Source organism: Winogradskyella sp. HaHa_3_26, assembly GCF_019278425.1.
Taxonomy (GTDB): domain Bacteria; phylum Bacteroidota; class Bacteroidia; order Flavobacteriales; family Flavobacteriaceae; genus Winogradskyella; species Winogradskyella undariae.
In genome coordinates this window covers 3612915-3670585 of sequence record NZ_CP058981.1, presented here as the reverse complement: position 1 = coordinate 3670585, position 57671 = coordinate 3612915, and the positions used below count along the sequence as shown (strand labels likewise).

49 protein-coding genes and 3 tRNA genes (2 of these 52 cut by a window edge) are annotated in these 57671 nt (G+C 30.9%); 29 read left to right on the top strand and 23 right to left on the bottom strand.

The annotated features are described in order from the left end of the window. On the bottom strand, window positions 1-656 hold the 5' portion of the coding sequence (locus tag H0I32_RS15845) for an RDD family protein (RefSeq protein ID WP_173589436.1). Its footprint begins 61 nt before the window's first position; 656 of the gene's 717 nt are visible here — the first part of the coding sequence; it begins with the start codon at window positions 654-656; the stop codon falls past the left edge of the window. A 35-nt stretch (window positions 657-691) separates the two neighbouring features. On the opposite strand from H0I32_RS15845, the gene H0I32_RS15840 reads away from it, so the two are divergent. The 7 genes from H0I32_RS15840 (at window position 692) to H0I32_RS15810 (ending at window position 7302) form a co-directional block, all read left to right on the top strand. Continuing rightward, the gene (locus tag H0I32_RS15840) at window positions 692-1702 is read left to right on the top strand and encodes a stage II sporulation protein M (RefSeq protein WP_179314520.1); all 1011 of its coding nucleotides are present in this window, start codon (window positions 692-694) and stop codon (window positions 1700-1702) included. 2 nt (window positions 1703-1704) lie between these two features. Further along, window positions 1705-2592, top strand: a complete 888-nt coding sequence (locus H0I32_RS15835; protein ID WP_179314519.1) for a hypothetical protein — start codon at window positions 1705-1707, stop codon at window positions 2590-2592. Continuing rightward, a complete protein-coding gene (locus H0I32_RS15830) occupies window positions 2593-3327 on the top strand; it encodes a DUF4129 domain-containing protein (protein ID WP_179314518.1) in 735 nt (244 codons plus the stop codon). Continuing rightward, on the top strand, window positions 3324-4550 hold the full coding sequence (locus H0I32_RS15825; RefSeq protein ID WP_179314517.1) for a DUF4350 domain-containing protein: 1227 nt from the start codon (window positions 3324-3326) through the stop codon (window positions 4548-4550). Before H0I32_RS15830 ends, H0I32_RS15825 begins: the two co-directional genes overlap by 4 nt. Further along, the gene (locus H0I32_RS15820; protein WP_173589431.1) at window positions 4529-5533 is read left to right on the top strand and encodes an AAA family ATPase; all 1005 of its coding nucleotides are present in this window, start codon (window positions 4529-4531) and stop codon (window positions 5531-5533) included. The genes H0I32_RS15825 and H0I32_RS15820 overlap by 22 nt, the downstream gene beginning before the upstream one ends. Window positions 5534-5563: 30 nt before the next feature. Beyond that, a complete protein-coding gene (locus H0I32_RS15815; protein WP_317166999.1) occupies window positions 5564-5836 on the top strand; it encodes a four helix bundle protein in 273 nt (90 codons plus the stop codon). 134 nt (window positions 5837-5970) lie between these two features. Beyond that, complete coding sequence (locus H0I32_RS15810) at window positions 5971-7302, top strand: DUF58 domain-containing protein (protein WP_179314516.1); 1332 nt, start codon at window positions 5971-5973, stop codon at window positions 7300-7302. An 85-nt stretch (window positions 7303-7387) separates the two neighbouring features. On the opposite strand, the gene H0I32_RS15805 is transcribed toward H0I32_RS15810, so the two are convergent. From H0I32_RS15805 to H0I32_RS15770, 8 genes are all read right to left on the bottom strand, one after another. Then, window positions 7388-9088: a hypothetical protein gene (locus H0I32_RS15805; protein WP_179314515.1), complete on the bottom strand. Its 1701-nt coding sequence runs from the start codon at window positions 9086-9088 to the stop codon at window positions 7388-7390. Window positions 9089-9191: 103 nt separating this feature from the next. Next, on the bottom strand, window positions 9192-9728 hold the full coding sequence (locus tag H0I32_RS15800; RefSeq protein ID WP_179314514.1) for a YtxH domain-containing protein: 537 nt from the start codon (window positions 9726-9728) through the stop codon (window positions 9192-9194). A 77-nt stretch (window positions 9729-9805) separates the two neighbouring features. Next, window positions 9806-11041 (bottom strand): DUF6638 family protein, encoded by a 1236-nt coding sequence (locus H0I32_RS15795; RefSeq protein WP_179314513.1) that lies wholly within the window; start codon window positions 11039-11041, stop codon window positions 9806-9808. A 63-nt stretch (window positions 11042-11104) separates the two neighbouring features. Next, window positions 11105-11683 carry an NUDIX domain-containing protein gene (locus tag H0I32_RS15790; protein WP_173589425.1) on the bottom strand — a complete coding sequence of 193 codons (579 nt, stop codon included), beginning with the start codon at window positions 11681-11683 and terminating at the stop codon, window positions 11105-11107. Between the two features lie 70 nt (window positions 11684-11753). After that, window positions 11754-13712 carry an AAA family ATPase gene (locus H0I32_RS15785; protein WP_179314512.1) on the bottom strand — a complete coding sequence of 653 codons (1959 nt, stop codon included), beginning with the start codon at window positions 13710-13712 and terminating at the stop codon, window positions 11754-11756. A 76-nt stretch (window positions 13713-13788) separates the two neighbouring features. Continuing rightward, entirely contained in the window at window positions 13789-14151 is a 363-nt protein-coding gene (locus tag H0I32_RS15780) for a four helix bundle protein (RefSeq protein WP_173589423.1), read from the bottom strand. Between the two features lie 8 nt (window positions 14152-14159). Further along, the gene (locus H0I32_RS15775; RefSeq protein ID WP_179314511.1) at window positions 14160-15221 is read right to left on the bottom strand and encodes a hypothetical protein; all 1062 of its coding nucleotides are present in this window, start codon (window positions 15219-15221) and stop codon (window positions 14160-14162) included. A 663-nt stretch (window positions 15222-15884) separates the two neighbouring features. Further along, window positions 15885-17231, bottom strand: a complete 1347-nt coding sequence (locus tag H0I32_RS15770) for a microtubule-binding protein (RefSeq protein ID WP_179314510.1) — start codon at window positions 17229-17231, stop codon at window positions 15885-15887. A gap of 165 nt (window positions 17232-17396) precedes the next feature. On the opposite strand from H0I32_RS15770, the gene H0I32_RS15765 reads away from it, so the two are divergent. After that, window positions 17397-18182 (top strand): MBL fold metallo-hydrolase, encoded by a 786-nt coding sequence (locus H0I32_RS15765; protein ID WP_179314509.1) that lies wholly within the window; start codon window positions 17397-17399, stop codon window positions 18180-18182. Window positions 18183-18384: 202 nt separating this feature from the next. Then, window positions 18385-18609 carry a hypothetical protein gene (locus tag H0I32_RS15760; RefSeq protein WP_173589419.1) on the top strand — a complete coding sequence of 75 codons (225 nt, stop codon included), beginning with the start codon at window positions 18385-18387 and terminating at the stop codon, window positions 18607-18609. 254 nt (window positions 18610-18863) lie between these two features. Here the strand turns inward: H0I32_RS15760 and ettA are convergent, their stop codons facing one another. The 3 genes from ettA to H0I32_RS15745 all read right to left on the bottom strand — a co-directional run bounded on the left by ettA (window position 18864) and on the right by H0I32_RS15745 (window position 21521). Beyond that, window positions 18864-20555, bottom strand: a complete 1692-nt coding sequence (gene ettA / locus H0I32_RS15755; protein WP_179314508.1) for an energy-dependent translational throttle protein EttA — start codon at window positions 20553-20555, stop codon at window positions 18864-18866. Window positions 20556-20608: 53 nt separating this feature from the next. Beyond that, window positions 20609-20791: a CAL67264 family membrane protein gene (locus H0I32_RS15750; RefSeq protein WP_173589417.1), complete on the bottom strand. Its 183-nt coding sequence runs from the start codon at window positions 20789-20791 to the stop codon at window positions 20609-20611. Between the two features lie 199 nt (window positions 20792-20990). Continuing rightward, window positions 20991-21521, bottom strand: a complete 531-nt coding sequence (locus H0I32_RS15745; protein ID WP_179314507.1) for an NADPH-dependent FMN reductase — start codon at window positions 21519-21521, stop codon at window positions 20991-20993. 133 nt (window positions 21522-21654) lie between these two features. On the opposite strand from H0I32_RS15745, the gene H0I32_RS15740 reads away from it, so the two are divergent. The 3 genes from H0I32_RS15740 to H0I32_RS15730 are packed head-to-tail and all read left to right on the top strand — an operon-like array spanning window position 21655 to window position 25055. Next, window positions 21655-23283 carry an acyl-CoA carboxylase subunit beta gene (locus H0I32_RS15740; protein WP_179314506.1) on the top strand — a complete coding sequence of 543 codons (1629 nt, stop codon included), beginning with the start codon at window positions 21655-21657 and terminating at the stop codon, window positions 23281-23283. A gap of 3 nt (window positions 23284-23286) precedes the next feature. Beyond that, window positions 23287-24162, top strand: a complete 876-nt coding sequence (locus H0I32_RS15735; RefSeq protein WP_179314505.1) for a DUF2927 domain-containing protein — start codon at window positions 23287-23289, stop codon at window positions 24160-24162. After that, a complete protein-coding gene (locus tag H0I32_RS15730) occupies window positions 24159-25055 on the top strand; it encodes a hypothetical protein (RefSeq protein WP_179314504.1) in 897 nt (298 codons plus the stop codon). Before H0I32_RS15735 ends, H0I32_RS15730 begins: the two co-directional genes overlap by 4 nt. A 65-nt stretch (window positions 25056-25120) precedes the next feature. Here the strand turns inward: H0I32_RS15730 and H0I32_RS15725 are convergent, their stop codons facing one another. The 6 genes from H0I32_RS15725 to H0I32_RS15700 form a co-directional block, all read right to left on the bottom strand. Continuing rightward, complete coding sequence (locus H0I32_RS15725; RefSeq protein WP_173589412.1) at window positions 25121-25306, bottom strand: hypothetical protein; 186 nt, start codon at window positions 25304-25306, stop codon at window positions 25121-25123. Window positions 25307-25403: 97 nt separating this feature from the next. Next, window positions 25404-25766, bottom strand: coding sequence for a methylglyoxal synthase (locus H0I32_RS15720; RefSeq protein WP_173589411.1), 363 nt, complete (start codon window positions 25764-25766; stop codon window positions 25404-25406). Window position 25767: 1 nt separating this feature from the next. After that, entirely contained in the window at window positions 25768-26631 is an 864-nt protein-coding gene (locus tag H0I32_RS15715; RefSeq protein ID WP_173589410.1) for an N-acetylglucosamine kinase, read from the bottom strand. A gap of 78 nt (window positions 26632-26709) precedes the next feature. Beyond that, complete coding sequence (gene gap / locus H0I32_RS15710) at window positions 26710-27711, bottom strand: type I glyceraldehyde-3-phosphate dehydrogenase (RefSeq protein WP_173589409.1); 1002 nt, start codon at window positions 27709-27711, stop codon at window positions 26710-26712. A 32-nt stretch (window positions 27712-27743) separates the two neighbouring features. Beyond that, the gene (gene pfkA, locus H0I32_RS15705) at window positions 27744-28730 is read right to left on the bottom strand and encodes a 6-phosphofructokinase (protein WP_173589408.1); all 987 of its coding nucleotides are present in this window, start codon (window positions 28728-28730) and stop codon (window positions 27744-27746) included. Between the two features lie 137 nt (window positions 28731-28867). After that, the gene (locus H0I32_RS15700) at window positions 28868-33256 is read right to left on the bottom strand and encodes a translocation/assembly module TamB domain-containing protein (RefSeq protein WP_246293642.1); all 4389 of its coding nucleotides are present in this window, start codon (window positions 33254-33256) and stop codon (window positions 28868-28870) included. Window positions 33257-33442: 186 nt separating this feature from the next. On the opposite strand from H0I32_RS15700, the gene tsaD reads away from it, so the two are divergent. The 11 genes from tsaD to H0I32_RS15645 all read left to right on the top strand — a co-directional run bounded on the left by tsaD (window position 33443) and on the right by H0I32_RS15645 (window position 40983). Beyond that, the gene (tsaD, locus tag H0I32_RS15695; protein ID WP_179314503.1) at window positions 33443-34465 is read left to right on the top strand and encodes a tRNA (adenosine(37)-N6)-threonylcarbamoyltransferase complex transferase subunit TsaD; all 1023 of its coding nucleotides are present in this window, start codon (window positions 33443-33445) and stop codon (window positions 34463-34465) included. Window positions 34466-34627: 162 nt separating this feature from the next. After that, window positions 34628-35260 carry a peptidylprolyl isomerase gene (locus tag H0I32_RS15690; RefSeq protein WP_179314502.1) on the top strand — a complete coding sequence of 211 codons (633 nt, stop codon included), beginning with the start codon at window positions 34628-34630 and terminating at the stop codon, window positions 35258-35260. Next, a complete protein-coding gene (locus tag H0I32_RS15685) occupies window positions 35260-35964 on the top strand; it encodes a 16S rRNA (uracil(1498)-N(3))-methyltransferase (RefSeq protein ID WP_179314501.1) in 705 nt (234 codons plus the stop codon). Before H0I32_RS15690 ends, H0I32_RS15685 begins: the two co-directional genes overlap by 1 nt. A 4-nt stretch (window positions 35965-35968) precedes the next feature. Beyond that, on the top strand, window positions 35969-36610 hold the full coding sequence (locus tag H0I32_RS15680; protein ID WP_179314500.1) for a DUF4159 domain-containing protein: 642 nt from the start codon (window positions 35969-35971) through the stop codon (window positions 36608-36610). A gap of 53 nt (window positions 36611-36663) precedes the next feature. Beyond that, window positions 36664-37167, top strand: a complete 504-nt coding sequence (locus H0I32_RS15675) for a TrmH family RNA methyltransferase (protein ID WP_179314499.1) — start codon at window positions 36664-36666, stop codon at window positions 37165-37167. A gap of 49 nt (window positions 37168-37216) precedes the next feature. Then, window positions 37217-38305 carry an AI-2E family transporter gene (locus H0I32_RS15670; protein WP_179314498.1) on the top strand — a complete coding sequence of 363 codons (1089 nt, stop codon included), beginning with the start codon at window positions 37217-37219 and terminating at the stop codon, window positions 38303-38305. A 7-nt stretch (window positions 38306-38312) separates the two neighbouring features. Further along, a complete protein-coding gene (locus H0I32_RS15665; RefSeq protein WP_179314497.1) occupies window positions 38313-39491 on the top strand; it encodes a THUMP-like domain-containing protein in 1179 nt (392 codons plus the stop codon). Between the two features lie 332 nt (window positions 39492-39823). Further along, window positions 39824-39912, top strand: a tRNA-Ser gene (locus tag H0I32_RS15660). 51 nt (window positions 39913-39963) lie between these two features. Beyond that, window positions 39964-40038 (top strand) — tRNA-Pro (locus H0I32_RS15655). A 33-nt stretch (window positions 40039-40071) separates the two neighbouring features. Beyond that, a tRNA-Arg gene (locus H0I32_RS15650) sits at window positions 40072-40145 on the top strand. A gap of 109 nt (window positions 40146-40254) precedes the next feature. Continuing rightward, window positions 40255-40983 carry a tRNA-uridine aminocarboxypropyltransferase gene (locus H0I32_RS15645; RefSeq protein ID WP_179314496.1) on the top strand — a complete coding sequence of 243 codons (729 nt, stop codon included), beginning with the start codon at window positions 40255-40257 and terminating at the stop codon, window positions 40981-40983. Between the two features lie 262 nt (window positions 40984-41245). Here the strand turns inward: H0I32_RS15645 and H0I32_RS15640 are convergent, their stop codons facing one another. From H0I32_RS15640 to aldA, 5 genes are all read right to left on the bottom strand, one after another. Next, a complete protein-coding gene (locus tag H0I32_RS15640; protein ID WP_179314495.1) occupies window positions 41246-41833 on the bottom strand; it encodes a lactate utilization protein C in 588 nt (195 codons plus the stop codon). Beyond that, window positions 41826-43193: a lactate utilization protein B gene (locus tag H0I32_RS15635; RefSeq protein ID WP_179314494.1), complete on the bottom strand. Its 1368-nt coding sequence runs from the start codon at window positions 43191-43193 to the stop codon at window positions 41826-41828. The genes H0I32_RS15640 and H0I32_RS15635 overlap by 8 nt, the downstream gene beginning before the upstream one ends. A gap of 13 nt (window positions 43194-43206) precedes the next feature. Beyond that, the gene (locus tag H0I32_RS15630; RefSeq protein ID WP_179314493.1) at window positions 43207-43944 is read right to left on the bottom strand and encodes a (Fe-S)-binding protein; all 738 of its coding nucleotides are present in this window, start codon (window positions 43942-43944) and stop codon (window positions 43207-43209) included. 52 nt (window positions 43945-43996) lie between these two features. After that, the gene (gene fucP / locus H0I32_RS15625) at window positions 43997-45304 is read right to left on the bottom strand and encodes an L-fucose:H+ symporter permease (protein WP_179314492.1); all 1308 of its coding nucleotides are present in this window, start codon (window positions 45302-45304) and stop codon (window positions 43997-43999) included. A 105-nt stretch (window positions 45305-45409) separates the two neighbouring features. Continuing rightward, entirely contained in the window at window positions 45410-46849 is a 1440-nt protein-coding gene (aldA, locus tag H0I32_RS15620; RefSeq protein WP_179314491.1) for an aldehyde dehydrogenase, read from the bottom strand. 538 nt (window positions 46850-47387) lie between these two features. Here aldA and H0I32_RS18100 point away from each other — a divergent pair. The 6 genes from H0I32_RS18100 to H0I32_RS15595 all read left to right on the top strand — a co-directional run. Continuing rightward, the gene (locus tag H0I32_RS18100) at window positions 47388-47519 is read left to right on the top strand and encodes a hypothetical protein (protein ID WP_256928776.1); all 132 of its coding nucleotides are present in this window, start codon (window positions 47388-47390) and stop codon (window positions 47517-47519) included. Window positions 47520-47803: 284 nt separating this feature from the next. Next, a complete protein-coding gene (locus tag H0I32_RS15615; RefSeq protein ID WP_179314490.1) occupies window positions 47804-51937 on the top strand; it encodes a two-component regulator propeller domain-containing protein in 4134 nt (1377 codons plus the stop codon). 103 nt (window positions 51938-52040) lie between these two features. Continuing rightward, window positions 52041-52391, top strand: coding sequence for a DUF4047 domain-containing protein (locus H0I32_RS15610; protein ID WP_179314489.1), 351 nt, complete (start codon window positions 52041-52043; stop codon window positions 52389-52391). A gap of 1055 nt (window positions 52392-53446) precedes the next feature. Continuing rightward, complete coding sequence (locus H0I32_RS15605; protein WP_179314488.1) at window positions 53447-55360, top strand: sulfatase; 1914 nt, start codon at window positions 53447-53449, stop codon at window positions 55358-55360. A 180-nt stretch (window positions 55361-55540) separates the two neighbouring features. After that, window positions 55541-56308 (top strand): T9SS type A sorting domain-containing protein, encoded by a 768-nt coding sequence (locus tag H0I32_RS15600; protein WP_179314487.1) that lies wholly within the window; start codon window positions 55541-55543, stop codon window positions 56306-56308. A gap of 316 nt (window positions 56309-56624) precedes the next feature. After that, window positions 56625-57671: the 5' portion of a T9SS type A sorting domain-containing protein gene (locus tag H0I32_RS15595; protein WP_179314486.1), read on the top strand. The gene runs 291 nt beyond the window's last position; only the first 1047 of its 1338 coding nucleotides appear in the window; the start codon lies at window positions 56625-56627; the stop codon falls past the right edge of the window.

Sequence of the window (57671 nt, the reverse complement as noted above, 5' to 3'; positions counted from 1 at the left end):
TTATCTGCTGTTTCAATAGATAACACCTTTAATAAGCGGACGTGTAAATTCAGAATAATATTATGATTACCTTTTCTCAAAGCATCATCATACAAATTTTTAATTGTTTGCATATCCTGATCATTTAGCATGGTTACTTGACTGTAGGTTGGCACATAATCAAGAGGAATGTCCTTTATCAATGTATCTTCAATTGTTAAAAGCTGTTTTTCGCTAATAACAGTTGTACCCGCAGCAATATCACCTAAACGTTGTCCATTTCCTTTTATCAAAATAGTAAAAGCGGCAATACCTCCAGAAGTTAAAGCAACATCTATAATACGAAGAATCCAACGTACAAAATAATTAGAAAATCCAGGTTTAGAACCATCAATTTTCACAACCCTAGTATTCATTATTATTTTCCCAACGGTCTTTCCATTCAAAAAAGTCTCTAGTAGCACATAATATAAAAACGCAGGTAGGGTTACTAATAAATAAATAGGCCACATATCTCCCATATCTAAATTTAGAGTCGTCAAAAGAAGCATAACTCCAATTGTATACAGTAAAATAATTGCGCTATCTATAAGATAACCAAGCATTCTATCACTAATACTAGCAACATTTTGATTTATCCCCACATTTTGGGCAGTTTCTATTTGAAATTCATCCATATTTTCTTTACTTTGAAAGTCTAAAAGGGAATATAATGCGCGAAGCGGCTTTTGTAAAGCAAAATAAAGATAAATGGTTAGAATTTGAAAACATTCTTGCAAATAAAACGCAATTAGATCCCGATTTACTTTCGGATCTTTACATTGAAATCACCGACCATTTAAGTTATGCTAAAACATTTTATGCTAATAGCAATACAGAGCGCTATCTTAATCAACTAGCTTCCAAGACACACCAAATTATTTATAAAACAAAAAAAGAACCTAAAAACAGATTAATTTCTTTTTTTAAAACAGAATTCCCAACACTATTTTATCAACATCAACGCGAACTTCTCATCACCTTTTTAACTTTCGCATTTTTTGTTTTTATAGGCGCCTACTCTACTGCTACAGATGCAGATTTTGTAAGATCATTTGGTTTAAATGATGCTTATGTAAATGCAACTTTAGAGAATATAGAAAAAGGAGATCCTATGGCGGTATATAAAGAACAAGGAGAATTTAATATGTTTCTTGGTATTACGCTCAACAACATAAAAGTAGCGCTTATGGCCTTTGGTTACGGCATTTTACTAGGTGTCGGAACATTATATGTTATGATGCAAAACGGAATTATGTTAGGTGGTTTTCAATACTTTTTTTACGACCAAGGCTTATTATGGGAATCTGCACGTACTATTTGGATACATGGTACAATTGAAATATCAGTTATTATTATTGCAGGTTGCGCAGGTCTTGTTATGGGAAATGGTATGCTGTTTACAGGAACTCTTCCTCGACTTGAATCCTTTAAACGTGGCGTTATAAATGGACTAAAAATATTAATGAGTACAATTCCTTTCTTTATCATTGCAGGATTTTTAGAAGGCTTTGTGACTAGACATACTGAAATGCCAGATTGGCTAGCCATATTAATTATTACAAGTTCTCTAGCTTTAATCCTATTTTACTACGTAATTTACCCCATTCAATTACATAGAAAAACTAAACAACTTTTAACTGTAAAAAACACTATAAAACTAACCAATAAACTAACCAATTAAGCATGAATAAACCCTATATCGAATTTAGAAAACAACGTGATTTTAGTGCTATCTTTAGCGATACGTTTGGCTTTATTAGAAATGAATTTAAGCTTTTTATAAAAACTATTTTTAATATTGCAGGTCCTGCTATTCTTGTTTTTATGCTTTCACTTGCTGCATATAATTATGTTGCTGGAGATCTTTTTAATTTCACAAATATCGAAGCAGCAACTTTTAACTCTAGCAATATTGCTGTTACAATCTCTGTTCTTATAATATACCTAATTTCTGCTATTGTAGCTTATATCCTTACTGCAGCAACTACACTTTTCTATATTAAATCGTACATAGACAACAAAGGAACTATCGATCCTGTAGAAATTAAAAAGAATACACTTCAATCATTTTGGTCTTTTTTTGGACTTAGTTTTTTAAAGGGTATGACGATACTTATTGCTACTATGCTCTGTGTTCTTCCGGTGCTTTATGCTATGATTCCCATGGCAATTGTTTTTAGTATTTATGTTTTTGAACCTAAACGCTCTACAACAGATGCATTTAGTAAGAGTTTTAAATTGGCAAATTCAGATTTCTGGACCGCATTTGGTGTTTTTATTGTACTAGGTATTATCTACTATATTCTTAGTATGGTATTTTCAATTCCATCAATTATATATGCTTTAGTAAGTACAGGTATTTTTTCAGGTGAAATTGATCCTTCTAACATGAGTACTTTTACTGCAGATCCTGTAATGATTGTTCTTAATGTTCTTAATACATTTTTTCAATTTTTATTAAACATCATATTAATGGTTGCCGGAGCTGTTATTTATTTCCATCTACACGAAAAAGTAAACTTTACGGGGACTTACGATCGTATTAATGAAATTGGTAAAATAGACGAATAAATGCTGACATTTAGGTGGTTTCTTTTTTGTTTTTGTATTGGGCTATTTTCAATGGCGCAACAAAATCAGCAATCTGTAAAGTTCGATGATACTTCTGTTGAAAAACAAAGTATCACCGAAGACCATTTAAAAACCTATAAAGCAGATAAAGAGTTTAATTACACAGAGGCTGTTGCTGAAGAAAATTTTATAGACAAAGCTTACCGATGGTTTCAAAATATACTGAGAAAATTTTGGGAAGCTATTTTCGGAGTTGGCACAGCTACAGGCTTTCTTTATTTTGTTTTTAGAATTCTCCCCTATCTATTATTAGCTTTTTTAATCTTTTTATTAGTTCGGTTTTTCTTAAAAGTAAATTCTAATAACCTTATAGTTAAATCAAGAAAACAGGGTTCTATACTATTTACGGAAGAAGAACAAATCATTAAAAATGAAGATATTCCTTCTTTAATACAAGAAGCTGTTAATCAAAATAATTACAGATTAGCAATTCGTTATTATTATTTATTGTCATTAAAACACCTTACGGAAAGTGACAGTATTTCTTGGAAACCTCAAAAAACTAATGAAGATTATATCAATGAAATTAGCATAGATCACTTAAAAACTGAGTTTAAAAATATCACTCGAATTTATGATTATGTATGGTATGGCGAATTTAATATTGATGCCATCAAGTTTGAAACCTTAAGACTTCCTTTTGAACATCTTAATAATACCATTACAAAACGTTGAGCAAAAAAGGTAAAATATATATCATTCTTATCGCATTTACACTTTTAGCCATTGTTGTTCTAGAAATGAACAAACCGAAGGCTGTAAATTGGTTTCCGTCTTATGCTACACATCACAAAATACCGTTTGGATCTTATGTTTTTAATGAGCAACTAAAACGTATTTCTAAAGATGTTAAAATTATAGATCGTCCACCTTTTGAGTATTTAAAAACTAATAATATTAATGGAACTTATGTTTTTTTTAATGGTGGAATTGCTTTCGGAGAAGATGAACTTAATAGTTTATTAAATTGGGTAAGTAAAGGGAATACACTTGTTGTATCTGCTGTGAATTTTGAAGAACAATTACTCGACACCTTAAATCTAGATACAAAAACGATTAATACCATAGAGAATTTTAATAACGAATATCAAGTCAATCTTGTAAATCCGGAGTTAGAAAACACTAAATCTTATAAGTACGACAGACCATATACGTTTCATTATTTTAATAAAATTGATACTTTAAAAACCTCTGTAATTGGATTAATCGACACCTATAGAGGTGAAAACAAACCCATAGAAGATTCCTTAATTAATAGTATTAAACAACCTTTTGGTAAAGGCGAAATTTTCCTCAGTACATTCCCACAAGCTTACAGCAATTATTTCATGCTGCAATCTAAAAATCATAATTACACAGCAGGACTTTTATCGTATATAGATACAACAAAACCTATTTTTATAGATACCTATTACAAATCAGGTAAAACATTTTACACCTCTCCAATGTATTTATTTTTAAATACACCCTCTTTAAAATGGGCATACTATATCATTTTAATAGGTGTTTTAATTTACATTATTTTTGAAGGTAAACGTAAGCAACGCGCAATACCAATTGTAAAACCTTTACAAAATCAGACAGTAGATTTTACAAGAACTATTGCTAATATGTATTATGAAAACGGAAAACACAAAGATATTTCTGAACATAAAATCCATCATTTTTTAGAATACATAAGAAATACCTTGCATCTTTTAACAGCTGAAATAAATGCAGATTTTATACAAAATCTGTCAGCAAGAAGTAATAATACAATTGAAGATACTAAAACCTTATTTGGGTTGATTCAAAGTATAAATCAAAAAACAGAAATCAATTCTACAGAATTAGAAAGGTTAAATACCTTGATAGAACAATTTAAATCCAATAATCAATGGAAGAAGAAAACAACATAGAACAAGATAACAACTTAAGTTTTAATAATAGAATTCAGTTAGAAGACTTAAAAAATGCAGTAGAAAGCATTAAAGCTGAGTTGAGAAAAGTTATTATTGGTCAAGATAATTTTGTTGAATTGCTTATTGTAGCATTATTAGCAGATGGACATGTTTTAATAGAAGGGGTTCCCGGAATTGCAAAAACAGTAACCGCAAAACTCTTTGCAAAGGTTCTAAAAACAGATTTTAGTCGAATTCAATTTACACCAGATTTAATGCCTAGTGATGTTTTAGGAACTTCTATTTTAAATATGAAGTCTTCAGAATTCGAATTTAAAAAAGGGCCTATCTTTTCTAACATTGTATTAATAGATGAAATTAACAGAGCACCTGCAAAAACACAAGCTGCTTTGTTTGAAACTATGGAAGAACGCCAAGCGACTATTGATGGTACAACTTATAAGTTTGATAATCCGTTTATGGTTTTAGCAACCCAAAACCCTATTGAACAAGAAGGAACTTATGCCTTACCAGAAGCGCAATTAGACCGTTTTATCTTTAAAATAAAAGTCGATTATCCGACTTTAGAAGAAGAAATAAAAATCATAGCATCTCATCACGAACGTAAAGGTGAAAAGCCTCAAGCATTAATTAATGCAATACTCGATACGGCTTCACTTGAAGATTACAAAAACAAAACACAAGAAATTCTCGTTGAAGAAAAAATCATTAAATATATCGCTGAGATTGTTTCAAAAACCAGAAACCATCCACATCTATACTTAGGAGGATCGCCAAGAGCATCAATTTCTATTTTAAATACAGCAAAAGCTTTTGCAGCAATTAATGGTCGTGATTTTGTAATTCCTGAGGATATAAAAAAATCATTAAATCCGGTATTAAATCACCGTATTATTTTAACCCCAGAACGCGAAATGGAAGGTATGACGACTGAAAATGTTATTGAAATGATTGTGCAATCCGTTGAAGTTCCTAGATAATTAAAAGTTAAAAACTAATAGTTAAGAGTTATGAGAGAATCAATTTTACGCAATAAAAGTTATGACTTTACTTTAAAGATTGTTGAGCTCTATAAATCTTTAACTTCTGAAAAAAGAGAATTTATACTTTCAAAACAATTAATGAGAAGTGGAACATCTATTGGTGCAAATATAAGAGAAGCAGAATTTGCTCAGTCTAATAAAGATTTCATTCACAAAATGAGTATTGCCTTAAAAGAAGCAAACGAAACTGATTACTGGTTATCTATTCTTAAAGATTCAAATTATATACCAAATGATTAATTTGATACACTTTACAACAAAAATCAAGAATTAATAAGAATGCTAGTATCAACTATTAAAACCATGAAAAACAAAGCTTAAAGATGTTAAAGGTTTCTCACTATTAACTTATAACTATTAGCTCTTAACTAATTATGAAATTTTTAAAATCATTATACGTACACAAACAGCTATATATTTATATAGCAATGGCTTCTGTATGTTTTCTTTTGTCTTATTGGTTTTCTATATTTTATCCTGTTGCATGGATTATTACGATCCTAATTTCAGTTTTATTATTGATAGATTTAATGTTACTCTACAAGTCTTCAGATGCTATAAATGCGAGACGAATATTACCTGATAAGTTTTCTAATAGTGATAATAACCCTGTACCAATAACCATCACAAACAAATACAGCTTTAAAACCTTTATTGATGTTATAGATGAATTGCCTGTACAGTTTCAAAAGCGAGATTTTTTATATCAAACGACTCTAAACCCGAATGAAAATCACGACTTTGATTACCTTGTAAGACCCGTAGATCGTGGTGAATATTATTTTGGACACCTAAATATCTTTGTGTCGTCTATTCTTAAAATTGTAAAACGAAGATATCAGTTTCAAAATCAGCAAATGGTCATGGTTTACCCATCGATTATTCAGATGCAGAAATATGATTTTTTAGCCATAAGCAATGCTTTAACTGAATTTGGCCTAAAAAAGATTAGAAAAATCGGGAATACTTCAGAATTCGAACAAATAAAAGAATACGTTAACGGCGATGATTTTAGAACTGTAAACTGGAAAGCCACAGCTAAACGAGGCCAATTGATGGTGAATCAGTTTCAAGATGAAAAATCCCAACCCATCTACTCTATCATTGATACAGGAAGAATAATGAAAATGCCATTTAACGGATTAAAACTGTTAGATTACGCCATTAATTCTACATTAGCATTTAGTAATGTTGCCTTAAAAAAACATGATAAAGTAGGAATGCTTTCGTTTTCAAAAAAGATAGAAGCTTTTTTACCTGCCATTCAGAAATTAACGTATCTCAATCGTATTTTAGAAACTTTATATAATATTGATACACAGTTTACAGATAGTGATTTTAGTCTACTCTACGCACAATTAAAACGAAAAGTAACACATCGTAGTCTTCTCTTATTATATACCAATTTTGAACATATTAGTGCTTTAAAACGACAATTACCTTACTTACAAGCCATTTCTAAAAAACACATGCTGGTTGTTGTTTTATTTGAAAACACAGAACTAGATATTATAATTAATGAAAATGCTGAAGATTTACAATCTATTTATCATAAAACGATAGCAGAAAAATTTGCTTTCGAAAAACGTTTGATGGTTAAAGAACTTCAAAAACACGGCATTCAATCTATTTTAACTGCTCCAGAAAATTTAACTATAAATACCATTAATAAATATTTGGAGATTAAAGCACGGGGACTTTTATAGAACAAAACATTCTTTCTTATTAAGATATTTAATAATTTTATAAAACAAAAAAGACTGCTTAAAAGCAGTCTTTTTTGTTTTTGATTTAATTTCCACTAGCAGCCTTCAATGAATCTAATTGACGTTGCAAGGCATTAATCTTATCAGAATTATCTTCTACCTTTGGAATGCTACTAATAGAATCTATCTGCTGTTCTATAATATCTTCATCTACTTTTGGTACTTCTTTATAAAAATACCCAATGCCTTCACTTGCTCTCCAAGCTTCATTTAACTGATTATAAACTTCCTCATCCCAAGTACTTGGGTGTTTTACATCAATCCAAATAACATCTCTGTATTCACTATCAATTAAAACTAAATCTGGCGTCGCAGAACCATCAAATTGTTGTGCATCTGTTGAGCTGATAGACGATATTGTTCCTAAGAAAAACATACGTTTTCTTCCTGCAATATTCTTAATATAAGGTCTAAACTCCACAGGTGTACTTGCAGACCAATCGTATTCTTTTCGAGATTCCTTAACCTTTAAAGGCATTGCAGAGACACCTGCGTAACCTTGCTTTTTTGAAGCGTGATCGTAATAATATAGCTTACCTGATCCGTCTGCTGGTACAAATACACTATAACTTAAACTGGTACGCTGATTTCCTACAGGCTCTAAACCAAACCAATGATATAATCCGCTGTAAGCATCAGAATTTGAATCTGAAAAATCAAAATCCGTAACATAAGGTTGTTGGTTTTGATCTTTTGGCATTAAAGGAATTTTTACTGCTGTTTCCATATTCCATGGTAATGGATCACTAAAACCACCTAAAAATTTTAAAGACTCTGCTTCTAACTGCGATACTTTTTCAGATAATGTATTCTGTTTCATCAAAAACGGATAATTTTTAATTTCTTCAGGACTCACATAAGTCCCTTTTCCTATAGTAATACGTTCTAAATAATCATTAAAATCATGTTCTCCATTTTCAATAATCATTACACCTCCAAAACTTGGATAAGGAAAAAAGAAGCCTTTCCATTTAATCAAACTCACGACTTGAACCCATTGCCCTGAATCATTTTTCATGTAAAATGTATCACTTGGCTCATGATTAAATAACATCCACGGATTAAAACGTTGCACTACTGCATTGTAGGTGTTTCTACTAAACTTTAAAGATTCACCTATAGAAAATGTGACATCAATACGATTTTCGTTTGAAAACCTTGGAAATGGTGTGGTACTGCTCACAGCAAATAATTCTTCCGTATTATCATTAATACGTTGCATGACATATTTTTCACTTGGCTGAATGGCCATTGTCCACTTATTCTGACCATCAACTCTTACTAAATGCGGTAACGAAACATCTTTAGTTTCTCCTACACTTTCATTCGCCATAGAAAACACATTTCTTAAGGGTTGAATACGTTCGTTTTGTGTTAATGGAAGTTCATTGATTTCAACTTTATCCATGCTATTAAACACATTGTACGTTTTCATATAATCGTACATTTTATAATGCCAACCCACAACATATAAAATTCCGAAGAAGACAATTAACAACGCCAATATCCCTAAACGGCCACCAACATTTGCAGACTTCCTGAATTTACGAAAGCCTAAAAACAGCACTAAAGCACTCATTAAAATGATGAATATATACTTACGCACAAATAATAAAACGGGTTGGTAATCGTCCCTAAAAAAGAATAATAACACTATTAGTAGCAATACTACAAGAATGGTAATTCCTTTTTGCTTCCCTCCTTTTTTCCAATATGATTTTATCATGATATAATTTCCTGTAACAACAGGAATCTCCTATTTTTTATTAATAATTGTAATCCTCTTTATTATTAAGCATCTTAGATATTCTTGATTTCTCAAGAATCTATTACATAAGACCCTTATCTTTTAAACGGTCACGTGCACTTTGCTTTTCGACCTTTGGTTCTGTATTAATATCTTCTTTTAGTTCTTCAATTTCTTTTGAATCTCTTGCCTTTAAATCTTCAAGAAAGTCTTTTCCTTTTTCTACAACATCCTCAAATTTATCTTCTAAAGAATCACTTTGTTCCTCTATAACTTCGGTTGTTTTAATCACAAAACTTGCTAAATAAGTTCCTATTAATGCTCCTACAGCAAAAGATGCAAAAGCAGATACGCCGTTATAACTGCTAAATACAGAAATTGGCGTTAAAAATTCAACAACCAAAGCAGCAACTAAAACGAAACTTACCACAAAAATGATACGTGGCAAAAGGGTTTGCTTATAAATAAATCCTTTGGGATTATCGGGACTCATTTGCAACTCTTTACTATTCACAATTTTGTTTAAAAAACGGTATGCTCCATTACCGTTAGATTCTCTCCAATACAGAAAGATTCCGAATAAAATGGCTGCGATGAAGATAACAAGTTCTATTCCCATGGTTGTTTGTTTTATATTTTAGATTCCGTATTAATTAATTACAGAATACTAACTCTTATTATATTAGTCTAAAAAACTTAGATATTGTTACTTATTCTTTGAATTACCCAATCTTTAAATGAATCTTCCCAAGTTTCGTAACTCTTATAAAATTGCTCTTTATCATACCAATACAAGAATAACATATCCTTTGGTGCAATATTAATCAGTAATTTATGAATTAAATCGCGATGTTCTGCTGATAATGATGAATGTGGTTGATGTAACGCAAAGTAAAAAGATTGTTCTACAATATCTTCAATCTTATACGCATTACTGCGTTCTAATTTTTCGAGATAAATTTCGACACTCATAACCTGCTTACGAGCATTAATATCTATTTTATTTAAATAACTTTTAAATAAGCCTTTATCATCTAAAATAGCTTGAATGGGATGTTCTGTTTCTTTAAGAAACTGTGCCAATTCAAACTTTTTAACACGATCGTAATTTGATGTTGTTATAACAGATTCTAAATCGCACTCAATAATAATGTGGTCTTTAAGCTTAGCGACTAACTCAGGTTGTGAAATGTGATAAATCAATACATCGTGAATGGTATCTTTGATGGCTTCTTTATAATTTTTTTCATCTTTAAAAATAACGATTGGTTTTATAAAATCGCGAAGTAAATACACGCCTCCAAAAGCTCTAGTAAAAAATGAACTGGTTGTAAAATGTAAAGTCTCTATATTTAAATCTCGCGCTCTTAAATCTCCATAAGTTTTAGCCGAATTTAGTAACTGTTGCTGAATATCTTCATCAATAAAATTATTTCCATTTCTAAATTTATCAACGAGTTGTAATTGTTCTGTTTGCTTTTCTTCTAAATTATCAATAAGCCTAAATGTAATTGCAACATCTTTATATTTTAAAACGTCTAAAGGCTCATAAAACACATCTATATTTTGATCAAATTCTATACAAATTGCAGAGTCCCGGGTAATATCATTAATCTTTTCTCCATGTGTTTTAAACACTAATTTCATCATTTCTCTATCAAAAGAATGAAATGGCAAATAGACTGGTTTCCCTTTTTGTAATGGTGAAATTATAATTCCGTTTGGATTAGCTTCACCTTGATTAAGGTATTGCATATTCTTCTTTTCTTCTGCAACTTCAGGACTCCAACCTACGCCGTCAATAGAAAATGACTTGAGATTGGTTTCTGTAAACCCTAAAGTTTTTAGGCATTTATTATAACGATCTACTAATTTTCCGCTAACAGGAATTAGTTCACTTCTAAATAAATTAGCTTGTTTTAATTTGTCCATCTTCATTTTCCACTAAAGTGGAATACTATTTTTGTTATTCCTGAGAAAGCAGGAATCTAATTATTATAACAACTTATTGATTTGCGCATACTGTACTAACATAATTGTTTTTGCATCAATAATTTCTTCGGTTTCAATCATACTGATAACTTTAGAAAACGGAAGTTCTAATACTTCAATCTCTTCATTTTCACTTTCCAATCCGCCTCCATCACTTATTTTTAAAGCATCGGTATATTCTGCTACATAAAGAAATAATTTTTCGGTTAATGCACCTGGTGAAGTGTAAGTTTTAAACACTTCTTTAGCCTCACTAATTTTATAACCAACTTCTTCTTCTGTTTCTCTAAGAATGGTTGCTAAGGGCTTATCACTATGTTCTATAGAACCAGCACAAACCTCAATAGACATGCCTTCACTTTTAGTGTTTTCATAAATTGGCATTCGGAATTGCTTGGTTAAAATAACAGTTCCCTTTTCTACATTATATAAAAATATTGCTGCTCCATCTCCACGATTGTAACACTCTCTTGAAATCGATTTCCATTCTCCATTTTTAAATTGGTATTCGTAATCAATTTTATCTAAAGTAGCCCAATCCTTAGAAAGGTTTGTTCTTTTTATATTTTTTAAATTTTTCATGAGATTCCTCTTCACTCATGCCTGGTTATATTGGATTAACAATAACTGAGCACTTCTACTTTTTAATTTATTACTTATTCCCAAACAGCTCGCGAGCCTTACTATCAATATTCATTTGGTTTATTCTAGAATCTACTTGACGTTTAAAATCGGTATCTGCAATAGTAGCAACATTATCTAAATAACGAATCACTTCTTGTCGTCTTATATCTGAAAAGTTTAAACCTTTCATATTAGATTTCATCAACTCTTGAAGCATATTAAACTTAGTTTCGTAATTCTTTTTGAAATACTTTTCAGGATGCTCAAACCAATCTTGTTCTAAATCAAAATCTGTTAATCGTAATGAAATTGCCGATTGAATATTACGCACATCTCTTGAAGAGAAAAATGGAAATATCTTCTGAATTTCTTTATATAATGCGGCATAAAACATATGATCAGTCGTTTCATGAAGCTTTTCTACCTTATCAAAAGTTTCATGAACACGAGCTTCAGAAGGCACATCAATAGTATTTAAAATCTCCCCCATACTATTAGCTAAGCCCTGTTCTGATAAATATTTATAGACTTCAGGATCCTTCATATTTACAAAATCTGGCATCGTATCTTGTAATTTTTTCCACCAAATATAATCTTGATCTACAAAATCGTGTTCAGAACGTGCACCATCAATTTTAAAACGACCTTGCACACGCGAAATCACGGCTTTATCTAACATCTCAGGTAAATTGGTAAATAACCCAATTGAGCTATTTCCATAATTAACGGCATAAGCACCTTCTGTATATCTTAAAAAGACACCAATAACTTCTTTCACACCAGCAGAAACACCTTGAGAGGTTCGTTCTTGTAAATTATTTTCAGCATCATCTATAGGTGCAAAAATTAATTTAGTTGGATCTTGTAAAGGTTTCATCCATTCTACCATTTTTTCGGCAGAACCACCTTGAAACGTACTAATTAAAGTATCTGGCATAGGGTGAAACAAAAACGGAATGTCTAAATTATCGGCATGTTCTTTTAATCGTGTTGCAATGGCAGCAATCAGCATACTTTTTCCTGTTCCTGGAATTCCGTACCCCATAAATACAGGCATAAATCCTCCTAATTCTTGAAACGGATTTTTCTTTGCTTCAAAATCATAGCTTAACATACGCTCGGTTAAACGGCGGCCAAAATGTTTAGCATCTTTGTTTCCTACAATTTGTTCGAACTGAATTTTATTGAATTCAATACTCTTTGCGGTTCCTGAAAAAGCATTATCCCAACCTGAAATAGCAAACTCTGATTTCTCGAGCTTATAGGTTCTATCTACAATAGTTTCCGTGTATTCTAAAGTGCTTTTACGTAATTGAATTTCTTCAATTAAAGCTTCAAAATAAACCACTGTAAAATCTAAAACATCTCTATCTGATTTAATAATCTCTGGATGACCTAAATATTTATCATAATAAAATAACTGGCAAGAAATTCCTTTTAAAGGTGTTAAAAAGGACACTTCAGGAATTCCTGCAAATTTCTGCTTCATTACTGATAAATCTTCAGAAGCATGAGGTTTTAAATCGTGTAAAATTTTATAAGCTATTGAAAACAACATAAATGCTGTTGACGTATGCATTTTACTTTCGTACTCACGTCTTCCTGAACTATCTAAAGCGGATTTATTTTCACTTAAACTTGATAATCCTGAAGCATCGTAATAAGAATCCTTGATCCAAGTTCCTAGCACAATCCCTTCTTGAACGGCATATAAAGTTTGGTTTAAGAAAATAGGAAGTGCAACAGATTCTGGCAATAAACGTTTCTTTAGTGCCAAAATAGTTTTAGAAACGGAAGTTACATTAACATTACTTCCATTATTGGCTCGCGATAAATACAAAAGAATAGATTCGTCTTTAGCATCATTATCTTTGCTTTTTGCACGTTGACTCTGCTCCCACTGAATAGATTTTAAATAAGTGGTAGCTTCATCACGAAGCATATCGAGTTCATTTTGTTTTATAGGAAAAGTTGAGTTGTGTTCCATATTTTTATAGTCTTCAGTCCTTAGTATGCAGTCTTCAGTGCTTACTGTTGAGGCTTATCTCGGACTTATTTATATTTTATAATCCGAATTTATTAGGGTTCTTGATCATATAATTGATAAGTTTTCCTATTTCTTCGCTTTTATATTGTAATTCTTGTTTCTTAATTTCTGTTATATATCCACATGCTAAAGCAAAATCTAACCATAATTGTGTTTCAGAATTTTCACTATCTGCATCCGATAATTTACTTTTAAAATGCTTTTCATATTGCCGTTTTCGATAACCTTCAGCAATATTTGAACATACAGATCTACTTGACCTAATCATTTGTGATGTTAAACCAAACATTTCAGACTTAGGAAAATCTTTAGTCAATTGGAATATTTCCATTGCTAACTCGAATCCTTTTTGATAAGCCAATAATGTTTTAAATGACATATTCTTTTTTACTTTTCATTACTGAAAACTGAAGACTGGATACTGCTTACTTGAACTGGTGACATCGCCAACTTATTCATAATTTCAGGTGTTTTATTGTATAGCATTTGAATGATACGATGTGGTGCAAAAATATAACGCTGCCTATACATAGCATCCCAGCGTTGAAAGGTTTGTTTACTAAAAAAGCTACCTTCTTTAAATTCGCTACTCGATTTTAATTCATCTATTTTAAGAGATATAGCATAAGATTCTAACGGAATCTCTTTGTTTGCTATACTCTGCAAAATGGCATGCGTTAATTTATTTTCGTCCTTTGCAAATACATTGTGAATTGGTCCTAAATCCACACGTTTTATAAGCTTCGGAAATACTTTTGGTAAACGTTTATCTATTCCGTAAGCCATGGTATCGAAAGCCATTTCTCTATCTGCAACATTTTTTAGGGTTTCATAGATTTCATCTTTATAACTTTCTACATTTTTACCATCGTAATTAAAATACATATAACAAACAAACGGTCGGTTATGAGATACATCATAGAAACTCCAACTTACTAAATGTTCTGCTACAGAACCTTCTGGTGCTGGTATAATCTTTCCTTGTACAAAACGATTAAAAATATATTCCTTTTTAGCTGAAGAATAATAGACTATGGATGCAGCTTGAAAGAGTTTTCGTTTCGGAATTGGCTCTTTTTTTCGCATTAAAGTATCTAAGAATTCATCTTTTAGTGTTTCAATACCTGTGAGCTTTTCTAAGTAATCTTCTCGTAAAGCTAAATCGTTAAAGAGATAACGGAATTCTAAATAATTTGGAAAACTAGAATCTGTTAAATCAACCTTCATATTTTCCTCGTCGTCATACATGTATTTTACACGCATAGCTTCTATAGAATACAGTAACAAATCACTGTATTGCTTAAATAAGAGTAATTCTTGTTGATTTAATATTTGCTTTTCTTGTACCGCAACAATGAGTTCCTTGAGCGAGAAATCTATCATTTTATGATAGAACACGTATTGCTCTTTGGAATCTAAAATTGCGGAATCTAAAGGTGTAACGATCATTTTTAGTAAACAGTTGGTTGTATTCAGTTAGCTCTAAGTTATGTTATGAATACATTTTTTAAAGATTATACTTTTCTTTACATATATGAATTTCGGAAACAATTTTCTCTCCATTTTTGCCATAATTGATTTCCGTTTTTAACTCACATTCTTCATGATCATTGGTGTGAATAATAAAAATTATAGAGCCAATAGAAATTAAAATGACAATCACTGAAAAAAGAAACGTTTTATTCATAATCTATTTTATTCTAAAATCATTTTTTTGTTTTATATCCCATTTACGCTTTACAATAAAAATCAAGAAAAGGAAAAAAGAAGAAACTGCAGAAACAGATAAAGTTGAAATAATATCTTTTTCATAAAATAAAAAATAACTCACAATTGAATTAATTGCAAAAAAAACAATTACGAATAGCAATAACCCTCTATTAGTCATAACCTTACTTATGTTTTAATTATTAAATTTTATCTTTCTTGAGAATTATTCTTCCTTTTTTGAGCTCGAGTAAACGCGTTAAGAATTAATTTCTCATTTCTATTGTTCTCATGATTACTTTCCCCAAAAAACGGCATCCTTTTTTCTTTTTCTTAAAAAAGATATAATGGAAAGCCTAACCTACTTTTGCCTTTAAAACAAAAGTAGGTAACGCTATTATTAAATTACCCTAACAAATCATCTTCAGTAGATGCTGGTTTTGGTGCACTAGCTGGTTTTCCTGCTGTATCTCCTGAAGGAGCATTTGCATCTGCTGCGTAGTAATCTTCAAAAATTTCTTTCATATCAATGCCGTAACGCTCTGCAAAATTCTTCTGAATAGATTTATCCTTCTCTCTAATTTCTTGCAACGCTTCAGCATAACTTCCGTAAACACCTTGCATCACTTTTTCGTGCACAGGAATATTATCCATCATTTCTTGACGTGCACGAGCACTTGCGGTATGCATTGCTGCTAACGTTTCACCAATGTGCTCATCTGTTTTAACCCCTAAATGTTCTAGTATTGCTGCAAATTCTTGATCTGTACGTGCTTTTAAAGCCACAACATAACCATCATAATACTTAAGACGCTCGTCTGTATCACTCTTTAATTTTGCGCGATGTGTTTGTAAATTACTACGTAACGACGTTAATACTTTAATCGTTAAATTATGCTTGTGTACAAAACTATCTTTTGAAGCTGCAAGCGTAGTGTAAGCATTTTTAAGCCCTTCTAACTCCTCTACTTTTTGCTCTAAAGTAGTCACTTTACTCAATGCATCAGAGTATTCTGTAGATTGCTTATCCGATACTTCTTCTAAAGCCTGACGTGCTTGTTTTAATAAAGCATATTCCGTTTCCAGCTTATCCTCTACTTCTTTTTTCTTTTGAAGTGCTTTTGTGTGATTATTAGAAGCGTCTACAATAGCTGTTTTAAGACTTTCTTCAACTTCTTTAATTTCTACTTCTCTATCTTTTAAACGTTTGATAGCTGCCTGACTCTTAAATGACAATTCATTTAATAAAGTCTGAATATCTGCAGTTTCAATACGCTGCTGAAACATCGCTTTTGCTTCATTATCTGCTGCATCACGTGTTTTTTGTGCATTTTTAAGTTCTGCTTCTGCATCGCTAATTTTGCTTTTTCTTCCCCACAGGTTATTCCACCATGTATCTGGTTTATTATTAGCATCTTCAAGCTCTACTTTAGCACGCTCTAAACGTTTAATAGCATCATCTATTACTTTTTGCTCTGAAGCATTTAATGCCGAAAAACCTTCGAACATAATTCCCACTTCATCTTGATAATCTGTTAAGTCTTTAATAGCATCTAATAAGGTAGAACGGTCTTTTTCTGCCATATCTACAACATTATCTAACGTTGCATTCAATATTTTCTGACGACTTTCGGGATCATCTTCCTGAGCAAGCTTAGACTTCATTTGGTCTATGGCTTTACCCCAGTTAACATCGACTTTCTCAGTTTTTTCTTGTGAGTTGGTTTCTAATAAATCAAAATCATCAGACATATTTTGGTAGTTTTAAGGTTGAATAGTTTTAGGTTAACAATTTCGGTAAATTTTATGATTATAAAAACTTTACTTACTAATTATATGTAGCTAATGTTATAAAAATGTTACACTCTGATCGTTTTTAATGCAGAATCAATATCTTTATAAAAAACCAAAAATAACATGAAAACACTGACACACATCTTATTACTAGGTATTATCACAACTACTTTTAATTGTAAAAATGATACTAAAAAAGAAATTACAACCACCACTATAACAGAAACAAATGTAAAACCAACACCAACCAAATCTTCGTTAAAAATCATCCCTATCTCTCATGCAACAATGGTTTTAGAGACAGAAAATGAAACGATCTATGTTGACCCAACTGGTGGAGCAGAAGCTTTTGAAGGACAAAAAACACCAACTTTAATATTGATTACAGATATTCATGGTGATCATTTAAACCTTGAAACTTTAGAAGGAATAGACATGTCTAAAGCAACACTTATTGCACCAGCTGCGGTTGTAGAAAAATTATCAGATAGTATTGCTTCTAAAATTATAACCTTAAAAAATGATGATTCTTTTGATTTTGAAGGGATAAATATTGAAGCTATCCCCATGTATAATCTTAGAGAAGAGGCTTTAAAATTTCACATTAAAGGCAGAGGAAATGGCTATTTATTAACTGTAAATGATGAACGTATCTATATTTCTGGTGATACAGAAGACATCCCAGAAATGCGAAATCTAAAAAATATTGATATCGCTTTTGTTTGTATGAATTTACCATATACAATGCCTGTAGAAAGTGCAGCAAGTGCTGTGTTAGATTTTAAACCAAAAAAAGTATATCCTTATCATTATAGAGGAACGGAAGGTTTAAGTGATATTAATAAATTTAAAGCTTTGGTAAATGAAGGTGATAAATCTATAGAAGTTATCTTTTTAGATTGGTATTAACAAAAAAAAATAAATTTGTTAATAAGTTTACAAAAACGTTGAATTTAGCTTAAAAACAGTGTGTTTTATCGGATTAAACAGTTGGTTAATCGGTGTAATTTAACCTATTCCCCTCCAAATAATTTAATATTAAGCACTTAACATTCAGTTTTTATTTATATTAGCAGTATAATATAGACCCCAATATCTAAATACGAATTCGATGCTTAATATTTCACTCATCAAGCCTTTAGTTGTGACGACATCAGAACTGACTATGATCTTAATCATCGTTGCCTCTATATTTTTAGTTTTTATACTTGTAGCAATTATAAAAATGCATAAACTTAAGATTGAGAATAAAAAATTAATGGAATCGAATGCCTTTAAAGATATTGATGAAACTTATAAGGATTTTACAGGAGGCCACCTTTACGGAGATAACTAAACTCATCAATTAATTATGGTATTAAATTTTATACTTAGAACGAGAACTATATCTAATTCCTCTTATTCAGATAAGATGATTAGCGTATTATCAATAGGTTTAATAACAATACTTATTTTATGGTTATTGCTTTATCTTAAATCTCGAAAATTAAAAGCTAAAATAAAACGTTTAGAAAACAAGAAAGAAAATTTATAGAAACAAAAAAGTCAGCAATTTGCTGACTTTTTTGTTTCTATAATAAGTTGAAAATATTATCTCACTAATTTTTTATACTTAATTCGTTTTGGCATTAAATCTCCACCTAAACGTTTCTTTTTATTTTCTTCATATTCACTAAATCCACCTTCAAAGAAATAGACTTGAGAATCTCCTTCAAACGCTAAAATATGTGTACATATTCTATCTAAAAACCATCTATCATGACTAATTACTACGGCACAACCAGCAAAGTTTTCAAGCCCTTCTTCCAATGCTCTCAATGTATTAACATCCAGGTCGTTAGTTGGCTCATCTAAAAGTAATACATTACCTTCCTCTTTAAGCGTCATAGCAAGGTGTAAACGGTTACGTTCACCACCAGAAAGCAATTTAACTTTCTTGTTTTGCTCACCTCCTGAGAAATTAAATCGACTTAAATAAGCTCTAGAATTTACTTCTTTTCCGCCCATCATTACCAACTCTTGCTCATCACTAAAGTTTTGCCAAATTGTTTTTTCAGGATCTATATTAGAATGCTTCTGATCAACGTAAGCAATCTTAGCGGTTTCACCCACTTTAAACTCACCTTTATCAGGAGTTTCCTCCCCCATTATCATTCTGAAGATTGTAGTTTTACCAGCACCATTGGGACCAATAACACCTACAATACCTGCTTGAGGAAGATTAAATTTTAAATCGTCATATAACAATTTATCTTCATAACCTTTAGCAACACCAGCAGCTTCGATAACATTTGTTCCTAAACGTGGACCATTAGGAATATAGATTTCAAGTTTTTCATCAAGTTGTTTTTGATCTTGACTCATTAACTTATCATAATTCTTTAAACGTGCTTTTTGTTTTGTTTGACGTCCTTTTGCTCCTTGACGTACCCAGTCTAGCTCTCGTTCTAATGTTTTTTGACGCTTAGAAGCAGTTTTACTTTCTTGAGCCATACGTGTAGATTTTTGATCTAACCAAGAAGAATAATTTCCTTTCCAAGGAATCCCTTCACCTCTATCTAACTCTAAAATCCAACCAGCAACATTATCTAAGAAATATCTATCGTGTGTTACAGCGATTACGGTTCCTTTATATTGTGCTAAATGATGTTCTAACCAATGTACAGATTCTGCATCCAAGTGGTTAGTAGGTTCATCTAATAATAAAACATCTGGTTCTTGTAGTAATAAGCGACATAAAGCAACACGACGACGTTCACCACCTGAAAGCACACCAATTTTCTTATCACCGTCTGGAGTTCTTAAAGCATCCATAGCGATTTCTAATTTGGTATCTAATTCCCAAGCATTAGATGCGTCAATTTGATCTTGAAGTTCCGCTTGACGATTCATAAGCTTTTCCATTTTATCTGGATTGCTATAAACCTCCTCTAAACCAAACTGATCATTAATACTATTATATTCATCAAGAATTGCAACGGTTTCAGCTGCACCTTCTCTAACAATTTCCATTACAGTTTTATCATCATCTAATTTAGGTTCTTGTTCTAAGTACCCAACAGAGTAACCAGGTTGAAAAACCACATCACCTTGATAATTTTTATCTACTCCAGCAATAATTTTTAATAATGTAGATTTACCAGATCCATTAAGTCCTAGAATACCAATTTTGGCACCATAAAAGAAGCTTAAGTATATATTTTTTAAAACAGGTGTATTCGCTCCAGGAAAAGTCTTAGTTAGACCAGACATAGCGAAAATCACTTTTTTATCATCACTCATAATTCTTTGTAATTTTTTGTAAAGTTAAACATTACTATAATATTCAATACGGCTTACATACGACCTTTTAGAGCATTAAAAACCCATGCTATACAATAGAATCCTCCTCCAACAGCTGCAAATCCCCAACCTGCAACATCATCGTATCTAAATGCACCTAAGGCAATCAATCCGCATCCTACAAATACCATTATCCATGTAGCCCAAGCCAATACTGTGTTTTTATTCATTGCCATAGTCAATCCTTATTTAATATTTAGTTAGTTTACAAATATCGTGAAATAAACCAAAATTAACCTAAAAAGAATGATGCTTTTACTAAGTTTTTAAATTCATCCACTCTCTAAAAATAAGTGATATAGCCTATATAACAATCTTATGAGTATAATAAACTTGATTTTTGTTTTTATAATTTAGGCATTAAATCCATATCATTTAAAGACTATTACTAAACGTTTTAATTTGTTCTAATAGTTCATTATTTAGCTTTTCATTTGTAATCTTTCCTTCAGAAAAATTATCATAAAATAGAGGAAAAGAAAATTTAGAAACAATATTAGCACTATGTCTAGGAAAACGCTCTAAAGCCATTTCTAATACCGTAGCTCCTCCCCTTGCTCCAGGAGATGAAGCCATTAACAACATTGGTTTATCTAAAAAGGTTTTTTGTTCAACTCTAGAAGCCCAATCAAACACATTTTTAAATGCTGCAGAATATGCACCATTATGTTCTGCTAAAGACGCAATAATACCGTCTGCATTTTTAATGTAATTAACAAAGTTTATAGCCTGTTCTGGAAAACCAGATTTTTCTTCTCTATCAGTACTAAATATGGGCATTTCAAAATCATTTAAATCGAGCACAGAAACCTTTACTTCATCAACGAGCTGAGAAGCGTAAATTGCTAATTGTTTATTAATCGAAGTCGTACTATTGCTTCCTGCAAAGACTATAATATGTTTCATTTTACTTATTTTATTTAATGTTAAAAATACAAAACCACTATTTGTGTTCCAAATCATAAATTTTCAGGTATTAAAAATCACTTTCGAAACATCAAAACGTTTTTTGTAAATTCGTGCAAAACAATATTGCGCAATGGATATCAAATTCAACATAAACGAAGATCATAATAAACTTTTACTTTCCGATTTAAAAAAACGATTGGTAAAAGTAAAATTAGGTGGTGGCGAAAAAAGTATTGAAAAGCATAAGGCTAAAGGTAAGATGACTGCACGCGAACGTGTGAACTACCTTTTAGATACTAATGCAAAATCTATAGAAATAGGTGCTTTTGCAGGAGAAGGAATGTATGAACAATACGGTGGTTGTCCATCTGGTGGTGTTGTGGTAAAAATGGGTTACATAAAAGGAAAGCAATGTATAGTAGTTGCTAATGATGCTACAGTAAAAGCAGGTGCTTGGTTTCCTATTACAGGAAAAAAGAATTTACGCGCACAAGAAATAGCGATAGAAAACCGCTTACCTATCATTTACTTAGTGGATAGCGCTGGTGTATTTCTACCAATGCAAGATGAAATTTTCCCAGATAAAGAACATTTTGGACGTATTTTTAGAAATAATGCCATAATGAGCAGTATGGGAATTACACAAATTGCTGCTATTATGGGGAGTTGTGTTGCAGGAGGCGCTTATTTACCAATAATGAGTGACGAAGCCATAATTGTTGATAAAACTGCTAGTATTTTCTTAGCCGGAAGTTACCTTGTTAAAGCGGCTATTGGAGAGTCTATTGATAATGAAACTTTAGGTGGAGCGACCACACATTGCGAAATTTCTGGTGTTACAGATTATAAAGCTAAAGATGATAAAGATGCGTTAGATAAAATAAAGTCTATCGTTGATAAAATTGGAGATTTTGACAAAGCGGGTTACAATAGAGCTGAATCTAAAAAACCAAAAGAAAATCCTGATGACATATTTGGTATTCTTCCCAAAAGTAGAGCTGACCAATATGACATGAAAGAGATCATAAAACGTTTGGTTGATGATTCTGAATTTGATGAATATAAACAAGATTACGGAAAAACTATTATTACAGCTTACGCTAGAATTGAAGGTTGGGCTGTTGGTATTATAGCTAATCAAAGAAAGTTAGTTAAAAATAAGCAAGGTGAAATGCAATTTGGAGGTGTTATTTATAACGATTCAGCTGATAAAGCCACGCGATTTATAGCGAATTGTAATCAGAAAAAAATTCCATTAGTTTTTCTTCAAGATGTTACAGGGTTTATGGTAGGGAGTAAATCTGAACATTCTGGAATTATAAAAGATGGTGCTAAAATGGTAAATGCAGTAAGTAATTCTGTAGTTCCAAAATTTACTATTATATTAGGAAACAGTTATGGTGCAGGTAATTACGCCATGTGCGGAAAAGCTTATGACCCAAGATTGATTGCTGCTTGGCCTAGTGCAGAACTCGCTGTAATGAGTGGTAATTCTGCTGCTAAAGTTTTATTACAAATTGAAACCGCTTCCCTTAAGAAAAAAGGAGAAAAGATTACTAAAGAGAAAGAAGATGAATTATTTAATAAAATAAAATCGAGATACGATGACCAAGTATCACCTTATTATGCCGCTTCTAGAATTTGGACTGATGGTGTTATTGATCCATTAGATACTAGAACATGGATTTCTATGGGAATTGAAGCCGCTAACCACGCTCCTATTGAAAAACCTTTTAATATGGGAGTTTTACAAGTGTAAATTATGAAGAAAATTATTTTATGTTGCATTCTTAGTACTATTTCAATATCTAGTTTTTCTCAAGAGACAGACTTAGAAATTTTAAGAAACTATCAGAGTGTCAACTTATATGAAGGCAATATTCAAAAAGATTCTTTAAAAACGAAAAATACAATCATTTTAAAGAATGATACTTTAGTTGTAGTTAGTAGTAAAAATAAAGATGTTTTTAACTTAAGCTATGGAGAAATTAATGACAATCTATTAAAAGAATACAAAAATATTGTTTTTGGTAACGAAGAAAAAAGGAATAATTATTCTTATAAAAAGTATGAAATTAAACTATGGAACTCACCCATAAATTTATTTTTTCATAAAAAAGTACCGAAATACTTAAAGCAAGAATTAACAAGTCTTATAAATGAGATAAATACAAATATAGATTCTGTTCAAATTAATATTGTAAATAAAAAAGAAGCATCTAATTATTTTATTTATATCACTAATTCTAAAAATAAGGAAGAACTTCACCCTAATATCAACACCAAAAGATCTATTAGTTATAATTTACAGTCAAATGGACTAAATCATATATATAGTGGTGTTTTAAGAATAAACCTTGAAAGTATCTACAATAAAGAAGAGCAGATTATTAAATTAAAAAGACTTTTCATTGGCTCTTTAGGTATATTTCATTTAAGTGATTCTTTAAAGTGTAATAATTTTTTATCCAGTTGTTATACTGTAAATAAAAATCTGACTAAAATGGATATAGATTTAATAAACTTTCATTACAAAAACAAGTTTGACCAAAAAGTAAATCTGAATAAATTCGAAAAAATAATTTCTGCTTACATTGAAAAGAATGAATTTACAGATAACGTAATCATTAAATTATGATACATAAAACTGACATCAAAATATCAATTATAATATTATTTTGCTTAATCTGTAAGTTATCTTTTTCTCAAGATTCTACAAATATATCAGTTAGAATGATGCATTATATGAAGCTAAATGAATATAAAAAATTGCATGGTAATTTAACAAAAGAAGATTCTTTATCTTTAAAATTCCAAGACTCAGACACCTTAGTATTATTAACTAAAGATAAACTACCAAACTCTATTAAAGTTCCATACGAGCAAAGAGATTCCATTTTTTTAGATCTCTATACAGATGTTGTATTTAACAAAAATAAGAGTACAGAAAATATCAAAATGAAATATTGGAAAGAAGATATTAAACTTTTTTTTGATAAATCAGTTGATAAGAATTTAAAAAAAGAATTATTAGAATTTGCAAAAAGCATAAGCTCTAAAATAGATTCTTTAACAATTTATGAAGTAAAAGAAAGAACTGCTTCTAACTTTTTTATTTATGAAATAAATGAAAACTCAGAATATAAATTTGAGCCCAGAATAAAAAAATGGAATGGAAGCGGATATTATATCAATTGGGATGGAAGACAGCGCTTATATCAATGTAATTTAGAAATAAACCGAATGCAATTATTTAATAAAAAACTATTACATAATAAGGTAAAACAAACATTTTTTAAAGCATTAGGGCAATTTTATGTTATTGAAAAATTAGATTGCACAAGTCTATTTTCTAATTGCTATAAGGGTTCTGACCAAATATCTTCAATAGATATAGAGTTATTAAAATACCATTACTCCTATGGTATCTGTAAAGGTACAGATTTAGAAACCTTTGAAGAACAGCATAAAATTGCTAAAGAGTTATTAGAAAAAGCTAATCATCATCTTGAATATTATTATAACGATTAGAAAAAAGGTATAAAAAAAAGAGCGCAAAATGCGCTCTTTTTTTATGCTTAATATATAATGAAAGCTTATTCTAGTGTAATACCTTGACGTTTCGCTTTCTTTTCTTCTTTAATTTCTTTTAAACGTTCCATTGATGCACCTACAAGCCAGTAAGGTACTACAAATGTTAAAAGGAAAATCAATAACCAAAATCCAATAGTTAATATGGTTAAAAATGCTAAAAATCCTAAGTATTGATCAAATTCGAACATAATTCTTGTTTCGTTTACGTTTTACAGCTACAAAGATATAACCAATATCTAAGTTTTACAACAGCTTTCACTAGTTTTATTAACAGGTTATTAAAAATTAAAGTGCTTTCACTAATAAATCTGCTGATGCAGGATTTGTAGCAAGTGGTACATTATGTACATCACACAATCTCATTAGCATAAGTATATCTGGTTCGTGAGGATGACGATCTAATGGATCTCTAAAAAATAAAACCATATTACATTTACCCTCAGCTACTCTAGCTGCAATCTGAGCATCACCACCTAAAGGACCTGACATTAATGCATGAACACTAAAACCAGCTTTAATTACTTTTTCTCCAGTTGTACCTGTTGAAATTAAATTAATTCCTTTTTTATGTAAAATCTCATTGTGTTGGTTTAAAAACTGAACCATTTCAGCTTTTTTACCATCGTGTGCTATAATTGCTATTTCCATATTAAAGATTATTTATATGATAATTGACTAATCCTTCAATTGGTCGTCTTACAAAATTACCGATTTTAAATCCTAATTCTTCTGCAACTGCCTTAATTTCTTCTTGAGCAAAATAAGCAATAGAACCAGCAAAATGTACAGGAATTCCTGTTTCTAATTCTTCTTTATATTGAAGAATCATATTTTCAGCAAATAGACGAATACCCTTAGCTATAAGATTACTTATATACTCTGAATCTTTATTTATAAACATAAATTCAGCATGATCTGCCAAGTATGCACTAGGATTCGTTTGCTTATATAAATTATATTTAATGTAATCTGCGTCTAAACTATGTTTGTGAGCAAAGGCAACACTTATAGTATCGGGCATTTTATTAAAGTAATAATCTCTTATTAATTGTTTACCAAAATAATTCCCACTGGCATCATCCATTAAAATAAAGCCAAGACTAGCTACACGTTGATTTAAATTAGCACCATCAAAATAACTACAATTTGAACCTGTACCTAATATACAAACTACGGCAGCTTCATCATTAGAATTTATACACGCTCTAACAGCTGCATAAGTATCTTCTCTAACTTCTACTTTTGCGTTTACAAAATAATTTTCTAATATAAATTTTAATAAGAGTCTCGGTTTTTCAGTACCACAACCTGCGCCATAAAAATAAACATGAGTTACATCTTTGGCAATAGCCATTAACTCATCACTCTTTTTTATAATTTTATTGATTTTTTTCTCTGCAACTATTGCAGGGTTTAAACCCTTGGTTCTTATTTTATCAACGGCTTGCTTACCATTTTTATCTATTGCAATCCAATCGCATTTTGTAGAACCACCATCTGTTATTAAAATCATGATAATGTATATAAATAAAAATTCCGTAGTTTATGACAAATCATAATTCTACGGAATTTTCAGAATTAATAATATGTCTTAAAGGTTATTTACCTTTTGAGCTAAATCAACTAATTTATTAGAATAACCAAATTCGTTATCATACCAAGAGATTAACTTGAAGAATGTAGAATTTAATTCAATTGAAGCATCAGCATCAAAAACACTAGTTCTTTCTTCACTTACAAAATCTTGAGAAACTACAGCGTCTTCAGTATAACCTAAAACACCTGCCATAGATCCTTCTGAAGCTTTTTTCATAGCAGCTTTAATCTCAGCTAAAGTTGTTTCTTTTTTAGTTTTAACTGTTAAATCTACTACAGAAACATCTACAGTTGGTACTCTAAAAGCCATACCTGTAAGTTTTCCGTCTAATTCTGGAATTACTTTACCTACTGCTTTTGCAGCACCTGTAGAACTTGGAATAATGTTGTTAAGAGCTGAACGACCTAAACGGTAGTTTTTACGAGATGGAGCATCTACAGTAAATTGTGTAGAAGTTGCAGCATGAATCGTTGTCATTAAAGCTTCTTCAATACCAAAGTTATCTTCAATTACTTTAGAAATTGGAGCTAAACAGTTAGTTGTACAAGATGCGTTAGAAACAATTACGTCACTAGCAGTTAATTTATCATCGTTTACTCCCATTACAAACATTGGAGCATCTTTACTTGGTGCAGAAATAACTACTTTTTTAGCACCACCATCAATATGATATTGAGCCGTTTCTAAAGTTGTAAAAATACCTGTACATTCTGCTACAACAGTTGCACCAGCTTCGTCCCATTTAAGACTTTTTGGATCTTTTTCTGCAGTAACACGAATTGTTTTTCCGTCTACAACTAAATGCCCATCTTTTACTTCAACAGTTCCGTCAAATCTTCCATGAACAGAATCATACTTTAATAAGTATGCTAAATGCTCAACGTCTAATAAATCGTTGATCGCTACAACATCTACATCGCTACGTTTTACTGTTGCTCTAAATACTATTCTTCCAATTCTACCGAATCCGTTGATTCCTAATTTCAAATTTGCCATTACTTTATTTTTATATTAATTTTTATTTGTTCTTAAATTGACATGATATCAGAAACTCTTAAAAGTTCCTTGTTTATTTTTGATTTTCCTTTTACTGCTTGGTCAAATGGAGTTAATTCCATGATATCATTTTTTAGACCAACCATATAATTACTTTTTCCTGTAATTAAACTTTCTACGGCTTTAACTCCCATTCTACTTGCTAATACACGATCAAAACAAGATGGAGAACCACCACGTTGCATATGTCCTAAAACAGATACACGTACTTCGTATTCAGACATGTTTTCATCAACATAATCCTTAAGTTCAAAAACATTTTTACCGATTTTATCACCTTCAGCAACAATAACGATACTAGAAGATTTACCAGATGCTTTACTACGACGTAAAGATTCTAATAACCTATCTAAACCTAAATCTTCTTCAGGAATTAAGATTTCTTCAGCACCAGCACCTACGCCTACATTTACAGCAATATGCCCTACATCACGCCCCATTACTTCAATAAAGAATAATCTGTTATGTGAACTTGCAGTATCTCTAATTTTATCTACAACTTCTACAACTGTATTTAGAGCTGTATCATAACCTAGTGTATGTGTTGTACCGAAAATATCATTATCGATAGTTCCAGGAATTCCCATAACAGGAAAATTAAATTCTTTATTAAAAACCATTGCACCAGTAAAACTACCATCTCCACCAATAACAACAAAAGCGTCGATACCTGCTTTTCTTAATTGTTCATATGCTTTTTTTCTACCTTCAACAGTTCTGAAAGCTTTAGATCTTGCAGATTTTAAAACGGTACCACCTTTGTTAATAATCCCTTTTACACTTCTTGCATCCATTTCAATAAAATCCCCATCTATCATACCTTCATAACCTCTATAAATGCCGTAGCATTTTTTGTTATGAAATGCACAAGTTCTTACTACTGATCTAATAGCAGCATTCATGCCTGGTGCATCTCCTCCCGAAGTTAAAACACCTATTTTTTTAATTGTTTGTAGCATTGTCTAATTTATTTACAGTAAAATTAAGAAAGAATCTATAGATAAAACTGACTAATATCATAAAAAACTCAGCCGAAAATCAATTCAATCGTTTTCGTTAATAAGTATTCAAAAAAAAAGTAACTTATTTAGATATTTCATTCTTTAGTTTCCTTTTTTTCTTCTTTTATTGTCATGTAAGCAGGTAAAAAGTCATTATCTTCTGGCTCCTTTTTTTCTTTTTCTTGAGTTCCAGTTTTAACTTTTTTATTTTTTCCTGAAAAGATAATTTGAAGCAATTCCTTAAATGAATCGAATTCTACATTATATGATAGTCCTACACCTTGTGTATAGCCTATTTCTTCACCAAAATTTCTAATACTATTTTCTCTATTAAATACTTTGGCTCTTAATGTTCCGTCTTCGTTCAACAACAAATCTATTTGAACATCACCACTTATAACTGTCTGACTTGCACTGCCAAAAGGTACACCAACTTTACCGTTAACCAAAATCTTATCACTAATTTTTGTTTGAAGTGTAACACCTACTTTATTATCCGTTTGTAATTCTGGTGTATCTTGACCTATTTCAAAATCAAAACCAACATCTAAATTCCCATTACTGGTTCCGAAGAGGCTATTAACGATTCCTGTGAGTCGTTCTGAAATGGTACCTGTAAAATTAGCTCCCGTAACTCCACTTGAAAATCCACCAGACATTAAAAATATTAAGGCTTGATTGTCTCGTTCCTCTTTTGAAGAAAGCCTATATTCTAACTCGGATTTCACAGTAGAACTTACGTTTGGAAATCTAAATGCAAATTGAGGGTCTGGTTGTTCTAATTTACCGGTTAAATGAATTTCAACTTCAACATCAATACTTTGATTAATAGGATTATCTAAAAGAACTGAAGGGTTTGCATTACCTGCATAAAGTGCTTTTAAGTTAATTTCAGCCCCCATAGGATCACCTTCCCAAACAATACTACCTCCTTGTTCTACTTTAAATTTCTTCTCTACAAAACCACCATATTTAAAATTATAAAACCCCTCTAACACAACGAAATCTCCCCACATATTGAAGGTTCCATTAGTATTGATTAAAAAGTTTAATCCACCTACACCTTTTCCCTTAATGGTACTTCCAGCTTCTTTATCTATTACAATTTCTATGGTTGCATTTTCATTAACATTTAAATCGAAATCTAACACTAACCCTTTAATTTCTATCTGCTCTGTAATTTCACCTTTTAATCTCGTTGCTTTCTCTTCTGGGCTTAAAAAATGGATAAAAGAATTATCACCAAAGCTTTCTGAATCATTTAAAGGTATAAAAAACTCGGTTCCAGCTTCTGTCCTTCCATTTATAACTTTAATGACTAACTGTTGAGTTGGCCCCTTTATTTCTGCTTTACCAGAAATAAATCCGGTACCATAATATAATTCATCTTCCGACTCTTCTGTATCTAAAACTAAAAGTCGGTCTGTAGTCAATTCTAATCCTAATTTCCAATCTGAAAAATTATCGTGGGCAATAAAACCATTTAAGTTTCCTTTAGAAAAGTACTTAGAATCTGTCATAGCGACATTATTAAAAATGAATTGCTGACCTCTAAGCGACACTTTAGAATCAAAATCAAAACCATAATCTACATTAAGGTACGGAATAGACAAACCTGCCCTATCGAGCATTAACTCTCCATAAATTGCTGGTTTTTTTAAGCTTCCTCTAACATTTGCAAAACCTGAAACTAAACCTCTAATATTATTAATAACACCTTCTCCTAATGGGTTTAATGGATCTAACATAAACTCCTCGAATGTTACATCTAAATCTATTGTAGGGTTTTGATTAGAGACATCAATCATTCCTTTTGCATCAAATGATTTAAGATTATCATTGATTAGAGTTACGTCTACATCATAATTAGTAATAGAATTATTTCCTTCTATTTTAGCACTAAGATTTCCTAAATCATAATCATTAACAAATAATCCACTTATTTCTATATTAGATTTTGGTAAATAAACACCATCGGTTTCTACGACATCTAATTTACCATTTACAATACCTTTTAATGCTAAACTATCTATACGAGGTGTTATTTTAACCAATTCAACATCCTTAAAATCGACATTAAAGTTTTTATTTAAAGAATCTTTTACTGTTCCTGAAACTAATATTTCTTCATCATCGTGAACTATACTAATCGGAAAGACATTAAAGGCTTTAAAATCTCTATCAAATTGGATTTTGTTTAAACTGTCTCTTTTCGAATTTAAAAACCATCTATACCCTTTAAATTTGACATTCGATCTGTTAATCCCTACAACAGATTTGTTCGTTTTATCTATCGTATAAAATAGATTTAAATCAAATTTATCAGTGTTATTTTCACCTCCTTTAAATTCTGACTTAATAAATAAAGTATCTCGTTTTGTTACATTAATAAGACTAAATTGAGATGCATTATAAATACCAGCACTAAGACTATCAATCTCTATATAGGTATTATACAGTGGGTTACTATTATCTATATCAACGTTAATATTATTAGCAAAATAATCTTTAAATTTTATTTCTGGCGAGTTAAAGGTAAGCTCAAACCCTTTTTCGTCTGTTTCAATCCGCCCTTCTATAAACGTATTTTTTCCAAGTGTTAAATCCTTAAAAAATACCGCTGCAATTTTAGAGTATATGTTGAATTTAAAACTAATATATTGCCCCTCTTCTACCACATTTGGAACATAATTGGTATAAATACTCCCAACAGAATTTTCTACCAAACCAAGGATATCTTTTGTTTTAAACTGCCCTGTTATTTCACCATCTATAATATCTGGTGAGTTTATAGAAATTGTACGTTCTTTATTATCAAAAGAAGATACAATATCAAAATCTTCAAATGTGTAATTATTATCTTGGTTTTTATACGTTGTGTTTTTAATATTAATTGCTCCAACAGCATTATCTAAAGTTGTCCCAGTTGCAGTCATTGTAACTAATCCTCTAAATTCTGCAATACTATCTCTTGTTACAAAATTTAAATTAGTAAGATTTGCATAACCAACATTGGCTTTAAAATCGAATTTTTTTAGGTCTTCAGAAAAATCAGCCAATCCATTAAAATCAAGTTGAAGGTTAAGATCTTCGACTTCTAAAACTCCATTAAAAATACTATTACCAAGATCGCCAGAGAGCACAATATCTCTATAAGTATAGTTGTTGTAATTTAAAACAGAAACTCTACCTTTCACCTTAGTATTTAAGTTTTCTATGGTAAAACCTTTTCCGTTAACATCAAGATTTAATGTTGTTTTTTTAACTAAGGGATCATTGATTAATTCTCCGATATCAAATTCGTCTAAAATAACATTACCAACATAACTAGCATTATCTATATTGTCTATATCGGTCAGTTTTAAATTAGATTTTATAAAACCTAAATCAGTATCTATCTCTAAATCTGCTTCAACACTTTTAGCGGTAATAAATGATGTTCCATTTATTTTAAAATTTCCAACTTTAGAAATTACTGTTGGAATAGAATTCCCCAAAAGGCGTGGTAATAACGCCGTTAAATCTCTATAATTAGAGGCTAAATTTTGAAAATCACCATATAAAGCAAAACTATTTTTTTCACTACTAAATAAATTTTTAAATGTAATATCTCCTAAAATCCTAGTATTACTACTTGTGCTTACATTAAGGTTTTTAGCTTCAAGATTATTTAATGTCCCTGATAAATCCGCATTAAAATTAGCATGCTGATCTGTACCAAACTCATCAAAAAAGGCATTTAACTCTGTTAAAGAAATATTTGAATCTCTAAAACTAGCTTCTACATTAACCTTGTCTGTAAAATGTTTAAAATCTTCTCTATTGTAATTAAACATTAAATCACCTTTTAATTCTGAAGCATCTGTTTTTATATTCAGATTTCCAAAATTCATATGATTTAAAGTATATTCAAAATTTGCCATTAAATTATTAACAGCAATACCTCTACTATCTTTAAAACTAAATTTATTAATACGAGCTCTGACTTCAGGTCCGTTAATTAAAAAATTGGTTGTATTGGCATTTAATTCCGTGAATTGAAAAATTTGTGGAGTTTCTAAATTCTCATCAATCAATCTAAACACACCATCTTGTATAGAAACATCACTAGAAGAAAACAAAAACTCACTTGGTCCGACTCTTGGATTATCTGAATCGAATTTTGCGACAAACACATCTAAATTTGTGTCTTTTTCTCCTTTATAAGTTTTTAAATTAAAAGCTACATTTTTAAGATCAATATCTCCAAAATTAAGCTTACTGTTATATAAATTTCTAAAACTAACAATTGAACTATTAAGCTCTCCTACACTAATTAAGGTATCTTTCTTGTAATCTTTAATTAAAATTTCTTTTAATTCAATATCTCCATTGAGCTGAAGACCTACACTCCCGATATTTATATTTGTCTTAAAATCATTATTAACTCGATCTGTAATATACCTACCTAGCTTAGTTTGTACAGCAGGAATTGAAAGTATCAAAAACAAAATAAACAAAAGGAGGAGTATTATCCCTGCCAATTTACCTATTATTTTGAGTATCCGTTTGATAGATTTTATGAGTTTTAATGTGTGAATTCTTATTACCTTTGCCTTTACAATACGTTGTTAAATATAGTAATGGACTATAAACGGTAAAATTAACAATTATTGTGCCTAATATCGACTATGAAAAAAGAAAATATTTATATCCTTGGAATTGAATCATCTTGCGATGACACCTCTGCTGCAGTGCTATGTAACGACAAAATTTTAAGTAATGTTGTGGCTGATCAAAAAATACACGCAGAGTACGGAGGCGTTGTACCAGAATTGGCTTCACGCGCACACCAACAAAACATTGTTCCTGTTGTACACCAAGCCATTGAAAAAGCAGGGATTAAAAAAGAACAATTACATGCAATTGCATTTACAAAAGGCCCAGGATTAATGGGATCTTTACTTGTGGGGACTTCTTTTGCTAAATCTTTAGCCTACGGATTAGATATTCCTCTTATAGACATCAACCACATGCAAGCTCATATTCTGGCGCATTTTATTGATGAAGAAGATCACAAAAAACCACCTTTTCCATTTTTAGCTATGACAATTTCTGGCGGACATACCCAGATTGTTAAAGTAACGAGCTATTTTGATATGGAAGTTTTAGGCGAAACTATTGACGATGCCGTTGGAGAAGCTTATGATAAAAGCGGAAAAGTTTTAGGTCTAGGTTATCCTGCAGGACCAGAAATAGACAGACGTGCACAATTAGGAAACCCAAAAGCTTACAAGTTTACAAAACCAAAAGTAGATGGATTAAAATTTAGTTTTTCTGGACTAAAAACGGCTATTCTTTACTTTGTTCAGCGTGAAGTAAAAGCTAATCCAAATTTTATTGAAGAAAATCTTAACGATATCTGTGCATCTATACAATACACCATTATTGGTATTTTAATGGATAAATTAAAATTAGCCGTAAAACAAATGGGTATTAATCATATTGCTATTGGTGGTGGTGTTTCTGCTAATTCAGGAATAAGAAAAGCATTAAAAGATGCTGAACAAAAATTTGGATGGACAAGCTACGTACCTAAATTTGAATACACTACAGATAATGCTGCAATGATTGCTATTGTTGGCTATTTAAAATATTTAGAAAAAGATTTCTCTGATTTTGATGTTATGGCTACAGCGCGTTTAAAATTGTAATTACTTTAATTTATTAAAAAATAAAAAAATATAATAACGGCCTTTAACTCTCTATTTTTTAAATTGTTAAAACATCTGTTAATATCTTATTAGCTTTACTTCTATATTAGTTTAAAATTTAGTTGTTTTGTACTCAACCCAAATTAAATAAAAAAATTAAGCATGAAACATCTTTTTACACTACTATTTTTACTACCATTAATCAGTTTTTCGCAATCTGAATTAGAAAAACAATTAGATTCTATTTCTACACCAGAACAAGCCCAAATCTTTTTAAAAAAGAACAAACCTAAAAAAGGAAAACTATTCACTTTTAATAAAGCAAAACATAAAACCAGATTAGCTGACGAGTTATTTAGCATGGCTAAAGGTGGAAAAAAAGTAATTAAAACAGACTTTAAAAAAACGTTTTACAAAGTTATTGACAAGGCCGATGTTGATTATGCAAAATTTAGAATTATTGAATTTAAAGCCGCTAGCACATCAGATGAAGAAGCAATATCTAGACGAAAAAAGGTATTATCACAATACATGCAAGGGTACCGTTTTAAAGACTTAGCAAAACACAACTCTGAAGGATCAACGGCTAAAATGGGTGGTGATACCGGATGGATTAAAGAAGGTGAAATGCCAGAAGCTTTTGATGCTGTTGCTTTTAAAGAAAACCACCCTCTTGATGAAGCTTTTATGGCAGATGACACAGAGCATAAAATCTATTACCTGATTGTAAAAACCGAACCTATAACATTAATAGAAGAGGTTACTGTTTTAAAATTTACTGAAGCTATTGAATAATGCAATTGTTCTACAACCAACATATCACAGAAAACGATTCCGACTTTAATTTCGATAAAGATGAAAGTCGGCATATTGTAAAAGTTTTAAGAAAAACCATTGGTGATACCTTACAGATCACCAATGGTAAAGGTTGGCTTTTTGAAGCTGAATTAACTTTAGCAGACCAAAAAAAATGTTCTGTAAAAATTCTTTCTAAAAGCTTACAACCAAAACGAAATTACAATCTTCATTTAGCTGTTGCACCAACAAAAATGAATGATAGATATGAATGGTTTTTAGAAAAAGCAACCGAAATAGGAATTGAAACCATTACGCCTATCATTTGTGATCACAGCGAAAGAAAAGTGGTAAAAATAGAACGGTTTGAAAAAATTATTCAATCTGCAACCAAACAGTCTTTACAATATTATTTACCTAAGCTTAATGACCCAATGAGCTTCAAGGATTTTATTAGTCAAGATTTTACGGATCAAATATTTATTGCACATTGTGAAGAAACAGATAAAAAATCCTTAAAATCTCAATTAAAACCAGCTAGCAACTGCACTATTTTAATTGGTCCTGAAGGTGACTTTAGCGTTAAAGAAATTGAAATGGCGTTACAACATCACTTTATTCCTGTAACTTTGGGTGAGACACGTTTACGTACAGAAACAGCAGCCATCGCCGCTTGCCATTCTGTCGCTTTTTTAAATGAATAAATACATGAGAATTATATTCACGCTATATTTTACCTTTTTTACTGCTTTATTGTTTTCTCAAGATGTTGCCATTGTAAAATACAAAGGAGGTGGAGATTGGTATAGTAACCCAACAGCATTACCTAATTTGGTAAAATATTGTAATGACAATATAGATACTAATATTAATGAAAATGTTCAAACGGTAGAAGCAGGAAGTATTGATATATTTCAATTTCCTTTTTTACATATGACAGGGCATGGAAATGTATTTTTTAGTGATGATGATGCCGAAAATCTAAGAAATTATCTTATTTCTGGAGGATTTATTCATATTGATGATAATTACGGAATGGCTCCTTACATCACTAAAGAGTTGAAAAAGGTATTTCCTAATAGTGAATTAATCGAAATTCCTAAAGATCATAAAATATTTAGTTCTGCTTTTAACTTCCCAAATGGCTTACCAAAAATCCACGAACACGACGGTAAAGCCCCACAAGCATTCGGTATTTTTAAAGACAATAGATTAGTTTTATTATTCACTTTTGAAAGTGATTTAGGAGACGGATGGGAAGATCCAGAAGTACATAATGACACAGAAGACGTTAGAGAAAAGGCACTTAAAATGGGTGCTAATATTGTAAAATATGTTTTTGAAAATTGAATTCACCTTTAGAAAAAAGATAATCATATTACAATTATTCACCACGGACTAAAATGCAACTTAACCACTATAATACCAACTTCAAAAAACACAAACACCCTATAAAGGTTATTTGCGATAATGTAAGTAATGCTCCAAATATTGGAAGTTTATTTAGAATTGCTGATGCTTTTGGTATTGAAGAATTAATATTTTGTGGTACCGGTATTCAACTTGGCAAACGCATGAATAAAACATCGCGTTCTACAGAAAAATACGTTACACACTCTATAAAAGAGAATATTGAGAACGTTATTGAAGATTTAAAAAATAATAACTATTATCTTATTGCTCTAGAAATTTCAGAAAATAGCCAAGCTTTAAATGAATTTAAACTTACAACCAATCAACCAATTGCTTTAATTTTAGGTGATGAAAACTTTGGTGTATCTGAAACTATTTTAAAACAAGTAGATGCAACTGTACATATTAATATGTTTGGAAATAATAGCAGTATGAATGTTGTACAAGCAACAGGTATTGCACTCTACGAACTAACAAAACAACTTAATTTCTAAATTTGCCTTGCTAAATTTAATTCAGCATCTTTGAGTAAATAAAAAACAGATGGAATCTAAAACAATATCTAAAGGGATTTTAAGAGCATTAGGAGTTGTTGTTGCTACTCTTGCTGTCTTATATTTCCTTTTCAAAATTCAATCAGTAATTGTTTACATTGTTATTGCTGTCGTAATTTCCTTGATCGGACGACCAATAATTTTATTTTTAAGAGACAAACTAAAATTCAACAATACGATTGCTGTTGTAACAACAATGCTTTTACTCATTGGACTTTTAGTTGGCTTAGTAGGACTTTTTATTCCCTTAATTATTGAACAAGGTCATAATTTAGCATTACTTAATATTGAACAACTTCAAAGTAATTTTGAAGATTTATACGATCAAATTATTACTTATTTTCAATTTAATCATATTGATATAGAACAATCCATAAAAGATTCTAGCCTATTCTCTAATTTAGATTTTGCAATTATACCAAATTTTCTAAATAGCTTTATCAGTGGATTAGGTAGCTTTAGCATTGGTTTATTTTCTGTTCTTTTTATCTCTTTTTTCTTCTTAAAAGACAGTAAATTGTTTGAAGATGGTATGATGACTTTTATTCCAAAAGGAAATGAAGAACGTTCAAAACGTTCATTTACAATAATTAAAGATTTATTATCACGCTATTTTGTTGGACTTATATTTCAAATTTTAATTCTATTTATAATCTATACTATTGTTTTACTCCTTTTCGGAATTGACAATGCTATTGTTATTGCTTTTCTTTGTGCCCTTTTAAATTTAGTACCTTATATAGGACCATTAGTTAGTGGTTTTTTAATAATGCTTTTAAGTATGTCTAGCAACTTAGGGGAAAGCTTTAGTGATGTTATTTTACCAAAAACAACTTACGTAATGATTGGTTTTATCTTTGCTCAGTTAATTGATAATTTCTTTAGCCAACCATTTATATTTTCTAAAAGTGTAAAATCTCACCCTTTAGAAATTTTCTTAATTATTATTATTTCAGGCATCTTGTTTGGAGTTGTAGGAATGATTGTTGCCATACCAACTTATACAGCACTAAAAGTTGTTTTAAAGGAATTTTTATCAGATTACAACATCGTTAAAAAACTTACTAAAGGTTTATAATTTAAGTTTGAACAGATCCATATTAAATATTGAAATTCAAGAATTTATAAACAAACATATAGATTCTAATCCTTCAGAATTATTATTGAAAGGTTTACCATTTGAAAACGTAGATCCTAAATTAATAATAGAACAGATTGAGGCTAAAAAACGTTGTCAAAAAAAACTAAGTACTTGGTTTCACTCTGAAAATATATATTACCCTAACAAATTAAATATAGAACAAACATCTTCTGAAGTTACAGCAAAATACAAATCATCTTTAACCACAGGAGACACTATAATTGATCTTACAGGCGGATTTGGAGTAGATGCTTATTACTTTTCAAAACAAGCAAAAGAAGTCACCCATTGCGAAATTAATACCGAACTCTCAGAACTCGTAGCGCATAACTTTAAAACGTTAAATGTTTCAAATATTAATTGTGTAAGCGATAACGGTATTGAAACTCTAAAACGTATTAACAAGCCATTTGATTGGATTTATATAGATCCATCTCGAAGAGATCATTCTAAACAAAAGGTCTTTTTACTTTCAGATTGTGAACCCAACATTAAAACCTATAAAAATGTATTTCTAAAATACTCTAAAAACGTGATGATTAAAACATCACCTCTATTAGATTTAACAGCGACATTGTTAGACTTAGATAATGTAAAAGAGATTCATATTGTAGCTGTAAACAATGAGGTTAAAGAATTACTTTGGATTTTAGAACGCGACTTTAATGATAATACCATCGTTAAAACAATAAATTTAACAAAAACAGGTAATCAGCATTTCGATTTTAAATTTAAGGAAGAACCATTTTCTAAAGAAACTTACAGCTCACCACTTACCTATTTATTTGAACCTAATGCTGCTATTTTGAAATCTGGTGGTTTTAATTCTATAAGTGAAATATTAAGCATAGATAAACTACACAAACATTCTCACCTCTATACTTCTGATACATTGGTAGATTTCCCTGGTAGACAATTTAAAATTGAAAAAATACTACCTTATAATAAAAAAATCATTTCTAAAGAACGCATAACTAAAGCTAATATAACCACACGAAATTTCCCAATGCCAGTAAGTGATATTAGAAAAAAATTAAAAATTAAAGACGGGGGAAGTGTGTATTTATTTTTCACAACGGATTATGAAGACACTAAAATAGTTTTAGTATGCTCTAAAATTTAAGTCTTATTACAAAAACCTTATTGAATTACTCAACCATCCTTTTTCTTCATAGCTTTATTAATGCCTATTTTTTTAAGTTCTTTTTAAAATCAATAATCGCATATTAAAAAAAACGTTGATGATTTATATTTCATAAATTGGGTTTACTTAAATCAAAAAAATATTTTACATAAAAAAACATGCAAAACTATATATCTGATAAATAAATAGTTAAAAACACAATTTAAAATAATGTTCTTTTTTCAATAAAAAAGTTGTAAAAAAGTTGTGTTATTTTAAATGTTAATGTATATTTGCACCCGCAATTAAAGACATATGTTCTTTTAAATACTGGAGAGGTGCCTGAGTGGCCGAAAGGAACGGTTTGCTAAATCGTCGTAGGTGGAAACACTTACCCAGGGTTCGAATCCCTGTCTCTCCGCAAAATTTACTACAGTAATTGCACTGTAAGTATTTTTTAAGATAACCAATTCGGGGTGTAGCGTAGCCCGGTTATCGCGCCACGTTTGGGACGTGGAGGCCGCAGGTTCGAATCCTGCCACCCCGACTTTTATTGAATTTTTAGAGTTTTACTCTAAATGGTCGCATAGCTCAGCTGGATAGAGCACCTGCCTTCTAAGCAGGCGGTCGAAGGTTCGAATCCTTCTGCGATCACAAAAAGCCTTAACATTTATGTTGAGGCTTTTTTGTTGTTTATAATATACCTTCACTTCACTAAATAAGTGACAGACAAAAACGTTAGAAAAATAAAGAAATATTCACTTTGCAAATAGAAATAAAAAATCCAAGATCAACATGCTACAAATGCATGAATCCTAAAAGCACATGTATTTGTAAACACATTAGTCCCTTACAGACTAAAACTCGTTTTATTATTCTTATGCACCCTAAAGAGTACAAAAAAGAAAAAAACGGAACAGGACATATGACTAAGCTTCAACTTAAAAATTCTGAAATTATAGTTGGAGTAGATTTCACTAATAATAACCGTGTAAATGAAATTCTGACTAAAGAAAAAAAATCTTCTTTTTTACTTTATCCAGGTAAAGATAATTTCAACTTATCTGTAAGAGAAGGTTCAGAGATAAATTCATTTATGGGCAGTAATCCAAACATCTTTATTCTTGATGGTACGTGGCCTTGTGCCCGTAAAATGCTAAAACTAAGTAAGAACTTACAAGAACTAAAAAGGGTCAGTTTTGATAATGAAATTAAATCAAAATTTATCATCAAGCAGCAGCCAGAGCCTCTTTGTCTTAGTACTATTGAGTCTGTCTATACAGTCTTAAATTTACTTAAAAAAGGTGGCTTAGAACAATGCGATACAAAGGACTTTCTTGTTCCTTTTGAAAAGATGATTGAGCATCAACTTGAATATCTGCAAAACCCAAATAATAAGAATTATCGTTCAACTGAGAGCAATGAGATTATTACTAAGAACTTGTATAAAAAAAGTACAGAAAGAAATATAATTTTTGAAAAAGAGAATTAAATAATCAATCCTAAAATGATTTTAAAATTAATCATGAGAAATTCATTTTTTGGAAGGATTATGCTTTTATGAACATAATTCAGTATCTAACAAAATTTTTGTAACCAAAAAAGCCGCTCCCTATTGCGGCTTTTTCTTCTAATAATATTTATTTTAAAATAAATATTATTTTATTAATTAAGTTTAAAATATTACTAATCTATATTTTACTACTAAATATTATAACCTTTAACTTCGTTACTCCTTTAATAACTATTTTGACCTAATGAATAAAAACAGTCAAACTCAGGGCACCTTGTGCCCCAATAACCAAAGATTGTTCTATATCTGCAGTTTTTGATGGTCCAGAAATAAAAACCCCAAAATCAGTTTCACTAGAAGCTATTTTTTGATAGGCTTGGTGCATAAAAGAAACTATGTTTTCTTTATTTAATACCAAGACCAAATGCTTTGTAATAAACGGTAATACGCGTATAGGAATTTGATTGTCTGATAACCAAATAGCTCCATTCTCTGCGACACCTATGTTACTTTCAAGTATCAGTATATCTAAATCTTCTAGTTCATGCGGCTTATTTAGTGCTTCTAAAGAAACCGTATTAAAATCTTGAGTTCCTTCAAGTGTCGAAAAATTAACTTTTGTATCTGGAAATAAAGATATCACTTGAGAAATAATATTCTCTTTTGATAACGCGTTAACAACATTACCTCCAACCACTTCAACTTTTGTGGTAAATTCTTTCATTAGATCTCTTCCATCTACAAAAACATTTAAATCTATGTTTGGAAGTTCTAATAAGTCTGGCTTATTTGCTTTTGCTCTTGATAAAATATGTTCTCTACTACTCATTCTCTCTTCTTTTTTTATACCAATCGTCAAAACTTTCGGTTGGTCCTGATGGTAAATCTCTTTCTTTCCCCCAAACATTTGGTTTTGAGTTAATTATTCCTTTCGGCAAAGTTCTTAGAGACCATCTCGCTACCTTTCCAACACGTTCAAATTGCATTGGTTTAGCAAATACTTTGCCCATCATTTTCATAGATGTTTTCTTAATAAATGGCTGAGGCGTTTCTTTAGTTATAATCTGTCTCCATTTGTACAACTGACTATGGATATCAATTTTTACAGGACACACATCTGAACATGATCCACATAAGGTAGATGCAAATGGTAAACTACTATGTTTTGTAAGATCTTTACCAGGAGATAAAATAGAGCCTATAGGACCTGGAATTGTTGCATCATAGCTATGTCCTCCACTTCGTCTGTAAATAGGACAAGTATTCATACAAGCTCCGCAACGAATACAATGTAACGATGCTCTAAAATCTGGTCTGCTTAATTGCTCTGTTCTACCATTATCTACAATTACAATATGCATTTTATTACCATTAATTGGCTTTTTAAAATGCGATGAATACGTCGTAATTGGTTGTCCAGTAGCACTTCTTGCTAACAATCTCAAGAAAACTCCTAAGTGTTCTTGTTTGGGAATGAGTTTTTCAATCCCCATACATGCAATATGAATAGGAGCTAAATGCGCACCCATATCGGCATTCCCTTCATTGGTACAAACTACAAAACCACCTGTATCTGCTATAGCAAAATTAACACCTGTAATGGCGGCATCTGCACTTATAAATTTCTGACGAAGATGCTTTCTTGCTTCTCCTGTTAAATACTGAGGATCTCCACCTGAAGGTTTTGTACCTAAATGTTCTTGAAAAAGTTCATCAACCTCTTCTTTTGTTTTATGGATAGCAGGTAATACTATATGACTTGGTGGCTCTTTGGCCAATTGCACTATGCGTTCTCCTAAATCCGTATCAATAACCTCAATACCATCAGCTTCTAAAAAAGGGTTTAAATGACACTCTTCAGTAAGCATCGATTTACTTTTTACAACTTTCTTTGCATTATGCGATTTAAGGATGCCATGAACAATTCTGTTATGTTCGTCTCCATCGGCTGCCCAATGAACTTGTACTCCATTTATTAAAGCATTTTCTTCAAATTGAATTAAATAGTTATCTAAATTTGAAAGTGTATGCGCTTTAATTCCGTGGCCGTAATTACGTAACGATTCCCAGCCTTCAACAGCATGTACCGCTTTATCGCGTTTATGCCTTACAAACCATAAGGCTTTATCGTGCCAATCGACCTTTTTCTCGTCTTTATTAAATATAGATGCTGCTTTTGAATGATTCATTTTTACTTTAAGTTTAAATACTACTATTCAAAATTTCGGCGATGTGTAATACTTTTAAGGGTTGTTTGTTTCTATTAATCAAACCTTCTAAATGCATCAGGCAAGATGTATCTGTAGCTGTTATTACTTCTACTCCACTTTCTAAATGATCCTTAATTTTATCTTTACCCATTTTTACAGAAATAGCTTCTTCTGTTACAGCAAAAGTACCTCCAAAGCCACAACACTCATCTTTTCTTGCTAATGACATCAATTCTGCACCTTCAACTTCGTTCAAAAGATCTTCTATCGATGAAAAGGACGGTCCAACAAGTTCAGAACAAGATCCTAATCGTAATCCACGTAAACCATGACAACTTTTGTGTACTCCTATCTTATGTGGGAATTTTGCGTTTACATTTTTTATTTTGAGGATATTAACAATAAAGTCGCATAGTTCGTAAACGTTATTCCTAACATTAGTAACTGCTTCTGTTTGTGGTATGATATCATAGTGCTTTTTAACATGGTAAGCACAGCTTCCAGATGGTGTGACTACATAATCAAAATCCTTAAAATTTTCTACAAAATTATGACAAGCACCTACCGATTCAGATTCATAACCTGAATTAGCCATTGGTTGTCCACAACATGTTTGCCCAGAAGGATATGTAACGTTTACATTAAGTTTCTCCAATAGTTCTAACGTTGCTACTCCAACCTGTGGATATAATTGATTGATATAACAAGGAATAAATAATCCTACTTTCATAATGTGCTTTTATAATTCATATACTTTATCCGTTAACATTCCTTTTTTATTACTAATCGTTATAAATTTTTAAAGTTCTATACCCATATAAAGCAATAAAACAGAAACAAATAAAAGGAAGAATGAAAGAGAAATTAACACCAGAAAACGGTCCTATCTTTTCTGTATCTATCATTAACCCTTGTAAGATTGGCATTAAAGCACCACCAACAATTGCCATTACTAAACCAGCAGCTCCTAAAGTTGAATCTTCTTCACTTAATCCATTTAGAGCAATACCATAAATGGTTGGGAACATTAGAGACATAAAAGCTGAAGTAGCTACTAATAAGTAAAGTCCCATAATACCTTCAATTAAAATAACACCAGACGTAGTTACCATAGCACATAGTGCAAAAATCATTAGTAACTTTCTTGAGTTTATATATTTCATTAAAAACGTACTTACAAAACGACTAACTAAAAATATGGACATCGCGATAATGTTATAATTTTGAGCATCTGCTTTTGATATTCCCAAATTTCCTGCATATTGAATAATGAATGTCCAACACATAATTTGTGCCGCGACATAAAATAGTTGCGCTATAACTCCTTCTTTATATTTTCCATTTTTGAATAATCTTTTGAATGAAGATGCCGCACTTGTTGGATTTTCATTTTTTACTCGTTTAGGCATTTTTGTTATAGAGATGACAACTAACATGGCTATAACGACAAAGCCAAGAATGACATAAGGGTCTCTAATAATTGCTAAATCGTGGGTTCTAATAATTGCTTTTTGAGTTTCGTTTAATGTCGTAAAAATGAGTTCACCTGCTTCATTTCTAATATCAGAATCCAAAGCTACAAGTATAAATTTTGAAGCTACAAACATTCCAAAAAGCGAACCAATTGGGTTAAATGCTTGTGCTAAATTTAAACGTTGTGTTGCGGTACGCTCGTCTCCCATAGATAAAATAAAAGGATTAGAAGTCGTTTCTAAAAAAGCAAGCCCAAAAGTTAAAATATAGAGTGATGCTAAAAAGAATCCAAATATTTCAAATTCAGCAGCAGGAAAAAACATTAAAGCACCAACAGCATATAATGACAAACCTAAAATAATACCACTTTTATAGCTATATTTCCTAACAAAAAGTGCCGCTGGTATAGCCATAGTCGCATAACCTCCATAAAAAGCTAATTGCACAAGTGCTGCTTTAGCGGTTGAAATTTCCATTACAGTTGCAAATGCAGCAACCATTGGATTTGTAATGTCGTTAGCAAAACCCCAAAGTGCGAATAGAGATGTAATCAATATGAAAGGAAGGATGACCTCTTTAGAGACTATTGGTATTTTGTCAGTGTTGTTGTTGTTCATTTTGGTTTAATTTAGTTTGTCTTAAGAAAAAAACACTATTCAGTTTATAGACTCATTTTATTGTCTGAAAAACAAATAGTGTTTTTAGCTTAATTTTATTTTGCATTATCTGTATTGTGCATAGATTACCTTGGTTTGAAGATATTCTTCCATACCATGCTTTCCATCTGCTCCGCCTAAACCAGATTTTTTCCATCCTGCGTGGAATCCTTGAATCGCTTCAAAATGTTCTCTGTTGATGTAAGTTTCGCCAAATTCTAATTCTTGACTAGCATGCATTACTTTATTAAAATTCTCAGAGAAAATAGATGATGTTAACCCAAAGTCACTGTCATTTGATAAAGCAATTGCTTCATCAAGCGTGCTAAATGTCATTACTGGTAAAACAGGACCAAATACTTCTTCCTGTATAATTTGCATATTCTGCTTAACGTTAGTTAATAAAGTCGGTTGGTAGAAATAACCTCTATCGAACTGGCTAGATCTCTTTCCTCCCACTACAACTTCAGCACCTTCTTTTTTAGCAAAGTTTACCATTTCTTCAACTTTATCAATTTGTGCTTGAGACACCATACTACTCATATCTGGATTGTTGGCAGAGAACGCATCATCAATTTTTACTTCGTTGAATTTCTTTGTCACTCTATCCATAAACTCATCATATATAGAATCTTCTACATAAACACGTTCTGCACAGTTACAAACTTGTCCACTAAAGATTATTTTAGAGTTAACAATAGCATTAACAGCTAATTCTAAATTAGCATCAGCACATACAATAGCAGGTGCTTTTCCTCCCAATTCTAAAGATACCTTAGTAATGTTTGGTGCTGCAGCTTCCATAATTTTCTGGCCAGCATAAACACTCCCTGTTAAACTTACAATACCTGTAATAGGACTTTTTGTTAATGCATTTCCAACTATTGGACCAGAACCACAAACAAAGTTTAAGACACCTGCAGGTAATCCTATATTTTCAATAAGATTTACAAATTCCATAACGGTATTTGGAGCTACACAACTTGGCTTAATAACACATGTGTTACCTGTTACTAAAGATGGTGCCACTTTTCTTGCCATTACAAAAAATGGAAAATTCCATGGTAATATACCTACTGAGACACCTATAGGTGCTTTATGTAAAAAGATATGTTCTTTAGCTCTATCGCTCTGAATAATTTCTCCTTCTATTCGTCTTGCCCAACCTGCGTTATAATCAAAATAATCGGCTGTAACATCAATTTCTACTTGCGCTAATCCTATAACCTTAGCTTGTTCTGCTGCTAAAGTTTCTGCTAAAAACACACGATTTTCACGAATGACATTAGCCATTTTATTTAAATAGCCCGCACGCTCAATTGCTGTTATAGATTTCCAAGCATGTTGCGATTCTTTTGCTGCATCTAATGCTTTGTTAGCATCTTCAACAGAACCATGTGGTATCTCTGACAATACTTCTTCTGTACAAGGGTTAAGTACTTTTGTTACTTCTGAAGAAGTAGATTTTACAAATTTTCCATTTATAAATTGATTAAATTCTTTCATGAGTGTTTACGTTTAGTTTATGTTGTTATATGTTTAATAAATTCGAAGTTTTTACTAAAAAAAAACAATAGTTCGAATTCTTATCTGCTAATTTGGTTCACAAACTTATATAAAAATGTGATTTTGATATTTATCCATATTAATCAATAATATGTATAATTTAAACATAGAATGATTTCTGTGTTTAAAATCTTAACAATATTTGATGTTGAAAAACTTATATATTGCTATAGATTTTTTTGATCTACAACCTAATAGTATTGGTCTCAACAAATAATGAAAAAAAAAGGTGAAGTGGCTTTCTCAAATCCGTCAATTGATTGCTCAAAATCCTCATAAGCCTAAAAACAAACATAATTAGACTCTCGTCTTGAGTATTTAAACCGTGAGCCTAGGTCTATTTGCTAAATTTGTACGATACCGAAGTTAGGCTACCAAAATAATTAACCATGATGTAAATAAAGCAAGGTTGGTAGGTCTTTTTGACAATTCTATAGGTGTTAATATATAAGGAGTGCATCAGTAAAAATTAGATGTAATGATCAATAAAAGATTTATACAATCTCTAAAGAATAGAAATATTGTTTCTAAAGAGAATGATGAATTTATACCCTTAGAGAAAAGCGACAAAGAATCGAATACATACAAATCCTTTAGATGGTTTATCTAACATTGATGTGAATATTTCTATTATACTATAGGATATAACATTAAAGGATTTACAATCAACCTAGCAATTGACGCGTTTTACAATTCGCATACTGATATCACATTTTTAAAGAAGGAACTATTATATTATGTAAATCAAGGAAATTATATTTAGATCGTTTTCATAAATATATTAATGAGCATTTTCCTTTTTATTACAGACATTATTTTAAAGTAAAAAATATTTAAATTTATTAAATAATAAATTTAAATATGTATATTATCCAGCCAATTTAAATATGTAAGATGCGTAGAATTATATGTTTTATTAGTGTTGTAATTACACTAATTTCAGAACAAGCTTATTCTCAAAAATTTGAAAGAATTTCTAATAAAGAAGGTTTTAATCAAAATACAGTTAATGCCATAGAACAAGATAAATATGGTTTTTTATGGTATGCAACTCCAAATGGGTTAATTCGCTATGATGGATATGAATTTAAAACATTTAGTACTCAAATTAAAGGAGAGTCTACTATTTCTAGCAATAATATTACTAGTTTATTTAATGATAAAGATGGTATTCTTTGGATTGGTACTAAAACTGGAGTTAACATTTATGTTCCTTGGTTAGAACGTTTTTTTACCGTTCCTCTTAATCACAATATTGATGTTAATAAGATTATTGCTAATAAAACCGACGATTATGTTTGGATAACGTCCTCAAAAGAATTAATACGATGCAAGTTAAAAGATATCAGTAATGGTATTTTTGAAGTGTCGGAGAATATTCTGGATTTAAAAGGAGAGCCTACAGAAATTAATACATTTACATTTGGACTTCATTCTTCAATTATTTTAGGAACAAATAAAGGATTGAAAGAAGTGAAGTATCAATCTGAAAGCCCAATATTAAAATCCATTATTCAAGATTCATATGATTTTAGTTTCTTTATAGGTAAAGAGATTACTGAAATAATAAAAGTGGATAATATATTTTGGATTGGTACTACTGCAGGTTTGTATAGTTCCAATTTAGGTGCTAACTCTGATTATTTAGTCAAGAAAATAAAAATTCCTAACCAAGATTCTTCACTTTATGTTAATAGTCTTTTTAAAGATAATGATAATGCTATTTGGATAGCAACAGCAGGTAATGGACTCTATAAATTTAATCCTATTCTAAATTCTTTTAAACATTTTGATTACGATGCAAAGAATGAAAATAGTATTAGTAGCCGTCAAATCAATGCAGTATATCAAGATAATTTCAATGTCTTCTGGGTTGGTACCGCACAAGGTGGAATAAACAAACTAGACCTCTTACAAAAACCATTTTATTCTTACACAAACAATCCTTATGACAAGTTTTCTATTGGTGATAATTTAATCACTTCCATTTTAGAAGATAATAATGGTAAAATTTGGGCTTCAGGCTATAATAAAAAATTATTTAGAAGTAAAGATGCCATCAATGGAAACAATTTAGATGAAATTCAGTTTGAAGATTTACAAAGTAAATTACCCATTGTAAATAATGACGTAATAAGATGCATTTATCAAGATAAGAGAAATTATATTTGGTTTGGTACAGACAAAAAAGTAATTGTTTACAGTCCTATAAGAAAAAAATTTAAAGAGCTTCTATTTTTATCAAAAGGAGATAATGCATCCATACTATTAACCAGAAAAATTGAGCAAATAAATGATAACGATTTTATTTTAGCAGGGAATAAAATTCTAGTTATAGAAAATCCATGGAAAGAAATTGATGAAGCAAGCTTACCAAAAATCAATGCTAAATCGACTTTAAATGTAACAGCAAATAAAGTACAGTGCTTTTTACAAGATAGTCAGAGTCAATTATGGTTTGGTACTGATATGGGTTTATTACAATGCAAATATGTTAATGGTAAAGTTGAGATCATAAGACAGTATAGCGATAATAAAACAGAAAGTAGTAAACTAAGTTACAATAGTGTTTTTACGCTACATGAAGATGATAAAAAAAATATCTGGATTGGTACATTTGGTGGTGGTTTAAACAAATTAATATTAGATGGTGATAGCAATCCATTAAAGATAGAATACTTTCGGAAAAATGATATTTTACCAGATGATGTTATTTACGGAATTTTACCGCAAAAAAATAGTGCCTATTTGTGGTTGAGTACAGATATGGGATTGGTTAGGTTTAATACAGACACAAACAAAGTAAATGTATTTGATGTAAGCGATGGCTTGATGCAAAATAATTTTAGACAATCGGCATATACTTTAGGGAAATCTGGCTATATGTATTTTGGAGGTTTAAACGGCTTAACTATTTTTGATCCACAAAAAATATCCTTAAATACACAGCCCCCAAAAGTTTTAATTACGTCGCTATTAATTAATAATAAACCTGTAAAAATAGGAGATAAATTAAATAACATAACGACTCTTAAAAAAGCGATTTCAGAAATAGATACCATTACAATTTCTAAAAGTCAGCGTATTATTTCTTTTAATTTAGTCGCTGAGCATACCTCTGCTTCTGCAAAAAATAAAATAGCATATCAATTAGATGGTTTTAATAAAGATTGGGTAGAAACAGACGAAGGAAAATCGAGCATTACTTATACTAATTTATCTGCAGGAACTTATACTCTAAAGGTCAAATCAGCTAATGGAGATGGTGTTTGGAGTACTTCAGTCAAGACATTAACCTTAGTAGTTTTACCGCTTTGGTATCAAACTTGGTGGAGTTATTCTTTGTTAATTCTTATTGGCTTAGGTATTGGTGTTGGTATTATTTTTTATTTTGTTCAGCATGAAAAATTAAAGCAAAAATTAATTTATGAGCAAATAGATAAAAATAGAATCGAAGTCGTTAATCAAGGGAAATTCAAATATTTCACCAATTTATCACATGAATTTAGAACACCACTTACATTAATTTCTGGTCCACTGGATAGAGTTATTGAAAATAACAATAACCCAGATAGTGAGAAATTTTTAGCAATTATAAAGAGAAACACACATCGTCTTTTAAGTTTAATTGATCAATTAATAACGTTTAGACAAGCAGAACAAGGCTATCTAAATTTAAACTTTACAAAGTCTACTTTAGGAGAATTTTTATATCCAACAACAGAAGCTTTTGAAAATTATGCCTTAGAAAAGAACATTAATTTTCATTACAAAGTAAGTTCTCCAAATGAAGAAGTGGTTATAGATGTAGAAAAATTAGAAAGAATACTTTTTAATTTACTGTCTAATGCTTTTAAAAACACACCCGTACAAGGAACTATAAGTATTGATGCCTCTATAATATTTGAAGAAGATATTAAAATGATAAAAATTGATGTTATTGACACTGGAAAAGGCATTCCGAAAGAAAATTTAAATGACATTTTTGAACGTTTTTACCAATTAGGAAATGAAGATGGTAATGTTAGTGGTGGAGGTATTGGTTTATCCTTTTGTAAATCTTTGATAGAACTATTTAACGGACGTATTTCTGTAAAAAGTAAACCGAATACAGAAACTCGCTTTACCGTTGTAATTCCGTCTTTTAAAATTGAAGAAGTTGACATAGAAGATAATAAAGTAAAGAAAACATTTATAAAAAATTGGGTCCCCTTACAAGGTAAGAGTTTAAATGAGCATAATAAAAAACAACAAAGTAAAAAACAACATAATGTTTTAGTTGTAGATAATGAATTAGACATACAAAATTTTCTAAAAAACGCATTGTCTGATAAATATAATATCACTATTGCAAGCAATGGAATTGAAGCATTAGAAGAAATTAAAAAAACAGAATTTAGTACCGTTATAAGTGATATAATGATGCCTGAAATGGATGGTTTTGAATTGTGTAAACGTATTAAATCCAATTCAGAAACCTGTCAACTCCCCGTTTTATTATTAACCGCTTTAGCAGATAATGTAGATTTAATTAAAGGTTTAGAATTTGGCGCCGATGAATATATAAGTAAACCATTCTCTTTAAAGCATCTAGAGCTTAGACTTAAAAAGTTAATTGAGAATAACGTGAAGATAAAAGATTATTTCTCAAAAAATAGTTTACCTCCAAAAAACAATAAAGAAATAGAATTCTCTAAAAGAGATCTTGAATTTTTAGAGAATATAACAGAAATAATAGAGAAAAACTTATCGAATTCAAGTTTTGGTGTAGAAGAATTATCTACAGAAGCAGGGTTAAGTTCTTCCCATTTCTATAGAAAATTAAAGCAATTAACTGGGCAAGTTCCAAATGCTTATTTACGTAATTTCAGATTGCAGAGAGCTGCAGAACTATTAGATAGTAATAGCGGTTTTAATGTTGCAGAAGTCATGTATCAAATAGGTATAGAATCTAATTCATATTTTTCTACCTCATTTAAAAAGTTGCATGGAGTATCGCCTTCAGAGTACTCAAAAAGGCAGAAATGATAGTTTTCAGCAATGAAATGATGCATTATAGAATGCCATTAAAGTAGATATTAATTAAGTTTGTTGTAAACAATAATTAATTAACCTTAACAATTTTGAAATTATGAAAAAAACAATAGTATTACTTGTATTTAGTATTGCCATGTGCAGTTCATTATTTGCTCAAAAAAATGCAGATAAAAAAATAGACCAAAAAGTTAGTGCATATGTAGAAGCTGTAGAAAGTAAGTTAACACTAACGAGTGAAGAAAAGGAAACATTAATAGCATTAAAAGAGGCACAGGTGAAGTCTACTTTTGAAATTAATGCTAAGTATGAAAAAGGTTCTGAAGAGCTAAAAGAAAAAAGAAAAGAAAGTAATAAAGAATTTTCTAAGTCTCTTAATAAAGCCTTTGGAAAAGACAGAGCTAAAGAAATAAAGGCGGCATCCAGAAAGAATAAGAAGAAAAAGTAAATTCTTTTATAAGTGGTAACTCTACATACCTATTTATAAAATAGGTGCAAGACTTGCAATAAATTAAAAGCATTCAAGTTTATAGAAGAGTACTCTCTTATTGAAATTGACAAGTTTAATATCCTTTAAAAGTATTCATTATCTGAATACTTTTAAAGGATATTTTTTGGTAGCATAGTCTTGTTTTAAAGGTTAATAACTACACTAAATATTTCTTTTAGATAAATTTGATCGTAACCTCTAGCAGTTATAACATCGGAAGGAATTGTTTCTTGATCAAAATCGTAAGAAAAAGACTCCCAAGCTTCCCCTACAGAAAAATTTGCTTGTATGTATATAGGTTGCTTGACCCTTCAATAGTTGAGTTTTTTTAAAACAATCGGATTCTACTATTTATGGTGTTCAAATCAGAAGTTTGTATGGATGTGTATGCTTTTAACGCTATCGTATATGAGGACAAATTTGTTATAGGTACTGATAAATCAAAAATAATTCTTGAATTTTATTGCCCATTTCTTACGAATTTAAAAACAGTTACATTTGAGTCTATGCCATTGGTCTCAGGGTTTGTTTCATCTATTGTAAAAAGTCCTTGTTGCGTGTTAGAGAACTGGATGTTATTTGTTTGACTTGAATTTCCGTACCAAACTTGCTGTGCTGCAACTGGAGTTAAGCTGAAAAAATATAAATAAAATTATTATATTAATTTTGTTAATCATGCTTTTTAATTTTTTATAAAGATAATGGACAGGCTATTATTGTGGTTTCTCTAATCCATCAGCTTCTTACTGTAATTCTTTACAATAATTTATCTATAATCACTTGATAATATGATTGTTATATCTTAATTGTTTTGTTTGTGGTTTTGTCGGTTTGGAAAGATGTTGTTAGTAATCTGTACATCCAATTGTAATAAAAATGATAGATTGGTGGATTAAAGCAAGGTTTTAAGTAATATAAGTAACACTATTACGGTATCATTTTGTTATTTCGCTGAAGTCAATAAAATGTCAATAACGCTTTTAAGAGCAAAGAAATAATTTAATAAAACTGAGATGAAATATAAAGCTTATATCAAATGTATTATTGTTGGAATTTTATATTTTAGCTGTAATGCACAAAATTCAAAAGTAACGAATCAAAATACTCAGAGCACCGATAGGCCAGAACCCAATGTTCTACTCTTACTTACGGATGATTTAGGATGGCAAGACGTAAAGGTGTACGATATCGATGAACCATCTCCATACGAAACACCAAACTTAGATGCCTTAGCAAAAAAAGGAGTTCAGTTTTGGCAGGCGTATTCTCCAGCGCCTACTTGTGCACCTAGTCGATGTGCCATAATGAGTGGAAACCATCCGGCAAGAGCTCAAAAGACACATGTGGTTGGAGGAGCACCTCCTACGGTTTATGCTAGTAAAGAGACGCAGCGTATTATGGATCCTTGGTATAGCGGACGTATGCCAGAAAACGAAATGACATTAGCGAGAGTATTGCAAGAAAAAGGTTATACTACAGGCCATACAGGGAAATGGCATATGGCTATTAACCACTTTGCATTTCCGCAACCTACAGATCAAGGCTTTGATATTTCTACCGCAGATCGTGGAGCAACAGTTCCTCAAAAACCACACCGATTAACCGATTTTGCAACGACTGATGCTTCCGATCCTTACCGATTAGATGAGAATGGGTTTCCTTACCATCAAAACAGTCAGGATGCCTTAAATTTCTTAAAAGAAAATAAACAAGATCCCTTCTTTTTGTATTATGCCACGTTTTTAGTGCATGCGCCAATACACACACGAAGTAAAGCACTTTTAGAAAAATATTGTAACAAATTAGGTCTTCCCTATCCTACAGATCCTGATCATTGGGAAGTTAAAGGGCAAAACAACCCTTATTATGCGGCCATGGTAGAAATGCTAGATCATTATGTCGGACAAGTTTTTGACTATTTAGAAACTACTGATGATCCACGATGGCCAGGTCATAAACTAAGTGAAAACACTTATATCATTTTTACTTCAGATAATGGGGGGATGGAAAATGCGCATGGAGATATCGTAACCGATAATTATCCATTAGACAAAGGAAAAATAAACGCTAAAGAAGGGGGAACAAGAGTCCCTTTATTGATTTCGGGGCCAGGCATTAAAAAAGGAGTAGAATCTGATGTTGTTGTAAACGGTCTCGACTTTTACCCTACAATCCTATCTTTATTAGGTATTGAAAAGCCTAAAGACAAACATTTAGATGGTGCAGATTTATCGACCTTATTATTAAATGACCCTACAGATTCTAAATTAGTTTTGGATGAAAATGGCAAAGAAAGAACAACGATGATGTGGCATTTTCCACACGCTTCGTATCAAAGCACCTTGCGTGTAGGGGATTATAAGTTCATTAGAAATTATGATTATAAAAATAATCCTAGAAAATCACAATTTGAATTATACAAATTATATGCGACCGATAACGGAGTCGCAGAACGCGTAGATATTGAAGAAGCGCATAATTTAGCAAGCACTCATCCTGAAAAAACAATGGAAATGAATACGCATTTGACTTCAATTTTAACAGAAATGAATGCCAGTTATCCTTCATATAACCCGTATTACACTAGTGAAATGGAGCACAAAGAAACAGTTCCAACTGTAATATCTGATTCAAAAGACCATAACCAAGTCACTTTTAAATACAAAGAAAATGGAGCTGAGGTGGTAAAGGCTGATTTAATATATACCACCAATGGGGGGCATCGTTATGAAGAGTGGTTTAAAACCGATGCTAAGATAAACGCTGATGGTACCATAACAGCTAATTTACTTAACGGCACAACACATTATATTATTAATGTAATTGATGCGAATAATTTCTTAGTTAGTTATCCTGAAATGCCTACGATTAAATCTCTAAAAGAGGAGAAAAAGAAATATTCGAACTATGCTTTAAGTAGCAAATAATTAAGTTTTCTATTAAGTTGATAACAGTTATGTTTAGCTAGAAATAAAATTATAAACCATTGTTTTTTAGGTATTTTTAATATTTACGCAGGAAATGAGCATACTTTTGGGTTAATTTAGCAAAGAAAAATAAAATAATATAACTAATTTTGATTAACTAATTTTAAAACCATATATATTATGAAAAAACAATTACTTTTTACAGCAATTTTGCTTTTGGCTACAGGTCTTACATTTGGGCAAGCAACAGTGCTTGATCCATTGGATCCTGAAACACAGCAGATCAATATAGCAAGTACAGCTTATTCTCAAACTGGAGGACCTTTTGCACCAAACGGAAATGGTGCTCATCTTAATGCAACTATACCAGAAGTTCTTAATGGATCTATTAGTTTTGATGTAGTTTCTTCTGGAGCAGATTTCGAAACATCAATTGTTTTTCACGTAAGAAAATTATTTGGTAATTCTGGGAGTGTAACTATGACTGTTGATGGCATAACTGACGCACCGATTAGTTTAGCTGCTGACGCTAGTGCAAGCAATCTTAATGCCTATGAGACATTTGATACGTTAACATTTTCGCAAAATGTTACTATTACATCTGTTCCTAAAACGATAACATTGGATATTAATATTTTACAAGACCTTTCTAATAGCGCTAGAATTAGATTCTATTGGCTTAGATTTTCTAATGAAACTTTAGGTGTAGATGATTTTGAAACACAAGAGACAAGTGTTAAAGTTTATCCTAACCCAACAAAAAATAGCTTTCAAATAGATGCTAACAACAGTATTGAGCGTGTAGAACTTTATAATATTACTGGCCAACTATTAAAAACATATAGCGAAGAAGCTAGTTATGATATTAGTGATTTAGGAACAGGTATTTATATTGCAAAGATTAAGACGGAATTAGGTTCTAAAACAATGAGAATTGTAAAAGAATAAGATTCTGTATTCAAGTCTTTAAAGCAACGAACGTTGTTGTTATAAATCGATTAAAAAAAGTTCCTTCGTTAAATTTAACGAAGGAACTTTTTTGTTTTCTCACAACATCACAAAATATTGTTATCTCAGTTTTATCAAAAAATAAATTGTCAAATGCCTATACTTTTAAGACTCATTTTGAGAATGCCCTTCATTAGGCAATAAACCCATTATTTAACTATAATAGTTTTGATAGAAAAGTTTTTGGTTGAAATGAGCAAAGCGAAACCACCTTGTATAACGAACTTTGATAAACTAAATTTTAAAACTATATATTATGAAAAAACAATTACTATTTATCATGTCTTTTATGTTTGCCACTACGTTGGCATTTGCACAAGCTATTATAACAGTGGATGCAGTAGATCAAGATTTCAATATGGTTTCCCCTTTGGTAACTTCTGTTTCTACTGGTACGGCTGCTACTATAGGAGGAAATCCATCAGCATATACTCAAATAAGAGCAGATGAAGCTGGTTCTGATGATGTTGCAGGAACGTTTGATCTTATTGCTCAAACTTCATCAGGTACTACTGACGGTACTATTTCATTTGATTTTAGAAAAAGAGAATTTAATACAATGGCTATAAAAATTACGGTTGGGACTGAAACACCACAAACATTTACGTATAGCGCTACCGATGGAGGTACTGGTACCTACCAGCAGTTAACGGCTACTTATGTTGGAGCTGTTACATTTTCAACTACTCCAACGCCTATTAGATTTGAAATTACAGATTTAGATTTAGGTACTGCACCATCAATAACTGCAGCCAGATTATATAAATTTAACGTTACTGATAAGAATGTGCCTGAACCACCTTTGGATGCAGAAGCTGTTTTAGAAGCTGGAAATGAATGGTACCATAACTATAGCCCAGATACATTTAGCGCATCACTTAATGAGGTACAAGGTGGTGAGTTTTTAGAACAAGCATCAGCCGTTGCTACACCAACAACTACTGGAAACAGCAGTCCATTTGTTGCCAAGTTTACAAAAGGAGATGATGTACACTCACAATTAAAGTTCCAATTACCAGCTGTAATTACCTCAGCAAATCAATCAGCTGCTATTTTTAAAATAAGAGCTTATGCACCGTCAACGAATGTAGATGGCAGTTCTGGTAGAAGGTTACGATTGTTTTTAAGAGATGGAGTTGAAACAGTAGGACAAAAGAATGTAACAATTGATGTTACTGTTTATGATCAATGGCAAGAATATACCTTTGATTTTACAGGAATTACACTTACAGAAGGTGTATCTTATAGTACTGTAAACCTATTATTTGATCAACCAGATGCTGATTTTCTGGCTACAGGAAAT

Bases quoted from the DNA above. Each gene is read 5' to 3' on its own strand.
- H0I32_RS15765 (WP_179314509.1), top strand. From the start codon at position 17,397: ATGAAAACACTGACACACATCTTATTACTAGGTATTATCACAACTACT.
- H0I32_RS15670 (WP_179314498.1), top strand. From the start codon at position 37,217: ATGGAATCTAAAACAATATCTAAAGGGATTTTAAGAGCATTAGGAGTT.
- H0I32_RS15840 (WP_179314520.1), top strand. From the start codon at position 692: ATGCGCGAAGCGGCTTTTGTAAAGCAAAATAAAGATAAATGGTTAGAA.
- H0I32_RS15830 (WP_179314518.1), top strand. From the start codon at position 2,593: ATGCTGACATTTAGGTGGTTTCTTTTTTGTTTTTGTATTGGGCTATTT.
- H0I32_RS15635 (WP_179314494.1), bottom strand. From the start codon at position 43,193: ATGAATCATTCAAAAGCAGCATCTATATTTAATAAAGACGAGAAAAAG.
- pfkA (WP_173589408.1), bottom strand. From the start codon at position 28,730: ATGCTACAAACAATTAAAAAAATAGGTGTTTTAACTTCGGGAGGAGAT.
- H0I32_RS15690 (WP_179314502.1), top strand. From the start codon at position 34,628: ATGAAACATCTTTTTACACTACTATTTTTACTACCATTAATCAGTTTT.
- H0I32_RS15805 (WP_179314515.1), bottom strand. From the start codon at position 9,088: ATGATAAAATCATATTGGAAAAAAGGAGGGAAGCAAAAAGGAATTACC.
- H0I32_RS15800 (WP_179314514.1), bottom strand. From the start codon at position 9,728: ATGGGAATAGAACTTGTTATCTTCATCGCAGCCATTTTATTCGGAATC.
- H0I32_RS15775 (WP_179314511.1), bottom strand. From the start codon at position 15,221: ATGATCGTTACACCTTTAGATTCCGCAATTTTAGATTCCAAAGAGCAA.
- H0I32_RS15750 (WP_173589417.1), bottom strand. From the start codon at position 20,791: ATGGCAATGAATAAAAACACAGTATTGGCTTGGGCTACATGGATAATG.
- H0I32_RS15745 (WP_179314507.1), bottom strand. From the start codon at position 21,521: ATGAAACATATTATAGTCTTTGCAGGAAGCAATAGTACGACTTCGATT.
- H0I32_RS15820 (WP_173589431.1), top strand. From the start codon at position 4,529: ATGGAAGAAGAAAACAACATAGAACAAGATAACAACTTAAGTTTTAAT.
- H0I32_RS15615 (WP_179314490.1), top strand. From the start codon at position 47,804: ATGCGTAGAATTATATGTTTTATTAGTGTTGTAATTACACTAATTTCA.
- H0I32_RS15675 (WP_179314499.1), top strand. From the start codon at position 36,664: ATGCAACTTAACCACTATAATACCAACTTCAAAAAACACAAACACCCT.
- H0I32_RS15810 (WP_179314516.1), top strand. From the start codon at position 5,971: ATGAAATTTTTAAAATCATTATACGTACACAAACAGCTATATATTTAT.
- H0I32_RS15730 (WP_179314504.1), top strand. From the start codon at position 24,159: ATGATACATAAAACTGACATCAAAATATCAATTATAATATTATTTTGC.
- H0I32_RS15600 (WP_179314487.1), top strand. From the start codon at position 55,541: ATGAAAAAACAATTACTTTTTACAGCAATTTTGCTTTTGGCTACAGGT.
- H0I32_RS15630 (WP_179314493.1), bottom strand. From the start codon at position 43,944: ATGAAAGTAGGATTATTTATTCCTTGTTATATCAATCAATTATATCCA.
- H0I32_RS15735 (WP_179314505.1), top strand. From the start codon at position 23,287: ATGAAGAAAATTATTTTATGTTGCATTCTTAGTACTATTTCAATATCT.
- H0I32_RS15640 (WP_179314495.1), bottom strand. From the start codon at position 41,833: ATGAGTAGTAGAGAACATATTTTATCAAGAGCAAAAGCAAATAAGCCA.
- H0I32_RS15740 (WP_179314506.1), top strand. From the start codon at position 21,655: ATGGATATCAAATTCAACATAAACGAAGATCATAATAAACTTTTACTT.
- H0I32_RS15790 (WP_173589425.1), bottom strand. From the start codon at position 11,683: ATGAAAAATTTAAAAAATATAAAAAGAACAAACCTTTCTAAGGATTGG.
- H0I32_RS15785 (WP_179314512.1), bottom strand. From the start codon at position 13,712: ATGGAACACAACTCAACTTTTCCTATAAAACAAAATGAACTCGATATG.
- H0I32_RS15770 (WP_179314510.1), bottom strand. From the start codon at position 17,231: ATGTCTGATGATTTTGATTTATTAGAAACCAACTCACAAGAAAAAACT.
- H0I32_RS15815 (WP_317166999.1), top strand. From the start codon at position 5,564: ATGAGAGAATCAATTTTACGCAATAAAAGTTATGACTTTACTTTAAAG.
- H0I32_RS15835 (WP_179314519.1), top strand. From the start codon at position 1,705: ATGAATAAACCCTATATCGAATTTAGAAAACAACGTGATTTTAGTGCT.
- tsaD (WP_179314503.1), top strand. From the start codon at position 33,443: ATGAAAAAAGAAAATATTTATATCCTTGGAATTGAATCATCTTGCGAT.
- gap (WP_173589409.1), bottom strand. From the start codon at position 27,711: ATGGCAAATTTGAAATTAGGAATCAACGGATTCGGTAGAATTGGAAGA.
- H0I32_RS15720 (WP_173589411.1), bottom strand. From the start codon at position 25,766: ATGGAAATAGCAATTATAGCACACGATGGTAAAAAAGCTGAAATGGTT.
- H0I32_RS15780 (WP_173589423.1), bottom strand. From the start codon at position 14,151: ATGTCATTTAAAACATTATTGGCTTATCAAAAAGGATTCGAGTTAGCA.
- H0I32_RS15680 (WP_179314500.1), top strand. From the start codon at position 35,969: ATGAGAATTATATTCACGCTATATTTTACCTTTTTTACTGCTTTATTG.
- H0I32_RS15715 (WP_173589410.1), bottom strand. From the start codon at position 26,631: ATGATTTTAATAACAGATGGTGGTTCTACAAAATGCGATTGGATTGCA.
- fucP (WP_179314492.1), bottom strand. From the start codon at position 45,304: ATGAACAACAACAACACTGACAAAATACCAATAGTCTCTAAAGAGGTC.
- H0I32_RS15610 (WP_179314489.1), top strand. From the start codon at position 52,041: ATGAAAAAAACAATAGTATTACTTGTATTTAGTATTGCCATGTGCAGT.
- aldA (WP_179314491.1), bottom strand. From the start codon at position 46,849: ATGAAAGAATTTAATCAATTTATAAATGGAAAATTTGTAAAATCTACT.
- H0I32_RS15725 (WP_173589412.1), bottom strand. From the start codon at position 25,306: ATGTTCGAATTTGATCAATACTTAGGATTTTTAGCATTTTTAACCATA.
- H0I32_RS15760 (WP_173589419.1), top strand. From the start codon at position 18,385: ATGCTTAATATTTCACTCATCAAGCCTTTAGTTGTGACGACATCAGAA.
- H0I32_RS15685 (WP_179314501.1), top strand. From the start codon at position 35,260: ATGCAATTGTTCTACAACCAACATATCACAGAAAACGATTCCGACTTT.
- H0I32_RS18100 (WP_256928776.1), top strand. From the start codon at position 47,388: ATGATCAATAAAAGATTTATACAATCTCTAAAGAATAGAAATATTGTT.
- H0I32_RS15795 (WP_179314513.1), bottom strand. From the start codon at position 11,041: ATGGACAAATTAAAACAAGCTAATTTATTTAGAAGTGAACTAATTCCT.
- ettA (WP_179314508.1), bottom strand. From the start codon at position 20,555: ATGAGTGATGATAAAAAAGTGATTTTCGCTATGTCTGGTCTAACTAAG.
- H0I32_RS15605 (WP_179314488.1), top strand. From the start codon at position 53,447: ATGAAATATAAAGCTTATATCAAATGTATTATTGTTGGAATTTTATAT.